This is a genomic window from Paraburkholderia sp. J67 (assembly GCF_905220265.1).
Lineage (GTDB): Bacteria > Pseudomonadota > Gammaproteobacteria > Burkholderiales > Burkholderiaceae > Paraburkholderia.
The window spans coordinates 1-56,690 of the sequence record NZ_CAJMZK010000035.1 but is presented as its reverse complement, the minus strand read 5'-3'; the positions used below and the strand labels follow the sequence as shown (position 1 = coordinate 56,690).

Genomic DNA, 56,690 nt, shown 5'->3' with positions numbered 1-56,690 from the left:
TCAACGTGGTGAATGCGTCGTCCTTGTTCAGCAACGCGAGCTACTTCGCGTTTAACGACCTCGCGGGGCAGTTCGGTTCGAGCTCCAGCCTGGACCTCGGCCTGCCGTTCTTCTATGGCCGCTATGTCTATTACGGACAGGATCAGACGGCCACCGGCGGCTCGCAGAAGCCTTACGTCGCGTTCTAGGCGCGTCCGCCTCAACGTCGCCCGGCACGAACGGGCGTAAAAAGGCGCAAAGCGCGCAGACCCTCGAACCCGTGGCCGCCGCCGAACCTCCGGTGGCGGCCATCGAGCTTCCCCTCCCGTCGCACCGTTCTTTCCCCCATTGCGCCCCCGCGCGCGCCCATCCGGCGAAATACCCGGGTTTCCCTGTCCTGATCCGCCAATCGTCGCTTGCCCGCCAGGGCAATAATCGCTCTCACTGAAAAAGGGCGTGCGCCGTCACCGCGAGGGTGGCGGACAAGCGTGTGCCGCCGACCGGAGCATCTGTGGCAGAGGACAGCGACCTCGAAAAAACCGAATCAGCCACTCCCAAGCGCCTCGAAAAGGCGCGTGAGGAGGGGCAGATTGCGCGTTCGCGGGAGCTTTCCACGTTCGCGCTGCTGTCGGCGGGTTGCTTCGGCGCATGGCTGCTCTCGGACACCATCGGCGGCCATTTGCAGGCCATGCTGCGCGGCGCGCTGACGTTCAACCACGCGGGCGCCTTCGAGACCAAACGCATGCTCACGGGCGCCGGCGTGGCCGCCCGCGAAGGCCTGCTCGCCCTGTTTCCCGTACTTGCGCTGACGGGCGCCGCCGCGCTGCTCGCGCCGATGGCGCTGGGCGGCTGGCTGTTTTCGAGCAAGTCGATCGGTTTCAAGTTCGACCGCCTCAACCCGATGACGGGGCTCGGGCGCATCTTCTCCATCAACGGGCCGATCCAGCTCGGCATGTCGTTCGCCAAGACGCTGGTGGTGGGCGCGATCGGCGGCACGGCGCTCTGGCAGCACCGCGAGGAGATTCTGGGTCTCGCCATGCAGCCCGCGCCGCGCGCGTTCGCCGACGCCTTCCACCTGATCGTCGTGTGCTGCGGCATGACGGTGGGCGGCATGTTCCTGCTGGCCGCCATCGATGTGCCGTATCAGCTCTGGTCGTATCACCGCAAGCTGCGCATGAGCAAGGAAGAGGTCAAGCGCGAGCACCGCGAGAGCGAAGGCGATCCGCAGGTGAAGGGCCGCATTCGTCAACAACAGCGCGCGATGGCGCGCCGCCGGATGATGGCGCAGGTGCCCAAGGCCGACGTCGTGGTGACCAACCCGACGCACTTCGCCGTGGCGCTGCAATACACCGATGGCGATATGCGCGCGCCCCGGGTGATCGCCAAAGGCGTGAACCTCGTGGCGGCGCGCATCCGCGAAATCGCCACCGAGAACAACGTGCCGCTGCTCGAAGCGCCGCCGCTCGCGCGTGCGCTTTATCACAACGTCGATCTGAACCGCGAGATTCCCGGCCCGCTTTACGGCGCGGTCGCGCAGGTGCTCGCGTGGGTGTATCAGCTCAAGCGCTTCCGCGAACATGGCGGCGACGTGCCGATGGCGCCGACCGACCTCGAAGTGCCGCCCGAATTCGACAAGGGTCCGGTGAGCGACGAGGCCGCCGCCGAGGAAGCCGACGAATCGCTCTCGCCCGATGAACGCGCGGCGACGAACGAGACACAGAATCCAGCGCCGAACCCGGCAACCAATTCGGCAACAAGCACCGCAGGTCGCGCCGACACCGCGCGCGACGGCAATGAAGGAGCAACGTAATGAACGCCCGCACCGGTTTCCTCGCGCGGCGCCCAGAGGTGCTGCAAGGCACCAACCTGCGCGCACTCGCCGGGCCGATCCTGATCTGCATGATCCTCGGCATGATGATCCTGCCGTTGCCGCCGTTCCTGCTGGATCTGCTGTTCACGTTCAACATCGCGCTGTCGGTGATGGTGCTGCTCGTCAGCATGTACACGATGAAGCCGCTCGACTTCGCGGCGTTCCCGAGCGTGCTGCTGTTCTCGACGCTGCTGCGCCTGTCGCTGAACGTGGCGTCCACCCGGATCGTGCTGCTCGAAGGCCACACCGGCCCCGACGCGGCGGGCAAGGTGATCGAATCGTTCGGCCACTTCCTCGTGGGCGGCAACTTCGCCGTGGGTATCGTGGTGTTCGTGATCCTGATGGTCATCAACTTCATGGTGATCACGAAGGGTGCGGGCCGGATCGCGGAAGTGTCGGCGCGCTTCACGCTCGATGCGATGCCCGGCAAGCAGATGGCGATCGACGCCGACCTCAACGCCGGCCTCATCAACGAAGACGCCGCGCGCAAGCGCCGCACCGAGATCGCCCAGGAAGCCGAGTTCTACGGCTCGATGGACGGCGCAAGCAAGTTCGTGCGCGGCGACGCCGTGGCGGGCCTTTTGATCATGGTGATCAATATCGTCGGCGGGCTGATCGTCGGCGTAGTGCAGCACGGCATGCCGTTCGCCTCCGCGGGCGAGACCTACACGCTGCTTACGATCGGTGACGGCCTCGTCGCGCAGATTCCTTCGCTCGTGATTTCGACGGCGGCAGGTGTGATCGTCTCGCGCGTGGCGACCAACGAGGACATCGGCACCCAGCTGACCGGCCAGCTCTTCACGAACCCGCGCGTGCTGATGATCACCGGTTCGATCATCCTCATGATGGGCTTGATCCCCGGCATGCCGCACTTCGCGTTTCTGCTGCTGGGCGGCGGCGCGATCCAGCTTGGCCGCGTGCTGAAGAAGAACGCCGAAGCGAAGAAGGCGGGCGCCGTGCTCGCGGATGCGTTGCCGGCCGCCGCCGCGCCGGTCGAGAACACCGAGGCGAGCTGGGACGACGTGGCGCTCATCGACACGCTCGGCCTCGAAGTGGGCTACCGCATCATTCCGCTCGTCGACAAGAACACCGACGGCGAACTGCTCAAGCGCATCAAGAGTATCCGCAAGAAGTTCGCGCAGGAAATCGGCTTCCTGCCGCCGGTCATCCATATCCGCGACAACCTGGAGTTACGCCCGAACGCCTATCGCATCACGCTCAAGGGCGTGGAAGTGGGCTCGGGTGAGGCCTATCCGGGCCAGTGGCTCGCGATCAACCCGGGTCAGGTGAGCGCGGTCCTGCCAGGTACGCCGACCACCGATCCCGCGTTCGGCCTGCCCGCCATCTGGATCGATTCGAACATGCGCGAACAGGCGCAGGTGTTCGGTTACACGGTGGTCGATTCGAGCACGGTGGTGGCGACTCACCTGAATCACCTCGTGGTGACGCACGCCGCCGAACTGCTCGGCCGCCGCGAAGTGCAGGCGCTGCTGGAGCGCGTGCAGAAGGACACGCCGTCGCTCGTGGACGATCTCGTGCCGAAGGTCATTCCGATCACGACGCTGCAAAAGGTGCTGCAAAACCTGCTGGAAGAAGGCGTGCCGATCCGCGACATGCGCACGATCATGGAGTCGCTCGCCGAACACGCGCCGCGCATGCCCGACGCGCACGACCTCACGGCGGCGGTGCGCATCTCGCTCGGCCGCGCGATCACGCAGCAATGGTTCCCCGGCAACGGCGACATGCAGGTCATGGGGCTCGATGCGAACCTGGAACGCGTGCTGTCGCAGACGCTCACTTCCGGGCCGAATCCGGGCCTCGAGCCGGGTCTCGCGCATACGCTGCTCACGCAGACCGAAATGGCGATGGGACGTCAGCAGGCGCTAGGCCTCGCGCCGGTGCTGCTGGTGCAGCATGCGCTGCGGCCGATGCTCTCGCGCTTCCTGCGCCGCAGCCTGCCGCAGCTCAAGGTGCTCTCGTATGCCGAGGTGCCGGATACGCGCAATGTGAAGGTGGTGAATGTGGTGGGGGTGGGGTGAGACACGCCTATCGTGTCACGGGCTAGTCCGACGCAAGTCAGAGCGCTTCAAGGAGGTCGAGCGTTTGCGGATGCTTTTCCACAAGCCTGATGAGAACCGCTGCCTGGGCATTGGGCTTGGCTTTACCCTGTTCCCAGTTTTGCCAAGTCCGAACGTTCACGCGCAGGCGTCGCGCCATGACGGCCTGCGACACGTGGACGGCTTCGCGTACCGATCTGATCTCTTCTGCCGTAACGTCAATCGGCGCAGGGGCGTCCAGCACCACCGTGTGCAGCGTGAGCTTGCCTTCGCGCTCCGCTACGAGGTCGTCAAATCCTTGCTTGAGCGCATCAAACAGGCGGCCTTTCTTCATTTTCGCGTCCTCCAGTCAATTTCAGCTTTCAGCATGGTCCCGAGCGCTTTCGCCTCTTGAGATGTGAGATCGACCATCTCGTCTTTGTCATAGATGAAAAACATCCAGAACTGCGCACCACCTGACCAATAGTAGTAAATCACTCTGAGCCCACCGCGCTTTCCTTTCTGGCGGCGCGTGTCCCGGTGACGCATCTTGCGTAGGCCGCCGGTGTGCCTGATGACGTCGCCCATCTCCGGGTTGGCTAACAAATCGTTCTGCAACGCCCGATATTCATCATCGTCCAGGTAACTGTGGCGGCGCTCGCGGAACAGGGGGAGTTCGACAAAAATGGCGTCCATCGAATCATGCTAATTATACGCAATTTGCGTATGGTTAATCGGCCGATCATGCATTCGATCTCGGGGGCGGTAAGTGCTTACGGCCCTCCCGCTCGCATTTCGTTCGGGAGCCATTTCCTCTTTCTTGAGCAAAATCGCGGCTTTCGGGGCTGGTCTTGACCTGCCGCAAAACACGACGCGCCTTCAAACATGGTGACAACGCGTTTGTTGCCGCGACTTCACGGTCTCGAATACCAGTGTTCGTCCATCCCCCGAATTACCCACATTTCCCCGTCCTGATCCACCGATCGTGACCTGCTCACCTTCGAAATAATTCCAACATCGGAAAAGGGTTTGCGCGGTGTGGGTTCCCGCACGGATCCCGACGCAATTCATCGGCATACGACTGGCGGCACGAGCCGCTTACCTCATCAGGGGCTTAGCTTGAACATTCGCAAATTCATCGGTGGCACTAGCCGCGACGCGCTGCGCCTCGTGCGCGAAGCGCTGGGTGCGGACGCCGTCGTGCTGTCGAACCGCACACTCGACGACGGTAATGTCGAGATCGTCGCGCTTGCGGACAGCGACCTTGCGGCGATCGCGCCGGCGGATGCGGCGCCCCAGGGTGGCGGCCAGCCGCAAGCGCTCATCCCCAAAGCGCAGCGCCTGGCGAACCCGGCGCTCGCTGCCGCGAGCCAGTCGACGAATACGAGCGCCGCGGCTGCCCCGAGTTTCGGTAACCCGTACGCGAGCGGCGGCATGCCCGACGTGTTCTCGTCGGTGTTCGGCGCGAGCCCGGAAGTGGGCGTGGAGCCGGGCGCCGCAGGTGCCGACGCGCAGGGCGACAGCGATGATGCCGATCACGCCGACGACGACATCACCGTCTCGCTCGCGCAACCGGCGCAATCGAAGTCATCGAAGTCCGCCGCCGATGCACTGAACGCCTCCTCGGCGCAGCCGTTCGCCGCCTCGCGCGCCGCTGCGGGCCAGGGCGCACAGCAATCGACGATGCCGCCGACCGCGCAGAGCATGGCCGCGCAGGCAGGCAATGCCGCGTCGTCGTTCGGCAACCCCTTCAGCACACCGTTTGGCGCTAACGCCGCAGGCCGCCAGGCGGCCAATCCGAACGCCGCGCGCGAAGCCGCCGCGCTGCTCGAACAGGCCGCCGCCGCGCAGCCGCTCAGCGCAGGCGCGCAGCGCACGATGGCCGAATCGAATCCCTGGCTGATCGACCACGCGCGCCGTATCGCGAACCAGCAGGACAACACCCGCCCGTCGGGCATGACGCCCTCCGCTGCGATGGCCAAGGGTCTCGGCGTGACCGCTGACCCGGTGCTTCCCGCCGATGTGGAGGCGAGCCAGCCGCAATGGGCGCTCGAAGCCGCTCACGCGGCCGCCCGCCGCGCCGCCCGCAGCATCGGTCAGAGCGCCGACGCAGCCGGCCCCGCACCCGGTGTCGACGCAGCAACGGGCGCAGCGGCACAGAGCACGGCTCAGACGGTGAGCGAAGCGATTCGCTCGCGCATCGAGCAGGTCGTCAACGAGACCGTGATGAACGAGCTCGCCTCCATGCGCGGCATGATGGAAGAGCAGTTCGCGGGCCTTCTGTGGGGCGAGCGCCAGCGCCGCAACCCGATCCAGGGCGCGCTGACCAAGCAGCTCTTCGCGGCCGGTTTCTCGGCGCAGCTCGTCAAGATGATGATCGACCGCCTGCCCAACGTGGAAACCGAAGAAGCCGGCATGGAATGGCTGCAGTCGGTGCTCGAATCGAACCTGCCGGTGCTGGAGGACGAAGAAGCGCTGATGGAGCGCGGCGGCGTGTTCGCCCTGATGGGTCCGACCGGCGTGGGCAAGACCACGACCACGGCGAAGCTCGCCGCACGCTGCGTGATGCGCTTCGGCGCGAGCAAGGTCGCGCTGCTGACGACGGACAGCTACCGTATCGGCGGCCACGAGCAACTGCGTATCTTCGGCAAGATCCTGGGCGTTTCCGTGCACGCGGTGCGTGACGGCGCGGATCTGCAACTCGCGCTCACCGAACTCAAGAACAAGCACATCGTGCTGATCGACACGATCGGCATGAGCCAGCGCGACCGCGCCGTGGCCGACCAGATCGCCATGCTGTGCGGCACGGGCCGCCCGGTGCAGCGCCTCTTGCTGCTTTCGGCGACCAACCACGGCGACACGCTCAACGAAGTCGTGCAGGCCTACCAGAGCGGCCCGGACGAATCGCCGCTCACCGGCTGCATCCTCACCAAGCTCGACGAGGCGACCAACCTCGGCAGCACGCTCGACACGGTCCTGCGCTACAAGCTGCCGGTGCACTACGTCTCGACCGGCCAGAAGGTGCCCGAGAACCTGTACGTGGCCACGCGCCGCTTCCTGATTCGCAGCGCCTTCTGTGTGCCGCGCGACCGCTCGCCGTTCGTGCCGCACGAGGACGATATTCCCGCTTTGCTGTCCGCGTTGTCGAATCGTTCGAACACGCAAGCTCCCGAGGTCCGGTTTGGATAAGTTCGTGATCGATCAGGCAGAAGGCCTGCGGCGCCTGCTGGCGCGCGAGGGTTCGCGGGTGATCGCGGTGACGGGCGGCCCCGGCGCGCCGGGCCGCACCACGACCGTGATCAACCTCGCCGCCGCGTTGACTGCCCACGGCAAAGACGTGCTCGTCATCGACGAATGCCTCGGGCCGCGCTCGGTGAGCGGGCTGCTTGGCGGCGTGCGCGGCGCAGGCAACTTCGCAGCGGTGATGCGCGGCGAAATGGAACTCGACGAAGCGGTGGGGCGTCACGCCCTCGGCTTCGGCGTGCTGGCGGCCTCGCGCGAACACCGCTCGCAGTACACCAGCGCGCAGTTGAACAAGGTGCTGACGGGGCCCGCCGATTTCGTGCTGATCGACGCGCAGCTCGACGCCGAAGGTGCGCTCTCGCCGCTCGCGATGCACGCGCATGACGTGCTGATCGTGATGCGCGTCTCCGCACAGGCGATCACCGATGCCTACGCCTGCATGAAGCGGCTGCATTTCGCGCATGCGATCGGTCAGTTCCGCGTGCTCGCGAACCACATCGAGCACGCGACCGACGCCCAGGCCGCGTTCGAGAACCTGGCCGGGGTGGCGAGCCGCTACCTCACGGTGTCGCTCGAAAGCGCGGGCTGTGTGGCGGCGGAACCGCATATGCAGCGCGCCGTGCAACTGTCGCGCTGCATCGTCGATGCGTTTCCGTCGACGGCCGCCGCGCGCGACTTCCGCCATGTGGCGGCCGAGCTGCCGCACTGGCCGATGCGCCCGGCGCTGTCGGCCCGCGCGACGAGCGCGGCGCGCTCGACGAGCTTCGCCGAAGCCGTCATGGCGGATAGCTGCGCGGCGACGGGCGGGGCGAGCGTTGGCAACGCTGGGGCGGCGCAGTCTGCATCGTCGGCCGCGGGGCCTGCAGTGGCGACGGCGCCCGCCGGTGTGGCGGCCGCGGCTGTCTCGGCGCTCGCGAGCGCCCAGGCGGGCGGCGCAACCCCCGCGGAATCGTTCGTTTCGACCGTCACGGGCGTTCCATCCGCGCCTGCGTCGGCCCATGCAGGATGGCGGGCGGACCCGCCCGTGCCGCGCCCGACGCCTCAGCACGCCTGACAAGGGTGGGCAGGGCGCAGCAAGGGAAACAGTAGTCGCTATTTATTTGCATGGGATCGCGGTGAGCGCGCAAGCGTGAACGGCGATCGACAGGAGAGCACGATGTATAACGCTCAAGGAAAGATTTCGCAGGCCGATGTGCTCGCGAAATATGCGCCGCTCGTACGGCGCCTGGGTCTGCAACTCGTGGCGAAGATGCCCGCGAGCGTGGATCTGGACGACTTGATCCAGGCCGGCATGATTGGCCTGCTCGACGCCGCGAACCGGTACAAGGAAGACCAGGGCGCGCAGTTCGAAACGTACGCGAGCCAGCGCATTCGCGGCGCGATGCTCGACGAGCTGCGCAGCAACGACTGGCTGCCGCGCAGCCTGCGCCGCACCTCGCGCGAGGTGGAGAGCGCCGTGCACAAGGTCGAGCAGCGGCTTGGCCGCGCGGCGAGCGAAACCGAGATCGCGAGCCATCTGGACATGCCGCTCGACGAGTACCAGTCGATGCTGCAAGACCTGCATGGCAGCCAGCTGATCTACTACGAAGACTTCGACCGTTCCGCCGACGACGAACCGTTCCTCGACCGCTACTGCGTCGATCACTCGGACCCGCTTTCGGCGCTGCTCGACGACAGCCTGCGCGGCGCGCTCGTCGAAGCGATCGAGCGCTTGCCCGAGCGCGAAAAACTGCTCATGTCGCTCTACTACGAGCGCGGCATGAATCTGCGCGAAATCGGCGCGGTGATGGAAGTGAGCGAGTCGCGCGTGTGCCAGTTGCACAGCCAGGCGGTGGCGCGTTTGCGCACGCGTCTGCGCGAGATGGCGTGGGCGGGCACGGAGAACTGACAATCAAGGCGCCGCCATGTCGGCGCCAGCAGGGAGGGGGAAGCCGGGGTGCGTGAGCGCTTCGGCTTTTTTTGTTGGCGGGTGCGCGGTGCACACAACCGCCCCCCAAAAAACAAAAAGCCGAAGCACACGCTCCGGCTTTTCCGTCTTTCGCGCGGCTCTACAGAACCGCACGCCCAACCCATCAAATCGTCTTCACAGCCCAAACGCCGGCAGGCGTCCGTCGGGGCCGTACAGCATCGTCGCGGCGCTATTGGTTTCGCCGCGCAGGATCGCCAGCGCCCGGCGGTTATGTTCCATGCGCGTGCGGATCATCATGCCGATGGTGAGATTCTGGCGTCGCGCCCGCTCGGTCGACCCCTTGAGGAGCGCCCATTGGCCCGTCAGCCGCGCATCGCCGTCGCAGGCCAACTCGATACCCTTGCGTCCGCCCGGCAGACCGAGCCCGGCCAGTTGCGCGTCGCGTGCCTTTTCGAGGCCGGCGAGGCGCTGCGTGAGCGTCGTTTTCTGCTCGACGATCTGCGGCAGGGCTTCGATGCCGTCAGCCGACGTCAGCGCCTTCTCCTCGAAGGCGAGCAGCGAGGCGAAGGCCTCGACCGCAGCGTGTTCGTCGATCAATGTGGCGAGCAGGGCGTCTTTCATCGGGTACCACCGTTAAAGCGGGTTATGCGGATCCGTCCGCTGTCTGGCCGCCCGTCGCCGGCTTGACCAGGCCGCGCGCCGTTTCCAGAATGCCATCGGCGATCTTGCCGGTGTCGATCTGAAGCGTGCCGTTTTTGATGGCGTCCTTGATCGACTGAACGTGGTTCATGTCGACGTCGGCAGAGCCACTCGCCGCGAGCGAGCGCAGCGAGGAAGAAAGCGAGGAAAGGCTCACGTTGGCGTCCGAGCTTGCGCCCGGGGCGGTCGCGGTCGTCGCGCCAGACGCCGTGCCAGCGTCAGTCGCGGTGCTTGCGGTGTCGCCTTGCTGCGCGCGCGCCACGCCATCCTGCAGCGAAAGCGCGTCATTGCGGGTGGAGGTGTCGATTTTCACGATTGGTCTTCCTGATCCGTATGGCCTTGATAACGGCATGGGGCGGCGCGAACTTTAGCCGAAAATCCCGCCGTTACACGATGTTACGTGTGCTGCCGCACATAGCCATCCTGAGCGTTTTCGGGCTCGACCCAAGGGGTTCGGGCAGCGAATCGGCCTACGGAGCGAAGCATAAACCAGGCATGAAACGACCCTAAATCTGCACCTGCACGGTCGCGGCATCTTTCACGACGCCGCTGATGATCTGTCCGTTCGCGGTGCGCACCCGCACCAGCTGACCGGGCGCGGCGTTGTTGAGCACGCTGCCTTCCGCGGAAATCGTGAAATTCGTGCCGACGGCGATCACCTTCACCGTCTGGCCGATCACCACCGACGCGGCGCTGCGCAGCATGTCGGAGCGCAGCGGCAGGCCCGACGTGATGCGCATGAGCGCGATGGCGCCGTTGGCCTGGGTCGGATCGGTGATGATGGTCTGCGGCAGGGCGGCGAGATCGCCGTCGCGCGGGACGTAGTCGGCGGCGGACAGGGCTTCGCCGGGATTGATCTGGCGCGCCGCCACGTAGTAGGTGATGCCGACGCTCACGCGGCCGATCACATAAAGCGTCCACGGTTTCGCGCCCACGCAGCGCACGCCCACGGTGGTGCGGCCGTAGCTGCGCGCGCCGGGCGGCATGAACGGTTCGAGCGCATCGCAGGCCGCGAGGCCGCGCGGAAACACCTTCGCGACGCTGACCTCGACCTTGCCCGGCAGACCGGCCGATTGCTGCTGCAAAAAGGCGAGGGCGGTGGCGCGGATGCGTTCGCCGTCTTCCTGGCCGGGCGGCACCGGGATCTGTGCGGCTTGCACCGCCTGCGCGGCCTGCCCGTAGGCGGCGGCGCTTTGCACGACAACGGGCGCCACCGCGCGCGAGGGCGCGGCAACGCTCACGCGCTGGAACCCGCCCGCGTTCCGGTTGACGTTGCCACCGATGTTGCCACCGACATTGCCGCCACGATTCACGGCTACGTTCTCGCCTGGCGCGGCAATCGTCACGATCTGAGGCGCGTCGTTGGCGGCCGCGTTCTGGGCGGCTGCCGTGCCGCGCTCGCCTGGGCCCGGAATCGAGATCATCCCGGCCTGGGCTGGCGGATTATTTTCGGTGTTGGCCGCGCTCGCACGAGGCGCGAGCAGGGCGGCCTTCGCGGCGTAAGCATTCGCGTTGGCAGCTGCCGTGTTCTTTGACGGTTGCGCGAGCATGGCGCTCATCTTCGCGGCATCTTCGCCGGCGCGGTCGCCGGGGCCGGCGATATAAATCTGCTGGCTCGCCGCATCGCTCTGGGCGCTGGCCGTGGCGCTCACGCCCAGGCCAGCAGCGGCCACCAGGGCGCCCAGCAGCGCGCCAACGGCGCCGCGTAGCACCGGCATAGCGACCAAAGAGCTGACCCAGGAGCCGACCGAACGGCCGAGCGCGAGCCTGGGCGCTGCCGCGCGGCGCGCGCGGAGGTAGGCAGTCTGCGGCATGGTCGTTCTCCCTCTATTGCATTGACACGCTTCGCATTCTAGGGGGCGCACCCCGCGCCCTAGCGTTGAATAGAGGGGCGAGTTACCGGCTATTCGTCCGATTGGTTCTTGCCTCCCCCGCCTAACATTCCTCTCCATGCGAAAAGGCCTGCGCGCTCGGTCCGTGAAAACGGATGCGCGATGAATGCGCCGACGCAGCCTTTCATTTCGTGTAACGGAGAACGCCCGATGCTGGACAAACTCGACGCCGAATTCGCCTTTGGCCGCGAAGCGCTCGATGTGCGCGCGACGCGCCAGGCGCTGCTGTCCTCGAACATCGCGAACGCCGACACGCCAGGCTACCAGGCGCGCGACGTCGACTTCTCGTCGTCGCTGGCGGGCGCGCTCAGGCAGGCTGGCGCGACGACGCCCAGCGGCCTCGCGCCCACGAGCACCGGCAACTTCCAGCCGCTCGCGCTCGCGCAGCCCGCGGGCGTGACGAGCGGCATGTCGATGGCCACCACGGAAGCGGGGCACCTCGCGGGCAACGCGAAGCTGATCCCGACCGGCGGCCCGGCCGACACCTATTCGAGCCCGGTGATGTACCGCATCCCGACGCAGCCCGCACTCGACGGCAACACGGTCGATCTCGACACCGAGCGCGTGCAGTTCGCCGATAACGCGCTGCACTTCGAGTCGGGCATGACCGTGGTGTCGAGCCAGATCAAGACGATGCTCTCGGCGATCCAGTCGGGTTCGAGCTAAGCATCGGCACCGCGCACAAGACAGCAAACGACGCAGCAAACGTTTAGGCCAGCAGCAAGACGCACCGACCCGAGGTCAACGAAACCATGCCATCCCTCATGAATATTTTCAGCGTTGCAGGCTCCGCCATGTCGGCGGAATCGCAACGTCTGAACGTGACGGCGTCCAATCTCGCGAACGCCGACAGTACGACCGGCCCCGACGGCCAGCCCTACAAGGCCAAGCAGGTCGTGTTCGCGGTCAACCCGCTCGGCGGCGCGCGCAGCGCGTCCGGCCAGCAGGTGGGCGGCGTGAAGGTGACGGGTGTGATCGACGATCCGACGCCGATGAAGCAGACGTATGACCCGGACAATCCCGCCGCCAACGCGGACGGCTACGTGAGCATGCCGAACGTCGATCCGGTGCAGGAAATGGTGAACATGATTTCGGCGTCGCGCTCGTATCAGGCCAACATCGAGACGCTGAACACCGCCAAGACGTTGATGCTCAAGACCCTGACGATCGGTACGTAAAGCCGGCGCAGGACGGGAATACACCACACGCTACCCAGCAACAGACCAGCATATCCGAGGAGAACGCGTTGACCTCCAGCAGCACTACTATCGGCGGCAGCACCACCACCGTGTCGCAGACTCTGCTCGACACCATGAACGGCACGTCGTCGAGCTCTTCGTCGACCTCGTCGTCATCGTCGACCAGCGGCACGAGCGGCAGCGATCTGCAGCAGACCTTCCTGCAACTGCTCGTCGCGCAGCTGCAGAACCAGGATCCGACCGACCCGATGGACAGCTCGCAGATGACCTCGCAGCTTGCCCAGATCAACACGGTGTCGGGCATCGCGAACCTCAACACCTCGCTCTCGTCGCTGTCGACGCAGCTCTCCGCGGGCCAGAACGCCCAGTCGGCGCTGCTGATCGGCTCGACGGTGCTGGCGGCGGGCAGCACGGCCGCGGTGTCGAGCGGCTCGGCGCCGCAGCTCGGCGTGCAGCTCACGTCGGCGGCTTCGGACGTCAAGCTCACGATCACCAACTCGGCGGGCAAGGTCGTCAACACGCTCGACCTCGGCGCGCAGTCGGCGGGCACCGTGCCGGTCACCTGGAACGGCACCGACTCCACGGGCGCGACGGTCGCCGATGGCAACTACACGATCAGCGCCAGCGCCACGGTCAACGGTCAGGCCACCTCGGCGACGGCACTCGTCGCGAGCAAGGTGGACGCTGTGATCCAGCAATCCGACGGTACTGCGGGCCTCTCGCTCGCCAATGGCAAGACGGTCGCGCTCTCGAGCGTGGCCGGCATTCTCTGAACCCGATAAACGACAGCGCGGAGTAAAAACTCATGGGCTACCAGCAAGGATTGAGCGGCCTCGCCGCCTCGTCGAACGACCTCGACGTGATTGGCAACAACATCGCCAACGCGAACACGGTCGGCTTCAAGCAGAGCGCGGCGCAGTTCGCCGACGTCTACGCGAACACCATCGCCAGCTCGGTGAACACGCAGATCGGTCTGGGCACGTCGCTCTCGCAGGTGCAGCAGAACTTCTCGCAAGGCACGATCACGACGACCGGCCAGGCGCTCGACATGGCCATCAACGGTAGCGGCTTCTACCAGATGTCGAACAACGGCACGCTGACGTACTCGCGTAACGGCGTGTTCCAGCTCGACAAGAACGGCTACATCACCGACGCCTCGGGCAACGACCTGATGGGCTACGCGGCGGGCACCGACGGCGTGGTGAATTCGGCGCAAACCGTGGCGCTGCAAATTCCGACGACCAACATCGCACCGGTCGCGACGACCAAGATCACGGCGCAGCTGAACCTGAACGCGCAGGCCACCGCACCGACCTCGACGACCTTCGATCCGACCGACTCGAACTCGTACAACTACTCGACCTCGATCACGGCCTACGACTCGCTCGGCGGCACGCAACAGGTCAACATGTACTTCGTGCAGAACGCCACGGGTTCGGCGGAAGTCTATGCCGGCGTCGCGGGCGGCACGATGACCGACCTCGGCACGATGAGCTTCAATTCGTCGGGCGCGCTGACCTCGGTCACGCCCACCGGCGGCACGGCGCAGACCAACGGCGAGTTCTCGCTGAACGTCACGCCGACCGATGGTGCAGCGGCGCAGACGATCACGCTGAATCTCTCCGGCACGACGCAGTTCGGCGGCACCTCGGGCGTGAACAACCTCGCGCAGGACGGTTACGCCAGCGGCACGCTGTCGAACTTCACGGTGGGCTCGGACGGCACCCTCACGGGCAACTACTCGAACGGCCAGACCAAGACGCTCGGCCAGGTCGTGCTCGCCAACTTCAACAACCCGAACGGCCTGCAAAACCTGGGCGGCAACCAGTTCCAGGAAACGGCGGCTTCGGGCGTGGCGCAAGTCTCGACGCCGGGCAGCACGAACCACGGCACGCTCACGGGCGGCGCGGTGGAATCGTCGAACGTCGACCTGACCAACCAGCTCGTCGACCTGATCACGGCGCAGCGTAACTACCAGGCCAACGCGCAGACCATCAAGACGCAGCAGACCGTCGACCAGACGCTGCTGCAGATGTAAGCGCGCCTGTCTCTGGGATTGTCTAATCACGCACCGGGCACATCATGGACCGACTGATCTATACCGCGATGACGGGCACGAGCCAGGCGCTCGAGCAGCAGGCCGTCGTCGCGAACAACCTGGCGAACGTCTCGACCACGGGTTTTCGCGCGCAGCTCGCGAATTTCCGCTCCGTGCCGATGTCGTTCGGCGACGGTTCGAGCGTCAACGACGCGACCACGCGCACCTTCGTGCTCTCGGCGACGCCAGGCTCCGACATGACGCCCGGTGCGATCACGAGAACCGGCAATCCGCTCGACATCGCCATTCAGGGCAACGGCTTCATGGCCGTGCAGACGGCGGACGGCAACGAGGCGTACACGCGCGCGGGCAACCTGCACGTCGATGAAAACGGCCAGCTCGTGACGGCCAGCAATCAGCAGGTGGTCGGCGGCGGCGGCCCGATCGCCGTGCCGCCGGGGTCGGCGGTGACGATCGGCTCGGACGGCACGGTGTCGGCGATCGCGCCGGGCAGCCCCGCGAGCGCCATCGCCATGATCGACCAGATCAAGTTCGTGAACCCGGCGCCGGGCGCGCTCCAGCGCGGCGACGACGGTCTCTTTCGCACCGCCGACGGCAACCCGGCCGATGCGGACCAGACGGTCCAGATCGCGACGGAATCGCTCGAAGGCAGCAACGTGAACCCGGTCGCGGCGATGGTCTCGATGATCACCAACGCGCGCCAGTTCCAGATGCAGACCAAGCTGCTCCAGACCGCCGACCAGAACGAACAGAGCGCCAACCAGCTGCTCAACTTCAGCTAAGCCTATTTAAGGCGCCGGTCTCGCAGACACGATTTGCAGACTACGCGCCGGGAGAAAGACACCGTGAACCGATCGCTCTACATCGCCGCCACCGGCATGAACGCCCAGCAGGCGCAGATGGACGTGATCTCGAACAATCTCGCGAACGTGAGCACCAATGGCTTCAAGGGCTCGCGCGCGGTGTTCGAGGACCTCATGTACCAGACGCTGCGTCAGCCGGGCGCGAACTCCACGCAGACCACCGAAATCCCCTCGGGCAGCCAGGTTGGTACCGGCGTGCAGCAGGTCGCGACCGAGCGCCTCTACACGCAGGGCAACCTGCAGCAAACCGGCAACTCGAAGGATGTGGCGATCAACGGCGCGGGCTTCTTCCAGGTGCAGATGCCCGACGGCACGACGCAGTACACGCGCGACGGCTCGTTCCAGACCAACTCGCAAGGCCAGCTCGTGACCTCGAGCGGCTACCAGGTGATCCCGGCGATCACGGTGCCCGCCAACGCCACCTCGCTGACCATCGGCAGCGACGGCGTGGTGACGGTCACGACGCCGGGCTCGGCGAACGCAACGACCGTCGGCTCGCTGCAACTGGCCATGTTCATCAACCCGGCCGGTCTGCAAAGCAACGGCCAGAACCTGGTGTCGGAAACGGCTTCGTCGGGTGCGCCGACGGTCACGACGCCGGGCCTGAACGGTTCGGGCTCGCTCAACCAGGGTTACGTCGAATCGTCGAACGTGAACGTGGTGCAGGAGCTCGTGAACATGATCGAGACGCAGCGCGCCTACGAAATCAACAGCAAGGCGCTGACGACGTCCGACCAGATGCTCCAGACGCTGAGCCAGATGCAGGTCTAAGGATCGCGTGGGGTTGGGAAGCTGAAGCAAGCGCAACAGCAATAGCAGTACGGAATAGAAGTGGTGAGGAACATGGGCCAGTCCGTTCAATTCAATTCTCGTTCGCGGCGCCAGTCGATGCGCCGGGCGATGCCGCGCGCCGCGATGGCGTCGGTGTCGCTCGCGCTCGTGGCGCTCGCGGGCTGCGCCTATGTGCCGAACCGTCAGCCGATCGTGCAGCAGCCGATGACGGCGGTGCCGCCGCAGCCGCCCACCAACACCTCGCCCGGGTCGATCTACAACCCGGGCTACGTGGGGCGTCCGCTTTTCGAGGACCAGCGTCCGCGCAATACCGGCGACATCCTCACGATCGTCATCTCCGAAAACATCAACGCGACGAAGTCCTCGGGCGCCAATACCAAGCGCGGCGGCAGCACGAGCTTCAACGTGCCGACCGCGGGTTTCGCGCCGGGCTTCTTCTCGCGCGCGAACCTGTCCGCCACGGGCGCGAACCAGTTCGACGCGACGGGCGGCGCGAACGCCTCGAACACCTTCACGGGCGTCATCACCGTGACGGTCACGAATGTGCTGCCCAACGGCAACCTGGTGGTGTCGGGCGAAAAGCAGATGCTCATCAACCAGGGCAATGAGTACGTGCGCTTTTCCGGCGTCGTGAATCCGAACACTGTTGCCGGAGACAACTCCGTGCTCTCGACCGACGTCGCCGACGCGAAGATCGAATACTCCGCGAAAGGCGTGATCGACGAAGCCGAGACGATGGGCTGGCTGCAACGCTTTTTCCTGAATGTCGCGCCATGGTGAAGATCCGTTTCCAGCGCACGCGCCGCTCGCGCGTGAAAGACCTGCTTGCCGCCTTCGGCGTGGTGGCGGGTTTCGTGTTTGCCTGCAGCGCGCTGCTTTCGTACGCAACGACCGCGCGCGCCGAGCGCGTGAAGGACCTCGTGACGATCGCGGGCGTGCGTGACAACCCGCTGATCGGCTACGGCCTCGTGGTGGGTCTCGACGGCACCGGCGACCAGACGACCCAGGCGCCGTTTACGACGCAGACGCTCGCCAACATGCTCGCGAACCTCGGCATCTCGATCAACAACACGTCGAGCTCGTCGGGTTCCTCGCAAACGCTCAACAACATGCAGTTGAAGAACGTCGCGGCCGTGATCGTGACGGCGACGCTGCCGCCGTTCGCGCGTCCGGGCGAGCAGATCGACGTGACGGTGTCGTCGCTCGCGAACGCCAAGAGCATTCGCGGCGGCACGCTGCTGCTCACGCCGCTCAAGGGCGCCGACGGCCAGGTCTACGCGCTCGCCCAGGGCAACGTGGCCGTGGGCGGCGCGGGCGCGTCGGCCAACGGCAGCAAGGTGCAGGTCAACCAGCTCGCGGCGGGGCGCATCTCTTCCGGCGCCACGGTCGAGCGCGCGGTGCCCTCGCCCGTATCGCAGGCGGGCGGCCTGATGCAGATGGAAGTCAACGACATGGACTACGACACGACGCAGCGCATCGTGTCGGCGGTCAACAACGAATTCGGCGCGGGCACGGCGTCGGCCGTCGACGGCCGCACGATCCAGGTGCGCGGCCCGGCCGACCCGGCCTCGCAGGTGGGCTTCATCGCGCAGATCCAGAATCTCGACGTGCGCCCGGCCCAGCCGGCGGCGAAGGTGATCCTCAACGCGCGCACCGGCTCGATCGTGATGAACCAGATGGTCACGCTCGAAAGCTGCGCGGTGGCGCACGGCAATCTATCGGTGGTCGTGAACACGCAGACGGCGGTGAGCCAGCCGGGCGCGTTCTCGAACGGACAAACGGTTGCGGCGCGGCAGTCGCAGATCCAGTTAAAGCAGGATAATGGCGCGCTCAAGCTGGTCACGGCGGGCGCCAATCTCGCGGAAGTCGTGAAGGCGCTCAATGCGCTTGGCGCAACCCCTGCGGATCTGATGTCGATCCTCCAGGCAATGAAGGCGGCGGGCGCGTTGCGTGCCGACCTCGAAATTATCTAAGGACGTGAAAAATGGATAACTCGAATATCGGCAACGGCAATCTCGATCTCACGAACCGCTTCGCGCTGGACGTGCAGGGTTTCGACGCCATGCGCGCGGCGGCCAATGCCTCGCCGCAGCAGGGCGTAAAGGCGGCCGCCAAGCAGTTCGACGCCGTGTTCACGCAGATGATGCTCAAGAGCATGCGCGACGCCACGCCCTCGGACGGCCCGCTCGATTCCAACGATGGCACGCAGTTCCAGTCGATGATGGATCAGCAGCTCGCGCAGCAGATGTCGAACAAGGGCGTGGGCGTGGCCAACGCCATGATCAAGCAGCTCATGCGCAGCATGGGCGGCGACGCGAACCTGAGCGGCGGGGCCGGCGGCGCGAATGGCGCAGGCGGCATCGCGAGCGCGATGCAGGGCCTTTCGGGCGCGGGCGGCAGCGGCAACGCCGGCAACATGGCGATGCTCAATGCGCTTGGCCGCGCCTACGGCAACGCCAGCGCGAACGGCTCGCTCGGCAAGGGCCAGGGCTGGGACAGCAACAGCGCGCTCACGCCGGCCGTGCGCGGCAACGGCGACGACAAGGTCGACGCCTTCGTCAACAAGCTCGCAAGCGGCGCGCAGCAGGCGAGCGCCTCCACCGGCATTCCGGCGCGTTTCATCGTCGGCCAGGCGGCGCTCGAATCGGGCTGGGGCAAGCGCGAGATCATGAAGGCGGACGGCTCGACGAGCTACAACGTCTTCGGCATCAAGGCGACCAAGGACTGGACCGGCAAGACCGTCTCGACCATGACCACCGAATACGTGAACGGCCATCCGCATCGCGTGGTGGAGAAGTTCCGCGCCTACGACTCGTACGAGGACGCGATGACCGATTACGCGACCATGCTCAAGGGCAATCCGCGCTACGCGTCGGTCATCAACGGTTCGCGCAGCGCCGAAAGCTTCGCGCAGGGCATGCAGCGCGCCGGTTACGCGACCGACCCGCACTACGCGAAAAAGCTCATGTCGATCATGCAGCAGATGGCCTGATTGCCTGCGCGCCGAGCATTTCATGCCGCGCGCCCGGTTAGCGCCCAGCAAACGTTGCCTTGGCGACGTTGCACCTGTTTTACGGGGCGATCGCGTCGAAATCGCGAAAAAAGCACGCCTCGCGCGTGCCGGACGAATTCGCGAAATGCAGATTTTTTACGCCGAAGCCCTAAATTTCCGCTCCGGCTTGCCGCTAATGCAGGCGAGATCGAAAAGAATCAGGGGCGGCGTAGACCGCCCGGACGGCGCGCAGCGGCACCCTCCGAGGCGCGCCGGCATGTCCACGAAATTCCGGCAGGCCGATGAATACCGTTCAGTCGAATCAACAGGAAGAGTCCGGGGGCGAAGTTCCCGACTATGGCCGTCGCAACCCGCTCGAAGTCGGGGTGCAGTTGCGCAATCTCGCCAACCGAGGCGATTTCCTGACCTTGCAATACCGCGGGGGCCAACTGGTCACGCGCATCCTCGACGTCGATGCACGCGGACGTACGTTCGTGTTCGACTGGGGTGCGGTGGCCGAGCAGAACCGCGAGGTGCTGTCCCAGCAGGAATGCCAGTTCCATGCCTCGCCCGACGGCGTGCGCGTGGAGTTCACGACCGCCACGCCGCGCGAGACGACATTCGAAGGGCGTCCCGCCTTCGAAGCCCCGTTTCCGGAAGTGCTCTACTACGTGCAGCGCCGCGAGTATTTCCGCGTCGATACGCCCGTGATGGAGCCGTGCATCGTGCGCGGCGCGCTGCCGCTCGATGGCCAGCGCTTCCAGTTCGAGGTGCACGACATCTCGCTGGGCGGCCTCGGCCTGCGCACGACCGACGAACGCGCGGCGGCGCTCGACATGGGGCTGAAGCTGGTGGACGTGGAGCTGGAGCTGCGCGGTCACGGCACGCTGCGCGTCGATCTTGCGCTCGTGGTGCTGCGCTTCATCGATCTGCCCAATGGCGACCGGCGCTATCACCTCGGCCTGCGTTTCGAGACGCTGCCGGGCGCGGCGGAAAACAGCCTGCAACGCTATATCACGCAGCTCGAAATGAAACGGCGCGCGTTCCAGCGCGCCTGAACGAAGCGGCTGCCGCGGCGGCGACCTGCGTGGTCCGTCGTCGCGCAGACTGCCTCGCGGGCGGGCCCGGGTTCCGCCCTTTCGCGCCACACCTTTCGCGTGTGCCGCGCGCCCAGCCGATGCGCCACCCGAGTCCTGGGCGGCCGCCACGTCGCGCTGTCTGCGCCAAACGTTTTCCCCCTTGCATTTCCTTACCCATTTCGCGGCCCCGGAGCTTAATTTCGGCGCGGCGCTGCCGTTATTACGTAAGTTCACCCACGCGGCCCCCGACCGAGACAGCGGGCAGGCCGTCCATGAGGATTACGCATGTCCAACATCTTCTCGATCGGGCTCTCCGGCTTGCAGGCGGCGCAGATCGGCATCGCTACCGCCGGCGAGAACATCAGCAATTCGTCGACCGCGGGCTACAACGTGGAAAGCGCGGTGTTCAGCGAAGCGAATGGTCAGGCGACCAGCTCGGGTTACATGGGCGGCGGCGTCAACACCGCGACCGTGCAACGCGCCTATAGCCAGTACATCACGGCGTCGCTCAACACCGCCCAGTCGAGCAGCAGCTCGCTGACCGCCTCGTACACGCTCGCCACCCAGCTCTCGAACCTCGTGGGCAGCCCGACCTCGGGCATCGCTTCGTCAATCACGTCGTTCTTCTCGGGACTGCAGGATGTGTCGAATTCGCCGGATAGCAGCGCGGTGCGTCAGACCGCGCTCTCCGACGCGCAGACGCTCGCGGACCAGATCAACTCGGCCGGCGAGCAGTACGACTCGCTGCGCACGAGCGTGAACACGCAGCTCACCAACGCGGTTTCGCAGATCAACACGTACACGCAGCAGATCGCCCAGCTCAACTCGCAGATCGCCACGGCGACCTCGGGCGGGCAGCAGCCTAACCAGTTGCTCGATCAGCGCGACCAGGCCGTGTCGAATCTCTCGCAGCTGATCGGCGTGCAGGTCGTGCAGAACAGCAGCGGTTATAGCGTGTTCCTCGGCAATGGCCAGCCGCTCGTGGTGAGCGGCCAGAACTACAACCTGACGACCCAGGCGTCGAGCAGCAACCCGTCGGAGCAGACCGTCGCGTGGCAAGGCCTGCCGGGCTCCACCACCGCGGCGCAGCCGCTGTCCAGCGCGGCGCTCACGGGCGGCACCGTCGGCGGTCTCGTGTCGTTCATGCAGACCACGCTCGACCCGGCCGAAGCGCAGCTTGGCGCGATCGCCACGAGCTTCGCCGCGCAGGTGAACGGGCAGAACTCGCTCGGCCTCACGCTGAGCGGCACGCAGGGCGGCAACCTCTTCACGGTGGGCGCGCCGGTCGTTGCGGGCAACCTGAACAACACCGGTAACGCAACCGTTTCGGCCTCGCTCACGAACCCGGTCAACCCGCCGACCGACAACTACACGGTGTCGTATTCGGGCGGTACCTGGACGCTGACCGATTCGACCACCAACAAGGTGGTCAGCTCGCAGACCATGCAGCCCAGCGCGACCAATCCGCTCACGGGCGACGGCCTCTCGATCACGTCGAGCGGCACCATGAACGACGGCGATTCGTACTCGATCCAGCCGACCGCGGGCGCGCTCGACAGCTTCGCCGTGGCGACCTCGGATCCTTCGTCGATCGCGGCGTCCTCGCCGGTGCTGGTGTCGGCGACGACCGCGAACTCGGGCACCGCGAACGTGACGCAAGGCACGGTTGGCACGGGCTATTCGACCAGCGTGAACGCCAACCTGCCGGCCACGCTCACCTACGACTCGACGACGAATACGCTGACCGGTCTGCCCGATGGCACGACGGTGTCGATTACCGTACCGGGATCGACCGCAAGCACGAGCGTCACGATCGACAGCACGGCAACGCCGCCGGTGACGGGTATTCCGTACGACCCGACCACGGGCGACACCTACACGATCACGACCCTGCCCAATTCGACGGGTGGCAACAGCGTGGCGACGAATCTGAGCTTCACGATGTCGGGCACGCCCTCGAACGGCGACACCTTCACCATCGGCCAGAACACGAGCGGCTCGCAGGACGGCCGCAACGCGCTGGCGATGGCGAATCTCACCTCGGGCACGGCCTTCACCGACTCGCAGACGCTCACCAACGCGTACTCGAACTACGTGAACGCGATCGGCAACACGGCGGCCCAGTTGAAGGCGTCGAGCACCTCGCAGTCCTCGCTCGTCACGCAACTGACCTCGCAACAGCAGTCGATCCAGGGCGTGAACCTCGACGAGGAAGCGGCCAACCTGTTGCAGTACCAGCAGCTCTATCAGGCCAACAGCAAGGTGATCCAGACGGCGGCGTCGTTGTTCCAGACCCTGATCGGCATTTTCCAGTGAGGCGCTGACCAACCATGCGTATCGCGACTTCCCAGATTTACGCGTCGAGCCTCTCGACGATGGAAAACCAGCAGTCCCAACTGCTGGCGGTGCAACAGCAGATCTCGACGGGCGTGGCCATTTCGAATCCGGCGGACAACCCGCTGGGCGCGGCGCAGGCCGTGCAGCTCTCGGCCACGAGCGCGAATCTCACGCAGTACACGACGAACCAGAACATGGCGCTGTCGTCGCTGCAACTCGAGGATTCGACGCTCTCGAGCGTGACGACCACGCTGCAAAGCATGAGCCAGCAGATCCAGTCGGCCGTCAACGGCTCGCTCAACGACTCCGACCGCCAGGCGCTCGCCAAGCAGCTCGAGGGCGAACGCAACCAACTGCTCACGCTCGCCAATACCACCGACGGTCAGGGCAACTATCTGTTCTCGGGCTTCCAGAGCACCTCGCAGGTGTTCACGAACCAGTCGGGCGGCGGCGTCACCTACAACGGCGACCTCGGCCAGCGCACGGTGCAGGTTGCGGGCTCGCGCCAGATCGCCATCAGCGATACGGGCGCGGCGGTGTTCATGAGCGTGTCGTCGGTGGGCACCTCGGCGGTAGCGGCGGGTAATTCGGGCAACAGCGGCACGGGCACGATCAGCGCCGTCACGGTGACCGATCCGACTCAGGCGACCAACGGCCACAACCTCTCGATCCAGTTCGACGACTCGACCGGCTCGCTCACCTACACGGTGCAGGACAACTCGACCACGCCCCCTAGCGTGCTGTCGCAGGATCAGCCCTACACCGACGGATCGCCGATCGACCTCGGCAGCGGCATGAACGTGACGATCTCGGGCACGCCTGTAAAGGGCGACCAGTTTTCGGTGACGCCGGCCACGGCCTCGCAGAACACCAGCGTGTTTTCGAGCATCGACGCCGTAATCTCCGCGCTGCAAACCTCCGCGACCGGCAACCCGAGCGCGACCGCCAATCTGCAGAACGCGTTGCAGGCCGGTCTGACGCAGATCGGCAACTCGACGTCCAACGTCATCACGACGCAGGCATCGGTGGGCGGGCGCGAACAGGAAGTGAAGGCGCTGCAATCCGTCACGTCGACCAATTCGTTGCAGATCACGTCGAATCTCGACGACCTCGTGAGCACGGATACGGTGTCGGCCATCACGCAGTACGAGCAGATCTCGAACGCGTTGACGGCTTCGCAGAAGAGCTTTGCGACGACGCAGCAACTCTCGCTGTTCCAGTACATCAATCCTTGATGTAGCGCGCGGGTTTTCAGCGAAAAACGGCGGCAGGCCTTGGGGCCTGCCGCCGTTTTTACTCGTTAGTCAGCACAAAGGCGTTGCGCGCGGGAGTCGTGCCGCCGCCCCTCACGAAGCCGGTCGCAGCGCCGCCGCGACCCGCCCCATCTGGTCGAGTCCGCTATCGAACAGGCGGGAGAAGTAGGGAATCAGACTCGGCATCATCAGCTGGATCAGCAGCAGGCCCACGAGCATCGTGACCGCGAAGCCAATCTGGAACACGCCGATCTGCGGCGCCGCGCGATTGAGAATGCCGAGTGAGATATTGGTGATGAGCAGCGCCACTACCACCGGCAGCGAGAGCAGCAGCCCCGAATTGAACACCGTCGCGCCCCAGCCCACCAGCAATCGATAGCCGTTCGCGCCCAGCACATTGGCCGAAACCGGCACGCTCGTAAAGGTCTCGACGAGCGCGGCAATCATCTGGAGATGCCCGTCGAAGGCGAGAAACGCCAGCATGGCCATCATGTTGAACCACGACGACAGCGCGGGCGAGCTGGCATTGGACTGCGGATCGAAGAACGACGCGAAGCTCAGGCCCATGCCGGCGCCCATCAGGTCGGCCGCCGCCGTCACCACGGCGAACACCATCTGCATCACGAAGCCGAGCGCCACGCCGATCAGGAACTGGTTGACGAGGATCCATACGCCTTGCGCCGAAAACACCGTGGTCTGCGGCATCGCGCCGAGCGTAGGCGCGACGATCAAGGTGATAAAGCCCGCGAGACCGATCTTCACGCGCGTGGGGATCGCGCGGTTGCCCACCACGGGCGCGGTCGCGACCAGCGCGAGAATGCGCGTGAACGGCCACAGGAACGCGGTGAGCCAGAGATTGAGCTGCGCGTAGGTGACAGTGAACATCGCGTGGAAAGATGGGCGCGGGAAAGCGGCAGGGCGGGCGCGCAGCGCGCGCAATCAGGCCGCGAGGGCGGGAATGCTCGCGAACATGCGGTGCATGTAGTCGAGGATCGTCGTGAGCATCCACGGTCCGGCGATCACGAGCGTCACCGCAATCGCGACGAGTTTGGGAATGAATGACAGCGTGCTTTCGTTGATCTGCGTGGCGGCCTGGAACAGGCTCACCACGAGACCGACGACGAGCGACACGAGCAACAGCGGCGCAGCCAGCAGCAGCGCCACGTACATCGCTTCGTGCGAGAGCGTCATGACCATTTCGGGCGTCATCGTGTCTCTCCTCAGGTGAAGCTTTGCGCGAGCGAGCCGATCAGCAACTGCCAGCCGTCCACCAGCACGAACAGCATGAGCTTGAACGGCAGTGAAATGGTGGCCGGGGACACCATCATCATACCCATCGACATCAGCACGCTCGCCACCACCATATCGATGATGAGGAACGGGATGAAGATCGTAAAGCCGATCTGGAAGCCCGTCTTCAGCTCGCTGGTCACGAACGAGGGCACCAGCAGCGTGAGCGGCACGTCCTCGGGGCCTTGCATGGGCTGTGCGTGCGAGATGCGCGCGAAGAGGGCGAGATCGGCCTCGCGGGTCTGGCGCAGCATGAAGGTCTTGAACGGCGCGACGCCGCGCGTCACGGCTTCGTCCATCGGCAGCGTGCCGGCCGCGAACGGTTTGTAGCCGTCGTTATAGGCCTTGTCGAGCACCGGCGACATGATGAACAGCGTGAGAAAGAGCGCGAGGCCCACGATCACCTGGTTGGGCGGCGTGGTCGTCGTGCCCAGCGCCTGGCGCAGCAGCGAGAGCACGATGATGATGCGCGTGAAGCTCGTCATCATCAGCACCATCGCGGGCAGGAACGACAGCATCGTGAGCAGCAGCATCGTCTGCACGCTCAGCGAGTAGGTCGTACCGCCGCCGGGGCCTGGGCTCGTGTTGAACGCGGGCAGACCTTGCGGCTGTGCGGCCTGGGCGTGCGCGAGATGCGGCAGCATCATCGCCACGGCGGCCAGCGCGATCAGCAGCGCGAGCGGCAGGGCCATGTGTGCGAGGCGAGCCTTGAGTCTCGCGAGGAAAGGGGGTGTCGACGTCACGATCGAAGGGGATTGCGCGCGAGCGGGTGCGGCCGCCATCGCGTCGGGAAGGGAACTGCCGTGCATTTACTGCGCTCCGCCGTCGTGACGTTTGAATCGTTTGCCTGCTTCCTGCTTCAGCGCGTCACGAAAGCGCTGTCCGAAGCTGCCCTGAAGGGCGGGGCCTGCCGCTGCATTGGCCGCATTTGCCACATTGGCCGCGCCGGGCAATTCGCCCGCCGGCATGGTGTGCAGCAGCCGCACATTGCCGGGCGCCGCGCCGAGCACGAGCCAGGTGTCGCCGATCTCGACCACCGCCACGCGCTCCTTGCCGCCGAGCGACGCGCCGCCAACGGTCTTCACCAGCGCGTTCTTCGGGCCGTGCTGCAAGCCGAGGCGCCGCGCGAGCCACGCGCAACCAAACACCACGCCGATCACCAGCACGAGACCGAACACGGTCTGCAGCACTGCGCCGAAACCGAGCGACGGCACCGCGCTGCCCGTGACCACGGCGGAGGCGGCCGAAGCCGAGCGCGCCGCCTGGTTGATCGCCTGAAGGTCGGCGGCGTGAGCCGCGACGCTGCCGAGCGAAACCAGCGAGATCAAAGACCGCAAGGCAAAGGCCGGCGCGCGCAGCCGGGCGGCGAGGCGCGGCGTGCCGGGTACGACCTGGGGGTTCATCGGTTCAGCTTCCGGATCCGTTCGGACGGCGTGATGATGTCGGTCAGGCGGATACCGAACTTGTCGTTCACGACCACCACTTCGCCCTGGGCGATCAGGCAGCCGTTCACGAGCACGTCCATCGGCTCGCCCGCGAGGCCGTCCAGCTCCACCACCGAGCCCTGCGCCAGTTGCAGCAGGTTGCGGATGGCGATCTTGGTGCGGCCGAGTTCGACGGTCATCTGGACGGGAATGTCCAGGATCATGTCGATGTCGTTGCGCGTCGAGTTCTGATCGACCTTCGAAAGCGGCTGGAACACGGCCGCAGGCGCCGCGGCCGGTGCGTCGTTGCTGTTTTGCTCGGCGAGCGCTGCTGCCCAATCGTCCATCGCCATCTCGTCTTCTGTAGTCGTTGCGTTTGCCTGCGCTGCCTCTTCCTTGCCCGGTTCCACTACCGGTTCTTCGTCCGCGCTCTTGCCGTTGACGTCACTCATATCCACCTTCCTTCATCGTGTCGGCTGCGCTGATCATTTTCTGGACCCGCAACGCGTATTGACCATTGAAAATCCCGTAGCCGCACTCCATCACCGGCACGCCGTCGACCTTCGCGACGATGTGCTCGGGAACGTTGATCGGCAAGACGTCGCCTTTCTTCATGTTCAGGATCTGCTCGAACGTGATGGGCACCTGGGCGAGATCGGCGGTGAGTTCCACCTCGGCGGCCTGCACCTGCTGCGAGAGCACGCGCACCCAGCGGCGGTCCACGTCGAGCACTTCGCCTTGCAGCGGCGAGGCCAGCACGTCGCGGATCGGCTCGATCATCGAGTAGGGCATGCAGATGTGCAGCGTGCCGCCGGTCGGGCCGAACTCGATCGAGAACTGCGTGACGATCACGATTTCGTTGGGCGTCGCCACGTTGGCGAACTGCGTGTGCATTTCCGAGCGCACGTATTCGAAGTTCAGCGGCCGCACGCTCTTCCAGGCGGTCGTGTAGTGCTCGAAGACGAGGTTCAGCAGCTTGCTGATGATGCGCTGCTCGGTCTGCGTGAAGTCGCGGCCTTCGACGCGCGTATGGAAACGCCCGTCGCCGCCGAACAGGTTGTCGACCACGAAGAACACCAGATTCGGATCGAACACGAACAGCGACGTGCCGCGCAGCGGCTTCACGTGGACGAGGTTCAGGTTCGTCGGAATCGGCAGATTGCGGGTGAACTCGCTGTACTTCTGCACGCGCACCGGACCCACCGAAATTTCGGCGGTACGGCGCATGAAATTGAAGATGCCCACGCGCAACAGACGCGCGAAACGCTCGTTGATGATCTCGAGACCGGGCATCCGGCCGCGCACGATGCGTTCCTGCGTCGCGATGTTGTACGGCCGCACGCCCTGCTTTTCAGCCTGGCTCGATTCCGTGTCGACTTCGCCGGTGACGCCCTTGAGGAGGGCATCGACCTCCTCCTGCGACATGAACTCGTCGTGACCCATGCTCATGATGCCAAGTCCTCGAATGACTGCGTGCTGTGCATGCGCTTATTGCACGACGAATTCGGTGAAGAGGACGTCCTCGACCTTGGCGGGCTCGGCGCGCGGATCGGACGGCTGGGCGATCAGTTTCGCCAGTTCGCCCGCGAGGGCGCGCTTGCCGTCGAGCGGCGCGAGATCGGACGGATTCTTGTTCGACAGCGCGAGCAGCACGCGGCTGCGGATTTCAGGCATGCGCGCGACGAGCGCGTCCTGGGTCGCCTGGCTGTCGAGCTTGAGCGTGAGGCCGATGCGCAGGTAATGCGTTTCGCCGTCGTCGGATTGCAGGTTCACCGTCATCGGTTCGAGCGCGTAGTAAACGGGCACGGCCGGCGGCGGCGGCGCGCTCGCGGTCGGGGCGCTGGCCGCATGGCGCGACATGAAGAACCACACGCCCGCGCCGGCCGCGCCGGCGGCAATGATCGCGATGATCACGATGAGAAGGATGCGCTTCAGCGGTCCGGGTTTGGAGGCTTGCGGGGCGGGTTGCTGGTTTGCGGTCGTGGTCGCCATGTCGGTCGTGAGCCTGAATAGTGCGAATCTGGTGCTTATTGGTTTCGGGAATGTGCGCGATGCGTCGTTGGCGTCGCGCGGCATTCATTCCGGCAGCCTGCATTGTTCCGGCTTTTGCCTTACAGCGATGGGAGGAATAGACGGGAGATTTCCGGCTATCTCGTGGCTTTGTGCCGGTGCGGGGAGGGGGAGCGTAGCAGGAAGGCAGGGAGCCGGCGAGCCCCCTGCGGGATGTGGTGTGCGCGGCGCCCGATGCGCCCGGCGGCGGGCTTGCCTTCGGTGCGCTTCGGGTCGCCCCGGCGTTGCTTAAGCGAAGGTGTCGATCAGGCCCACGGTGCGGGCGGTGGCCGTGGTGGCGGCGCTGCTCGCCACGTCGTCCACACCGCCGGTCTGGCCGACGCTGGAGGTGCCCGAGCGCGACGAGCGCGAACTGCCGCCCGAGCCGCTGCCGCTACCGCTGTCTTGCTGCGCCTGCTGATTCATCTGGCGCGAGAAGCCGTCGCTCACGCTCGCGCTGCCAAGGCCGATGCCGTTTTCCTGCATCTGCTCGCGCAGCTTCGGCAGGGCTGCCTCGACGGCCTCGCGCACCTGCTGGTGCTGCGAGACGAAGAGCGCGTGCGCGTGGTTGTCCGCGACCTGCAACACGACCTGGAGCGGACCGAGGTCCTTCGGGTTGAGCGTGAGTTCCGCCGATTGCTGGTGCGCGTTCGACAGGAACACGACCTTCTGGCTGAGCGCGTCCTCCCAGTCCGAGGTGCCCACCTGCGGCGAAAGCGTGGACGATGCCGCGGCCGCTGCGGCAGTCGGGTTGGTGGCGGCGCTGGCCGCCTGGGTGGCCTGTGCCTGAGCGGCGGCGGCCGCCGCCTGGCTCGCGGCGAGCGCGTCCGTGACGGTGTTCGAGGCGCTCGATACGACGCTCTGCGTGGTGGCCTGGGCGGCCGCGGCGAGCGCCGAGGTGGCGCTTTGCGCGGTGGCGTCGGGCGTCGCGGCGGTCAGGGTTTTCGCCGCGGTGCCCGTGGCGTCGCTCTTGTCGTCGATGGCGGTGCCGAGCGCTTTCGACTTCGCCTGCGCGCCCAGATGCGACGCGAAGCTGCTGGCGATGCTCGCGCCGCCCGAGGCCGCGGTGGTGTCGGTGGCGGTGCTGGCTGCGCCGTGTGTGCTCAGGGTGGCGGCGCCGTTGCGCAGCGAGTTGAGCGCGGCGCTCAGTGCGTCGCTGACCGATTTCGGCGCGGTGCTGGTGGCGCCGCTGGCACTGCCATCCGCCGTCGTGGCGGACGCTGCCGCCGCCGCTGCCGAAGCGACGCTGGCGAGCGTGGCGTCGGTGCCGGCCTGGGTGGGGTCGTCGCTGCCGTCGCCGCTCGGGTCCTGGCCTTGTTGCGCTGCCTGCTGCGCTTGTTGCGCCTGCTGGGCCTGGGCCGCGGCTGCGGCGCCGGCCGCGTCGGCCTGTTGTTGCTGTGCCTGCGCGTCGTCGGCGCGGTGATCGGTGCGGCTGGCGTGCTGCGTTCCATGCGTGGACGAGCTGCTGCCCGACGACTGGCTCGACTGCGTGGACTGCGAGGATGAACTCTGCGAGCTTTGCGAATTCTGCGACGCATTCGCGCTGTTGTTGGCGCTGTTCCAGCCCTGCGCGTAGGCCTGCGAAGCCGAGGCGTTCGACTGCGCGGCTTGCTGCTGGACGGCCTGCTGGTTATTCGCCGCGTTGTTCGCAGCCTGCGCGGCCATGCTCTGCTGGAGCGTCTGCGCGAAACCCTGACTCGCCTGGTTGGCGGTGGAATTGCCGCTGGTCGCGGAATCCGCGGAGCCGAACAGCGAACTGATTGCGGAAAGAAGCGACATGAGGTCTGCCCCGGAAATCTTGATCGGTGTAAGTCGCGACGCCCGTCGATGAGTCCGGTGCGGGCGCCGACGTCAATTTATGTGAGTGCGAGCCGTCACGGCCAGGCCGTGCAGATGCTGCGGACGAATGCGGCTCAAGAGTGCAGCTCAAGAGTGCGGCTCAACAACGCGGCTTACGAATGCTGAGACGCCCGCATGCGCATCGCGCGGGCGGCGAACTCGTCGGAATCGCGTTGTTCGCGTTTGGCCTCCACGCGCGCCTGCACGGCTTCCTGACGCGTTTGCAGCACTTCGTACGAACCGAGCTTCTGCTTGGTGCGCGCCCACTCGGGCTTGGCGGCTTCCACGCGCTGGGTCGCCTGGTCCAGCAAGCGGCGCTGCTGTTCGATGGCGGCGTCGAGCGTGTCGATGAACGCCTGGAAGTTGCGCACATTGCCCGCGGCCATGCCGGCGCGCGCGGACTCGGTGAAACGCACGTGGTACTCCTCGCGGTAGTCGATCAGCGCCTTGAGCTGCTTTTCGACTTCGCTGCGCTCGCGCTGCACGCGCCCGAGGCGCTGCGTCGCGGCGTCCACGTCGTCCTGCGCCAGGCCGATGAGGGTTTGCAACGCGGTCTGTTTCGTCATGTCGTCGTTCCTCGCTCAGTTGGGCCGCGTCAGGCGCGGCCCGCTCCTTGCCCATTGCCGAGCAGCGCGCCTAGCATGCCGACGCTCTGGTCATAGTTCGCCGTTTCCCGGAACCCTTGTTGCAGGAAGGCTTCGATACGCGGATACAGCGCGATCGCCCGGTCGAGCACGGCGTCGCGTCCGCTCACATAAGCGCCCACATTGATCAGGTCGCGGTTGCGCTGGTAGCGCGACAGCATCTGCTTGAATGCGCGCGTCTGGTTCAGATGCTGGTCGTCGATCAGCGCGGTCATCGCGCGGCTGATCGAGGCCTCGATATCGATGGCCGGATAGTGCCCCGCTTCCGCGAGCGAGCGCGAGAGCACGATGTGGCCGTCCAGGATCGCGCGCGCCGAGTCGGCGATCGGGTCCTGCTGGTCGTCGCCTTCGGTCAGCACGGTGTAGAACGCCGTGATCGAGCCGCCGCCCTCCGGGCCGTTGCCGGTGCGCTCGACGAGCGCGGGCAGCTTGGCGAACACCGAAGGCGGATAGCCCTTGGTCGCGGGCGGCTCGCCGATCGCCAGCGCGATCTCGCGCTGCGCCATCGCGTAACGCGTGAGCGAGTCCATCAGCAGCAGCACATGCTTGCCCTGATCGCGGAAATATTCGGCGAGCGACGTCGTGTAGGCGGCCGCCTGCATGCGCAGCAGCGGCGAGACGTCGGCGGGCGCGGCCACCACGACCGAGCGCGCCCGGCCTTCCTCGCCCAGGATCTGCTCGATGAATTCCTTGACTTCGCGGCCCCGCTCGCCGATCAGGCCGATCACGATCACTTCCGCGCTGGTCGCGCGCGCCATCGTGCCGAGCAGCACCGACTTGCCGACGCCCGAGCCTGCGAACAGGCCCATGCGCTGGCCGCGTCCGACCGTGAGGAGCGCGTTGATCGCGCGCACGCCCACGTCGAGCACCTTGTGGATCGGCTCGCGATTCAGCGGGTTGATGACGGGCGCGGTGAGCGGCGCGTCGGCTTCCGTGTTGAGCGGCCCGAGGCCGTCGAGCGGCTTGCCCGAGGCGTCGACCACGCGGCCGAGCATGCCCCAGCCGACCGGCAGACGCTTGGCGCCCGCCATCGGGTCGGCGATCGGCGCGCTTTCCAGCGGCCACACCCGCGCGCCGGGCAAGAGGCCCGCGACTTCGGTGGTCGGCATCAGAAAGAGTTTGTCGCCCGCGAAGCCGACCACTTCGGCTTCGGCCATCGAGAGCGAACTGCCCATCGGCAATTCGATCATCACTTCTGCGCCCACGGCGAGGCGCAGCCCCACGGCTTCGAGCACGAGGCCCGCCGCGCGCGTAAGACGCCCGCAACCGCGCAGCGGCAACGCAAGGGCGTTGCGCGCGCGTACGCTGTTCAGATGCGCGTTCCAGGCGCCCAGATGCGGATTGCCCGGGTCGTAATTGGCGGGCGGCACGTAGGGCGGGATCTCCGCGCGCTCGGCGTCGCCCGCAGCGGCGGCTTCATCGGCTTTCAGCGCTTCGCCGGCCGCGTCCAGCGCTTCCTCGTCGCCCAGCAGCACGCCAGCGGTTTGCGCCGCGTCATGGGCGCCGGGCCCGAACGACGCGAGCGCCAGCTCCTGTTCGAGCGGCGTGAGGCCACCCGTGTGGATGGCCTGCTGCACGGTCTGGTGGAGCGTCGGATTCACCACGGCCGCGCCTTGCCGAGCGCCGCCGATACGCGCTCCCAGCGCGTCGCGATGCTCGCATCGGTTTCGCCCGTCGCCGCCTGGGCGCGGCAGCCGCCGCGCTCCAGCGTGACGTCGGTGCGCACGGTCCAGCCGCGCGCCTGCAAGTCTTCCATCAGATACGCCTCCACCACCGGCAGATCGGCGGGGCTCACCACGAGTTGCGGCGAGCCGGACAACTGCGGCTCATGCGCGAGCACTTCGCGTGCCGCGGCCAGCAGCGCCGTCGGGTCGTGCTGCACATGCTGGCGCACCACCTGCTGCGCGATATCGAGAGCCAGTTCCACGAGCGTCTCGGCCACGCCGGCCTCGACGGTTTGCAGCGCGTCCGAAAAGCGCTGGGCGAGCTGCGCCAGCTGCGTAGCCTGCGCGCGCGCCAGTTCCAGACCTTGCTCGAAACCCTGCTTCTGGCCCTGGTCGTAGCCCGCCTGGTAGCCGAGCGCCTGGCCCGCTACGTGGCCGGATGCGAGGCCTTGCTGGTGGGCGTTGTCGCGCAGCTGCTGCAACTGCGCGGCGAATGCGGCTTCCTCGTCGGGCGAGGGCGGCGGCGGGGGCGGGGGCGGCGGGTCGAACGACGCCATCTCCCAGCGCTGGTACGCCGAGCGGGCGCGCCGCTGCGCCGCTTCTTGCGTGGCTTCGTCAGACATATGCGTCTTCCGCCTTGCCGCCTAGAACGATCTGACCGCTCTCGGCGAGGTTGCGCACGATTTGCAGGATACGCCGTTGCTGCGCCTCGACTTCCGAAACGCGCACGGGGCCGCGCGCGTCCAGATCTTCGGCGAGCAGTTCCGCGGCGCGCTGCGACATGTTCGCGAGGAACTTCTGGCGCAGTGCGGGCGGGGCGCCCTTGAGCGAAATGATGAGCGACTCCGACTCCACTTCCTTGAGCAGGAGCTGGATCGCGCGATCCTCGAGATCGAGCAGGTTTTCGAACACGAACATCTGGTCGATGATCTTCTGGGCGAGCTCGGCGTCGTACTGCTTGACGTTCTCGATCACGCCTTCTTCGTGCTGGCTCGTCATGAAGTTGAGGATTTCGGCGGCCGTGCGGATGCCGCCCATCGGGCTGCGCTTGAGGTTGTCGCTGCCCGAGAGCAGGCCCGTCAGCACATCGTCCAGTTCGCGCAGCGCCTGCGGCTGGATGCCGTCGAGCGTCGCGATACGCAGCAGCACGTCGTTACGCAGACGCTCGGTGAAGCACGAAGCGATCTCCGACGCCTGGTCGCGGTCGAGGTGCACGAGAATCGTCGCGATGATCTGCGGGTGCTCGTTCTTGATCAGTTCCGCGACCGAGCCCGAGTCCATCCACTTCAGGCCCTCGATGCCGCTCGTGTCGCCGCCCTGCAGGATGCGGTCGATCACGGCGCCCGCCTTGTCCTCGCCGAGCGCCTTGGTCAGCACGTTGCGGATGTAGTCGTTCGAATCGAGCGAGAGCGCCGTGTGCTGCTCCGCTTCCTTGACGAACTCCTGCAGCACGACGTCGATTTCCTCGCGCTTGACGTTCTTCAGCGCAGCCATGGCGGCGCCGATCTTCTGCACTTCGCGCGGCCCGAGGAACTTGAAGACCTGAGAGGCCTCTTCCTCGCCGATCGACATGAGCAGCAGTGCGCTCTTGACGGCTCCTTCAGCGCTCATCGTTCACCCAGCTCTTGACAACGGTTGCGACAATTTTCGGATCCTGGCGCGCGATGTTGCGGGCGAAATCCAGGTTGCGTTCGAACTTGTGTTTCTCGCTTTCGAGGGCGAGGAGGGCCGGATCGCCCTCGATCTCGCCACCCGTGCCTTCGATCTTCTCGACCTGCGGCAGGCCGTCGAGCAGCAGCGGTTCGCTGTCGCCGCCCAGCGCCGGCGCGGCGACCGGCTGCGGCGGCGGGAAGGCGCGGCGCAGCGCCGGCTTCACCATCACGAAATAGAGGAACAGGGCCACGACGCCAATGCCGATCCACGTCGCGATCTGCTTGGCGAGCGCGAGGATGTCCGGCTGGCGCCACCACGGCAGGTTGGCGTTCGGATCGACGTCCTGCTGGAACGCGGCGTTGACGACGTTCACCGAGTCGCCGCGCTTCGCGTCGTAGCCCATCGCGTCCTTCACGAGCTGTTCGATCTGGGCGAGCTTCTGCGCGTCGAGCGGTTGCATCGTCGCGTGGCCCTTGGCGTCCACCTTCGGCTGATAGTTCACGATCACGGCCACCGACAGACGCTTGATGTCGCCCGCCGCCTGCTGGAAGTGGCGCACGGTCTTGTCGAGCTCGTAGTTCGTGGTGGTGTCGCGGTGATCCGAGATCGGCGTCGAGGAGCCCGAGCCGCTCGCGCCCGCCGGGGCGTTGATCGGCGCCGAAGCCGGTTGCGGCGGCTGGTTCGACAGCGCGCCCGGCACGCCGCCCGCGCTCGTCTGCGCGGAGTCTGTCGCGATGCTCTGCTGCTGGCTGCGTACCGAGGCCTGCTGCGGGGTGCCGTTCGGGCCGTAGTTCTCCGAGGTCTGTTCGAGATGCGAGAAGTCGAGGTCGGCACTCACCTGCGAGCGCGCGTTGCCCGCGCCGAAGAGCGGCGCAAGGATCTGGTCGATGCGCGACTGCGTGTCGTGCTCGACCTGGCGCACGTACTTGAGCTGCGAGGCGTCGAGACCGGCGGCGGTCGCGCTTTGCGTGAGCAGGTTGCCGTCCTGGTCGACCACGGTGACGTTGCGCACCGGCAGGTCGGGCACGGCCGAGGCGACCATGTGCGTGATGGCGGCCACCTGGCCGTCGTCGAGCACGCGGCCCGGATACAGGTTGACGAGCACGGACGCCGACGGCGCTTCGCGATCGCGCACGAACACCGAAGGCTTGGGGATGGCCAGATGCACGCGCGCGGACTTCACGCTCTGGATCGACTGGATCGTTTGCTCGAGTTCGCCTTCGAGGGCGCGCTGGTAGTTCACCTGCTCGGCGAACTGGCTGATGCCGAACTTCTGGTTGTCCATCAGCTCGAAGCCGACCGAGCCACTCTTGGGCAGGCCCTGCTGGGCGAGGCGCAGGCGCATTTCGCCGACCTGGTCGGACGGCACGAGAATCGCGCCGCCGTTGTCGGAGAGCTTGTAGGGCACGTTGGCGGCCTGCAGCGCGGTGATGATCGAGCCGCCATCGCGATCCGACAGGTTGCTGTAGAGCACCTTGTAGTCGGGCGCGCGCGACCAGAGGATCAGACCGGCGACCACGGCGACGAGCACCGCCACGGCGATGATGAGCGGCGCGCGCGGGTTGCCGCGCACGCTGCGCAGCGACGAGAGCGAGCCGAGGCGCTGCGCGAAGCCGCCGCCCAGGTCCTCCGCGCCGCCGGGCATGGCGCCGCCCGCGTTGGCGCCTGTGGCGCCGCCGCTGGTGGCGAGGCCCATGCGGGCGTCGGGGTTGATCAAAGAGTTGGCAGACGAATCCATGCGACGGGTATCTCCGGGAGACTTGCATGTCCCGTCGCAGTCCAAAAAGACAGACGCACGACGGAGACTTTCACGACAGGGATTATCCGGAGCCCGTGACAACCCGATTGCGCGAATAGAGCCGGGTTTTCCCCCTAGTTTCGGGGCTTTCGGAAATAGCCCGCTGCTATGCTCTCGACCAGACCCGGAATTGTGCAGACAACTCGGGTCCTGGCGGGCGAAAAGCCCACCGTGCGGGCCGGACCGGGGCCGCACGGGAAGCCGCCCCCAAGCACACACTTTTTTCGTGGAGCAAACATGACTGTGCCAGTCAACCCACTCACGTCGGCCCTCGCGCAGATGCAGGCGATGGCCACGCAGGCGGCAAGCGCCACGGCCGCGGCCGACGGCGCCTCGGGGGCGGCGACCGCGGGCGAATTCGCCTCGGCGCTCAAGGCATCGCTCGACAAGATCAGCGGCGACCAGAAAAAGGCCGTCGGCGAGTCGCAGGCGTTCGAGCTGGGGGCCAGCAACGTGTCCCTCAACGACGTGATGGTCGACATGCAGAAGGCCAATATCGGCTTCCAGTTCGGGCTTCAGGTGCGTAACAAGCTCGTTTCGGCCTACACCGACATCATGCAGATCCAGGTGTAAGCGCGAGTAAGAATGCGCGTGCCCATGCACCTGTGCGCCATGTTCATTAAAGCTTCTCGCTTCTCCTTCCGATAACCCGGCTAGAACCGGCTCGCGCGACAAGGCAAAGGGCCGGATGCACCGTATCCACAGCCGCACGTTTGAAGGAGAAGCGCCGATGTTTTCCCCTGCCCAGTCTGGAGCTAACGCCTATGCACGTGTGGGTGTCGAAACGGGGGTGATGGGCGCGAGTCCGCACAAGCTGATCGCGCTCCTTTACGAAGGTGCGCGCAAAGCGATTGCACAAGCCCGCATGCATTTGCAGGTGGGCAACGTGGGGCCGCGTGGAGAGGCGATCGGAAAGGCCATCCGGATCGTGGAAAGCGGGCTTCAGCTGGCGTTGAACGTCGAGGCGGGAGGCGAGATCGCCCAGCGCCTGAACGCTCTTTACAGTTACATGACGCGACGTTTGCTCGAAGCGAATATTCAACAGAGCGAGTCCATGCTGGTCGAAGTCGATGGCCTGCTGGCAACGCTCGAGGAAGCCTGGTTGGGGATTGGGCCGGAAGTGGCGAGGATGGCGCAGGCCTCCGGACCATCGTCCGGCTCATTGACGAGATGAGTTCGATAGCAGACTACTTCGCCCGCTATGAAGCGATCGCGACGGTCTCGGGGCAAATGCTCTGCGCCGCGCGCGACGCACACTGGAACGAGTTGATTGGCCTTCAGGAGGAATACCGGCAACTCGTTGACGCGCTCAAGAGCGCAGATTTCGGCGTGCGCCTGAGCACCGCCGAGCGCACGCGTAAATATGAGCTGATCCGGCAGATCCTCGCCGACGACGCCGCCATTCGCGATCTCGCGAGTCCGTGCATGGCGCGCCTGTCGGCGCTCTTCCACGGCACCGCGCAGCCCGCGCGGGTGCTTCAGGAGATGTACGGGGCGCGCTGACTGACGGCGCTTTGATGCCGGCCGGGTCAGGGCAGTTCGATCCACCACCACGCAATAGACCACGCCGCGCCGCTCGCAAGAGGCGGCCGACGCTACACCAGGCCCACGCTCGGCATGAACGGAATCGACACCAGCGCCGCGTCGCTACTCGCGAGCCGCATCGGCGCGCTTGGGCCGACCGGCGCGCAAGGCAGCGCCGGCACCGCGCAGACGGGCGTGTCCGCGCTCGCGGGCGGCGCCGTCACGCTGCCCGACGCACAGAGCGCCGACTCGCCGCAGGCGTCGGCGCAGACGGTGCTGTCGACGGTCGCGCTGGCGCTCGATGCGATCATCCGCTCGGGTGGCGAAGCCACGCCTGCCGTGGTCGGCCGCGCGCCTGTGTGGGCCGATCCGGATGCCGACGCGACGGATAGCGCCGATGCGCAGTCGCTGCCGCTGCCCGGGCTGTCGACGCCGGGCAGTCCCGCCAATGCTGCCGATACGGCGAATGCGGCAAGCGCCGCCGTGCAGGCGCTCGAAGCGGCGCTGCTCGCGGAAGTCGAGGCGCAAGCCGGGCTGGCGGCGGGGGCTGACGGCACCGATGGCAGCGACGGCACCAATGCAGCGAACGGCGCCACGGCGCCGGCCACCCCCGCTTCGCAAGCCGCTCAGGGCACACAGACTACGCAGGGCGCCGCGCTCGCGACGCAAGCGGGACCGGTCGCGGCGCTGGCCGCCTCGCTCGCGCAGACCGTGGCGTCGAGCGGCCTGTTCTACGAATCCCACCTGGCCCAATGGCTGCGCGGCCAGCGCACGCCGGGCGAGCTCGCCGACGAAGCCCAGAACCGCCTGACCGGCGGCGCACAGTTGCAACTGGACTGGAGCGCGTCCGCCGACGACATCGACGACGTGTTCTGGACCGATCTGCCGAACGCCGCCCAGCAGGGCGCGCGCAATGCCGCGAATGCATCGAACGCCGCGCCTGGCGCGCAGATGCCGTTCACCTCGCGCGGCGCCGAAGCCAATGCCGCTGCGTTTGCGCAGGAAGCCGTGCGGGGCAATGCGGCCTCGGCGTTCGGCGACACCTTGCTGCCCGCGGTGCATACGCCGCCCGGCGGCGCGGGGGCGGCCGCGGGCGTCCACGAAGCGCTGCTGCCGCTCGTGCGCCAGCAACTCGACCTGCTCGCGACCGGCGAATTCCGCTGGACCGGCGAAGCGTGGCCGGGCGTGCGCCTCGACTGGACCATCCAGCCCGACGAATACGACCCAGGCGAGCCGCGCGGCGGACGCAGCGCGGACGAGGACGCCACGCCGTGGCACACGCGCCTCACGCTCGCGCTGCCGTCGCTTGGCACCGTGGACGCGGAACTCACGCTCACTGGCTCGACGCTGGCCGTGCGGGTGCAGGCGAGTCCTGGCGGCGCGCAGCGCCTCACCGACAACAGCGAAGCGCTGCGCGGGCGTCTCGAAGCACTGGGGCTCGCGGTTGCGGGACTCTCGATCCGCGAGATCGGCGGTGGAGCGGCGCAGGCGAGCCCAGCGGACGCCGCGCGCGCCGCCGACGCTTACGCGCGCACTGCCGCGGCCCAGGCTCACGACGCCCATGCGGCCGAAGCTGCCGCAGCGACGGCTGCCGCAGCATCGGCTGCCGCTGATTCAACCGACTGGGAGCGTGGATGAGCCGCACGAGCCGCAAGAGTGCCGCCGCACTCGCTTACGACGATCCGGTCTCGCGCGACGGCGCGCCGCGCGTCGTGGCGAAGGGCTATGGCCTCGTCGCCGAGATGATCGTGCAACGCGCGAAGGAAGCTGGCCTCTACGTGCACGAGGCGCCGGAGATGGTGTCGCTGCTGATGCAGGTCGATCTGGACTCGCAGATTCCGCCGCAGCTCTATCAGGCCGTGGCGGAACTGCTCGCCTGGCTGCACGGGCTCGAAGCCGCGGACAGCGGCGCGAAGACCGCCGCCGCAAAGGAGGCGCAAGGGGCGCAGAACGGCAACGTGCCCGACGCCAAGGCGCTCAAGATCAATCCGTTCCGCTTTCCGGCTCTCACGCGTTAATCCGTGAATGCGCTGACGTGACGTAGCGCTAGAACTTCAGCATCACGCGAATCAGCGTATCGAACAGCTTGCCGTAGGGCGGCGCGATCAGGTGCCGGGCATTGACGCGCGCCTGCGTGAACACGGGCTTCATCTTCGAGAACGTGCAGAAGCCCTCGTAGCCGTGGTACGACCCCATCCCGCTTGCGCCGACACCGCCGAACGGCAGCCCTTCGGCGGCGATATGCATGAGCGTTTCGTTGACCGACATGCCGCCCGCGATGGTCTCGCGCGTCACGCGCTCGATGGTGCGGGTGTCGTCGGCGTAGAGGTAGAGCGCGAGCGGCCGCGCGCGTGCGTTCACGTAGTGCAGCGCCTCGTCCAGCGAGTCGTACGGCACGATCGGCAGCAACGGCCCGAAAATCTCCTCCTGCATCAACTGGGTGTGCGCGGGGGCGCCCGTCACCAGCACCGGCGCGAACTGCCGCGTGGCCGCGTCGCGCGGACCGAGCGGGTGGAGCTTTGCGCCTTCGGCCTGAGCCTCGTCCGCCAGGCGTTCGAGCCGTTCGTAATGCCGCGCCGAGATGATCGAGGTGTAGTCGCGATTGTTCAGAAAGTCGGGATACAGCTCGGCAAAACGCGTTCGCGCGCGGGCGATGAACGCGTCCTCCGCGCCGCGCGGCACCAGCACGTAATCGGGCGCGATGCAGGTTTGACCCGCGTTGAGCGTCTTGCCGAGCAGCAGGCTGTCCACGGCGTAGTTGAAGCGCGCATGCTTGCCGATCAGCGCGGGCGACTTGCCGCCCAGCTCCAGCGTGACCGGCGTGAGATGGGCGGCGGCCGCGCGCATCACCTCGTGGCCGATGCGCGTCGACCCCGTAAAGAGCAAATGGTCGAACGGCAGCGCCGTGAAGGCCGCGCCCACGGCGGCGTCGCCGTTCACCACCGTGACGTGGTCGGGCGCGAAGCTTTGGGCGATCAGGTCGGCGAACAGTGCGGAAGTGCGCGGCGTCAGCTCCGACATCTTGATCATCGCGCGGCAACCGGCCGCGAGCGCGCACACGAGCGGCCCCGCGCCGAGCAGCAGCGGATAGTTCCACGGCACGACGATGCCCGCCACGCCGATCGGTTGCGGGACGACGCGCGCGCGGCCCGGCATCAGCCATTTGCCGGTGCTGCGACGCTGCACGCGCATCCAGCGTTCGCCGTGCTTGAGCGCCGAATCGATTTCCTGCTTGAGCACGAGGAACTCCGCGAGCGCGACCTCGGCCTTCGAGCGCTGGCCGAAGTCGGCGTTCATCGCCTCGGCCAGTGCGTCCTGATTGGCGAACAGCACGTCGCGCAGCGCCCGCAGGTTGCGCGCGCGTTCGCTCCAGCCCGGAAACGGCGCGCGCAGATACGCTTCGCGCTGTGCCGCAAGCTGCGCGGCGAGGCTGGAGCTGGGCGCTGCGGCGGGCTCGCCGCTCGCGCGAGCGACGGCTTCGGGCAGATCCTGTTTCATGGTCGGTCCTTGTGAGGGGGCGTCGGCGCGTGGCTCGCTTATTTCGCTTATCGGCCGAGATAGTCGGCGGGCAGGGCGCGGGCGATGATCGCCGCGTGATCGAAACGTGCGGGCAGCGTACCGAATACACGGCCGCAATCGCCATCGTGCTCATCGAGACGCGTGGCGATGAAGGCTTCGGCGACCTCGGGCGGCCCCGCGCGCAGCAGCATGGCCTGCGCGATCAGCACGATCTGCTGCGCGATGCGCCGCGCGCTGGCTTCGCGCGTGCCGGGCGCGCCGTTGAGCAACGCGGAAAGCCGGTCGAGCGCCGCGGTCAGCACCGCATGTCCGGCCGCCTCGCGCCGCCAGGCGAGGAAGAGCGCCTGCGCGGCGTCGGCCTCGCGCTCCAGCGCGCGCAGCACATCGAGACACATCACGTTGCCCGAGCCTTCCCAGATCGAATTGACGGGCGCCTCGCGGTAGAAGCGCGCCATCGGCCCTTCTTCGACGTAGCCGTTGCCGCCCCAGACCTCCATCGCCTCGCCCGTGAAGGCGAGCGCGCGCTTGCAGACCCAGAACTTCGCCGCGGGCGTGACGATGCGCCGCCAGGCGCGGGCCACGCGGGCAATCTCGCTTTCGCCATCGACGCCTCGCTCGGCCGCGCTTTGCTCGAATGCCTGCGCGAGACGCATGAAGAGCGCGGTCGCGGCTTCGGATTCCAGCGCGAGATCGGCCAGCACGTTTTGCATCAGCGGCTGCTGGGCTAGCACACGGCCAAACGCGCTGCGATGCCGCGCGTGGTGGATCGCCTGCACGAGCGCCGCGCGCATGAGCGCCGCGCTGCCGATCACGCAGTCGAGCCGCGTGTAGTTCGCCATTTCGATGATGGTCGCAACGCCGCGCCCTTCGTCGCCGACCATCACGCCGTAGGCGTCGAAGAACTCCACTTCGCTGCTGGCGTTCGAGCGGTTGCCGAGCTTGTCCTTCAGGCGTTGCACGACGACGGCGTTCTTCGCGCCGTCCGGTCTGAAGCGCGGCACGAAGAAGCAGGACAGTCCCTCATGTTCGGTCGTGCGCGCGAGCACCAGATGCGCGTCGCACTGCGGCGCGGAGAAGAACCACTTGTGGCCGGTCAGCAGGTAGTCGGCGCCGCGGCCGCTCGCGACGCCCGCCGGGCGAGCTTCGGTGCGGTTGCTGCGCACGTCGGAGCCGCCCTGTTTCTCGGTCATGCCCATGCCGATCATCATCGAGTGCTTCTGCCCGAGCGGCACGTCGCGCGCATCGTGCTCGCGCGTGTAGAGCTTTTCTCGCAGCGTCTCGAACAGCGCGGGCTCGTTTTGCAGCACGGGGATGCTCGCGAACGTCATCGTGAGCGGGCAGAGCGAACCCGATTCCAGCTGCGCATGCAGGAAGTAACCGGCGCAGCGCGCGGCCATTGCGCCCGGGCGTGGCTCAGAAAACGGCAGCGCGTGCAGGCCTTCGGCGCGCAGCAGCGCGAGCAGTTCGTGCCAGGCGGGATGGAATTCGAGCGCGTCGATACGCTCGCCGCGCGGGCTGTGCGTATGCAGTTCGGGCGTGTGGCGGTTGGCGAGGTCGGCGAGCGCCAGTGTGGCAGCGTGGCCGAGCTTCGCGCCGTGCTGCGCGAGCGCGTCGCGGTGCCAATCGGCGCCTGCGCGCGTCAGTGCTTCGGCGAGTGCGGGATCGCACGCAAAAAGGTTGTAATCGGCGAGTGGCGGCGCCTGATTCGTCACCTCGTGCGTGGTGTAGCGGGCCGTGACCTCGGTCTGCGTCGATTCGAGCGGTTCCATCGTGACCTGTCTCCGTCGGCGGCGCCTTGGGGCGCGGCCGGTCATGTTGTCGATGTCGTGCTGCGATGCACTCGTGCGTGCCTGCTGCGGCGCGGCAAGCCGCGCGCGGCCCATGCGTCGTTGTTCTATTGGCAGGGAGACGGCGGCGTGGCGGGCGCGAATCGGTGCCCGTGGCGTGACGTACCGGCGCATCGGCCGCGCGAAGCGAAACCCATGAAACCGGTACGAGGCTGCTCCGGCGCTCCCTGTGATGCTTGCCGGAACCGGTCAGCTCTGTCGGCTGAACCGTCCCACATGGTAGCCGCCGATCGGCCGTTGCAAGGTCGTCAGAATTAGAGTGGGCGCTCTGACATAAATGCTGACACAAGCTCCGGACGCTTCCTACACTGCGCGATACAGCGAAATCGAACGAGCGTGCATCTAGCGTGCCTCATCCCGACGCCAGGCGCAACGCCCGACACTGGGAGACAGCAGGCATGGAGCAATACGACTACATCATCGTAGGCGGCGGTTCGGGCGGCGCGTCGCTCGCGGGCCGACTCGCCGAGCGTTGTCCGGAAGCGAGCATCGCACTGATCGAGGCCGGGCCGCACACGGATCGCAATCTCTTCGTCAACATGCCGATGGGCGTGGCCGCGCTCGTGCCGTTTCGCACGAAGAACAATTACGCCTACCAGACCGTGCCGCAGCCGGGCCTCGCGGGGCGGCGCGGCTACCAGCCGCGCGGCCGCGGCTTTGGCGGCTCCAGCGCCATCAACGCGATGATCTACACGCGCGGCCATCGCCTCGACTACGACGAGTGGGCGCAACTGGGCTGCGAGGGCTGGGCGTACCGCGACGTGCTGCCGTACTTCCTGCGCGCCGAGGACAACACGCGCGGCGCGAATGCATGGCATGGCGCGGGCGGGCCGCTTGGCGTGAGCGATCTTGTCGAGCGCAATCCGGTGGCGCAGCGTTTTGTCGCCGCCGCGCGCGAGGCGGGCTTTCCCGCCAACGACGACTTCAACGGCGCCGAGCAGGAAGGCGTGGGTTTCTATCAGGTCACCCAGCGCGGCGGCGAGCGCTGCACCGTGGCGCGCGCCTGGCTCTACGGCAAGCCGCGCGCGAATCTGCACCTGATCGCCGATGCCACGGTGCTGCGCGTGACCTTCGACGGCACGCGCGCAAGCGGCGTGGAGGTCGCGCGCGGCGGCCGCATCGAAACGCTGCACGCGCGCGCCGAGGTGATCCTCGCGGCCGGCGCGTTCAACTCGCCGCAATTGCTGATGTGTTCGGGCATCGGTCCCGCCGGCCACTTGCGCGAGCACGGCATCGACGTGCTGCACGATGCGCCCGAGGTCGGCCGCAACCTGATCGACCATATCGACTTCACCTATAACAAGCGCGTGCATTCGAGCGAGACCGTGGGTTACTCGCTGCGCGGCGCGGCGAAGATGGTGCCGGGTCTCGTGCGCTATCTGCGTGGGCGGCGCGGCATGTTCACGACCAATGTGGCCGAGGCGGGCGGTTTTCTGAAGAGCCGTCCGGAGCTCGATCGGCCCGATCTGCAACTGCACTTCTGCACGGCGCTCGTCGACGATCACAGCCGCAAACTGCACTGGGGCCACGGCTACTCGCTGCATGTTTGCGTGCTGCGCCCGGCAAGCCGCGGCACGGTCACGCTCGCGAGCGCCGACGCGCGCGAAGCACCCGTGATCGACCCGCGCTTTTTCTCGGACCCGCGCGATCTCGATCTGCTGGTGGAGGGCTCGCGCCTCGCGCGGCGCATTCTCGACGCCGCGCCGCTCGCGCAAATGGGCGGCCGCGAGATATATACGCACGCGGGTCAGAGCGACGAGGAACTGCGCGCGACCATCGCGGCGCACGCCGACACGATCTATCACCCCGTCGCCACCTGTCGCATGGGCGGCGATGCGCGCTCGGTCGTCGATGCGCAATTGCGTGTGCGTGGCGTCACCCATCTGCGTATCGCCGATGCCTCGGTCATGCCGACCTTGATCGGCGGCAATACCAATGCGCCGACAGTGATGATCGGCGAGCGCGCAGCGGACTTCATCGTCGAAACGCGGCGTCCCGGTCACGCGACCCATGACGAAAAAGTGATTGTCTGACGGTCGATTTCTATTTCTCTTAACGCTTCTTTCTCTTCTTGTTTTGATGCGTGGGCAGCACATGAAAACGGGGCGCCTCGCGCCCCGTTTTTAACGTCACATTGACGAAAACATGGCTTTTTTACGGGGTTTTCGTCAAAGAGTGTGCGGCACGAGCGACGCCCGTATTTTCGAGATTTCGGACTCCCTATAATCGCGCGGCACCTTGGGCGTGTCAGTTGGCGCGTCCGCGAACGGGAGGAACCGACTCGATGAGCATCAATGTCTTTCAACTGCTGGACACCGTCATGAGCGATGACGTGGTCCGCACCCTGGCCGGGCGTTTCGGTCTCACGCCGGATCTCGCGCGCAAGGTCACGGGCGCCGCCGCACCGGCGATCGTCGCCGCTGTCATGCACCGCGGCAGCACCGCCGAAGGCGCGCGTGGCCTGTTCTCCACCATCATGTCGCCGGACGTGAATGCGCTGATCGGCAAGCAACTGCCCGACCTGCTCTCGAGCACGACGGGCCTGAGCCAGCTCGAAAGCACGGGCCGCGACTTGATCCAGCGCGCCGCTGGCGTGAACGTGGGCGCGCTCTCGGACGCAGTCGCCGCGCAAACCGGCGCGGCACAATCGACGGCGTTCTCGCTGACGGGCGTGGTCGGCGCGGTGCTGATGGGGATTCTGAAGCAGCATTTCACGGCTTCCCAAGGTCTTGTCGGTCATCTGCCTACGCTGCTTGGCCATCAACTCTCGTCGGTCAATGCAAGTCTGACGGATCGTCTCGCCCATGCTGTAGGACTCGGCACGGCCGCGGCTTTCGCGGGCACGATTCTCACGCGTCTGAAGGATGTGTCGGCGCATCTCGAACATCCGCAGCCGGTCGCGCGCCCGGTACCCGCCGCCGCGCCGCCGCAAACCGTCGGCACGTCGACGCCGCCGATCGTGCACGAGAAACGCAAGCATTCGTGGCTCTGGTGGCTGCTGGCCGCCATCGCGCTGATTCTCGCGTTCTTCGCGCTGCGCTCGTGCCAGCGCGACGACAGCGCGCAGGACACGTCGGCGGCTACGCCGGCATCGGCTGCGAGCGCACCGGCCGTCGTCGCGGCGTCTGACGCCAGCGCGCCGGCTGCGGCATCGGCACCTGCGGCTTCCGCTGCGGATGCGTCGGGTGCATCGGCCGCGAGCGCCGCGTCGTCGGCGAGCGATGCTGCGCCCGCTCCGGTGCCTACGCAGGACGCGCATCTGTCGTTCACGGTCGATAAGGCCGGTGTGCCGACACTCACCGCAACCGTGGGCTCGGACGCCGAGAAGGCGCAATTGATCGACGCACTCACGAAGAAGTTCGGCGCAGGCAAGTTCAACGCCAACGTGACGGTCGATCCGGCCACGAAGCCCGCTGCATGGCTCGCGCATCTCGACGGCCTGCTGCCGCTGATGGCGCTGCCCGGCGCGGAAGTGAAGATCGACGGCTCGCACGTCGAACTGAGCGGCACGGCCGCCGACGCGAAGCTCGGCTGGCTCGACAAGCTCAAGGCGCTGTTCGGCTCGGGCTTCGACATCGGCGTGTTCAATGTGCAGAAGGCCGTGGCCGATGCCACGCAATCGTTCCGCGACGCCGTGAAGGGCCTGTTCGGCGCCGACGCATCGTGCGCTTCCGACGACGTGGCGAAGGTGCTCAACCTGCAGGTCGTGAACTTCGCGACGGGCAGCGTGACGATCCCGGCATCCGCTGGCGACGATCTGCGCCAGTCGGCCAAGGTGCTCAAGGCGTGTGCGAAGCAAGGCAAGCCGGTGCGCCTGGAAGTGGCAGGCTATTCCGATAACGTGGGCGACAAGACGGCCAATCTCACGATTTCGAAGCGCCGTGCGCAGGCCGTGCTGACCTATCTGGTGACGCAGGGCGTGAGCGCCTCGACGCTCAGCGCCGCAGGTTACGGCGATGCCAACCCGGTCGACAGCAACGACACGGCAGGCGGGCGTTTCCACAACCGCCGCATCGCGTTCGCCGCGAAGCAGTAAGCGCGCAGACTGTTGGCGCGTGAGAAGTGAGAGAAGCCGCCCGGTGCAAGCCGGGCGGCTTTTTTATCGCGCGGGTTTTTGAGCTTCGTCGGCCGGTTTCTCAAGCCCAGGCGGGCGCACGAAGTCGTCGAGGAAGGTCGACGGCTTGCCGTATTCCTCGCGCGCCACCGCGAGCCACGCGCGCGCCGCGTGCGAGAGATAGCCATTGCGCTTCCAGCCGATCGCCATGTCCCAGACGATCGGCGGATCGGCAACCGGCAGGCAGGTGAAGCGCGCCGCATCGAGCCGCCGAACATAGGGCGCGGGCAGCAGCGCAATGCCTACGCCTGCGAGCACGAGTGCCGCCATCAAATCCCAGTGCCCGCTGCGGCCCACGATCTGCGGCGTAAAGCCCGCGGCGCGGCAGGCGTTGAGCACGACGTCGTTGAGCGCGAGGCTTTCGCCGTAGAACACGAACGGCTCCGGCGCGAGATCCGCGAGCGGCACGCTCGCTGCGCCGTCCCAGCGCGAGCCGCGTGGTGCGACCAGCCACAGCACCTCGTGCGAGATCGGCAGCACGTCGATCTGCTCCGGATCGACCGGCAACAGCACGCCGCCCAGTTCCAGTTCGCCGGCAATCAGCGCGGCCTCGATCGCGCGCGAGCCCTGTTCGAACAGCTTGAGTTCGATCTTCGGGTAGCGCTGACGGAACGCGGCGATGGCGGGCGTGAAAAGCGAGCCGCCCATCGGCGGGATGCCGATGGTGATTTCGCCGCGCCCGAGTGTGCCGAGATCGGCCAGCTCGGCCTGTAGCTGCGCCTGCGCGGCGAGCACGTCCTGGCCGCGCTGGTAGACGATGCGCCCGGCGTCGGTGAGCACCATCTGGCGCGCGTCGCGCAGCAAGAGCGGGGTGCCGGTCTCGTCTTCCAGTGCCTTCACCATCTTGCTGATGGTGGGCTGCGTCACGTGCAGCGCTTCGGCGGCGGCGGTGAAACTCTGCTGCCGGACCACCTCGATGAAATAGCGTAGCGCGCGCAATTCCACGGTCGTGCCTCCTCGTTTTCCTCGCGGGACGCGGCGTTTTCGCCGGCGCTCGCGCATTCCATTATGGAATGAAGTCGATGATTACAAGTCATTATATTTATGCTGCGGTGCACCCTATACTGAGTTCCATTCCACTGTCACTTAGGGTTTGCCATGACCGCTCCGAACACCTCCGCACCGGTCCCGCAAAAGGGCGTGATGGCGCGTGCTGGCCGGATCGCGGCGCAGTCGGCCTTGCTCGCCGGTGTCTGGTTCGTGGCCGATGCGCTCGCGCGCGCCGCGCATCTGCCGGTGCCGGGCGGCGTGGTGGGCCTCGTGCTGCTGCTCGCGCTGCTGTTCTCGGGTGGCGTCGCGCCGCGCTGGGTCAAGGCGGGCGCGGACTGGCTGCTCTCCGACATGCTGCTGTTCTTCATTCCGGCCGCCGTGGCGGCCGTGCAATACGGTGGCCTGTTTCGCGCCGACGGCTGGCGCCTCGCGCTGGTGGTGGTGGGCGGCACGCTGATGGTAATGGTGGCCGTAGCCTTCGCGGTCGAGCAGGCCGCGCGGCTCGAACGCCGTCTCGCGCTGCGCCGCGTGATGCATGCCCGCCATCTGGCGCGCGCCTGAGCGGCGCGCGTCACGGTAACCAACGTACTTCAAGGGTGATTCGGTCATGAACACGTTCTACGCGTCCCTGTTCGCCGACGATGCCTCGCGGCTGATCGCCGCCGGCTGCTTCATCCTCACGGTCGCGCTCTATTTCGCCTCGAAGGTGCTCTATGCGCGCTTTCGTTCGCCGTGGCTCACGCCGCTCGTGGCGGTGCCCGCGGTGCTCGCCGCGATCGTGCTGCTGCTGCACATTCCCTATCCGGTCTACTTTCAGGACACGCGCTGGCTGATGTGGCTGCTCGGCCCGGCCACGGTGGCTTTCGCCGTGCCGATCTACGAATACCGCGACCTGCTCAAGCGCCACTGGATCTCGCTGGCGGTCGGCGTGACGGTCGGCATCGTGGTCGCAGTGGGCGGCTCGCTCACGCTGGCCAAGCTGCTGCATCTGTCGCCGGATCTGCAACGCAGCCTGATGACGCGCTCGATCTCGACGCCGTTCGCGCTCGCCGTCTCCGACAAGATCCACGCGCCGCGCGACCTCACCGCGCTGTTCGTGATCGCCACCGGCGTCTGCGGCATGTTGTTCGGCGAACTGGTGCTCGGCCTCGTGCCGCTGCGCACGCGGCTCGCGCGTGGCGCGCTGTTCGGTGCGGCGGCTCACGGCGTGGGCACCGCGAAGGCGCGCGAACTGGGCAGCGAAGAAGGCGTGGTCGCCAGCCTCACGATGATGATCGCGGGCGTGGTGATGGTGCTGCTCGCGCCGGCACTGGGTTTCCTGCCCGTTTGAGGCTCGCCGGACGCCGCCGCGTTCGCGTGCGGACTAGAACGAATACGATTTGCGCGTTTGGGCCGTATCACAGGGCCCAAACCCGCCTTCAGGCATTTCGCGACGCATCTATGATCGCCGCTCCCGGTCGCGAGCATTGAAGCGCGACCGGCCAGTCCGGCTCACTCGCATCGCGATTCATGTCTCCCATCTCGGTCATCATCCCCTGTTTCAATGGCGCCGCCACGATTGCGCGCGCGCTGCAAAGCTGTCGCTCACAACGCGAAGCCACGCAAATTCTCGTCGTCGACGACGGCTCGACCGATGCGTCGGCGTCCGTCGTGCGGACGTGGGCCATGCAGGACGAGCGCATCCGCTTGTTGCAGACCGCACGCATCGGCGGCGTCGCGCGTGCGCGCAACTGGGGCGTGCTGCACGCGAACAATCCGCTCGTTGCCTTTCTCGACGCCAATAGCGAATACCTGCCCGATGCGCTGGCGATCGCGCAGGCGCATCTGGAGCAGCATCCGCTTGAGGCTGCGGTTCGTCTCGATATCGAATTCGCCGGATTTCCTGCGCAGATTGCCACTCATCCCGACTTCGCCCGCCACGCTGCCGTGCTGAGCAATACGGTGTCGAGCAGCCTCGTGATGCGGCGCAGCGTGTTTCTCGCGCTGGGCGGTTTTCCGATGGACGATGCCTTCCGGCGCTATGGCGGCGAAGACGGCGCGCTTTCATGGGTGCTCAGCGACCTGTTCGCGCAGCGGCGCCTTTCGGACGCGAAGCGCGTGCGCGTGTTCCATCACCCCGGGATACACGCGGAGCAATTTCTCTCGGTCCAGATGGGGTTCGCACAAGCCGACCCCGTCGCGGCGGCCGAAACCCTGCTCAGTTCGCGCGCCTACCTCGAGATGGCGCGCGCCACGCTGCGCCAGTTACGCGCGGTGAGCCTGAACGATAGCCCGGCCTGAGCGAGAGGCCTTCGGCGGCGCTGCATTCAAGCCGCCGCGCGGCTGTCATCGCGTTTTGCTACAATCACGCCTCGCCTTCGAGGAGCGTTGCGACGGATTTTCTCCAATCCGCCAGGCTCGAAGGTGCTCAATCCGGTTGACTTCGCCGAAACTTCGCCGAAGCAATCGCACTGAAAAACGGCGCTCACGTCTTTAATTTCTAGTCACTTTTAGAAAGGAGGGCGTGATGAACGCCGCAATTCCGCAAGATCAAGCCAACGATTTCATCGTCGCCGATATGTCGCTTGCCGCCTGGGGCCGCAAGGAACTCGATATCGCCGAAACCGAAATGCCGGGCCTCGTGCAAACCCGCGAAGAGTACAAGGCGCAGCAGCCGCTCAAGGGCGCGCGCATCGCAGGTTCCCTGCACATGACCATCCAGACGGGCGTGCTGATCGAAACGCTGACGGCGCTCGGCGCGGACGTGCGCTGGGCCTCGTGCAACATCTTCTCGACGCAAGACCACGCTGCCGCTGCGATCGCGGCTGGCGGCACGCCGGTGTTCGCATTCAAGGGCGAATCGCTCGACGAATACTGGGAATTCTCGCACCGCATCTTCGAATGGCCGAACGGCGAATTCGCCAACATGATTCTCGACGACGGCGGCGATGCGACCCTGCTGCTGATCCTCGGTTCGAAGGCTGAAAAGGACCGCTCGGTCATCGCCAAGCCGACCAACGAAGAGGAAGTCGCGCTCTACAAGTCGATCGAAAAGCACCTCGACATCGACCCGACGTGGTACTCGACGCGTCTCGCGCACATCAAGGGCGTGACCGAAGAAACCACCACGGGCGTGCACCGCCTGTACCAGATGGAGAAGGAAGGCCGTCTGCCGTTCCCGGCCATCAACGTCAACGACTCGGTCACGAAGTCGAAGTTCGACAATCTGTACGGCTGCCGCGAGTCGCTCGTCGACGGCATCAAGCGCGCCACCGACGTGATGATCGCGGGCAAGATCGCGGTCGTCGCAGGTTACGGCGACGTGGGCAAGGGCTGCGCGCAATCGCTGCGTGGTCTGGGCGCAACCGTGTGGGTCACGGAAATCGATCCGATCTGCGCACTGCAGGCCGCGATGGAAGGCTACCGCGTCGTGACGATGGAATACGCTGCCGACAAGGCCGACATCTTCGTGACGGCAACCGGCAACTTCCACGTGATCGGCCACGATCACATGAAGGCGATGCGCCACAACGCAATCGTCTGCAACATCGGCCACTTCGACTCGGAAATCGACGTCGCTTCCACGCGCCAGTACCAGTGGGACAACATCAAGCCGCAAGTCGACCACATCATCTTCCCGGACGGCAAGCGCGTGATCCTGCTGGCTGAAGGCCGCCTCGTGAACCTGGGCTGCGCAACGGGCCACCCGTCGTTCGTGATGTCGAACTCGTTCACGAACCAGACGCTCGCGCAGATCGAACTGTTCGTCGAAGGCAGCAAGTACGAGAACAAGGTCTACGTGCTGCCGAAGCACCTCGACGAAAAGGTCGCACGTCTGCACCTGGCTCGCATCGGCGCGAATCTCTCGGTGCTGTCCGACGAGCAGGCTTCGTACATCGGCGTCGACAAGAACGGTCCGTTCAAGCCGAACCACTACCGTTACTAAGCCAGGCCGCTGTTACAGCGCGACACACATGCGTTACAAGGTGGTCCGATTTTTTAAGCCACTTTTAAGCGACTAGCCTGATGCTTGGCGAACGCCCGCGCGCTATTTTTAACGTGCGCGGGCGCTCCGCACAACAACGAACGAAGCAAGAGGAATTACCCATGACCGTACTGCTCACCTGGCTTGTCAATGCGCTCGCGCTGCTGATCATCACGTGGCTCGTACCGTCGATCCACGTGCGCAGCTTCGGCACCGCGCTCATCGTCGCGCTCGTGCTCGGGCTCATCAACGCCGTGCTGCGCCCGGTGCTCATCGTCCTCACGCTGCCCGTGACCATCCTCACGCTCGGCCTGTTCATCCTCGTGGTGAACGCGCTGTGCTTCTGGCTGGCCGCATCGCTGCTCAAGGGCTTCGAGGTGTCGGGCTTCTGGTCGGCGTTCTTTGGCTCGATCCTCTACAGCATCGTCTCGTGGCTGTTGTCCGCGCTGATCTTCGGCAACCGCAGCCTCGGCTGACGCTCGCATGGCCGAAGCCGCGCGCTTCGGCCAGCTTTTCAAAGAAGCGATCATGAAACCGATCGAACTCTCATTCGAATTCTTCCCGCCGAAGACCGCGGAAGGCGTCGAGAAGCTGCGCGCCACGCGCGCGCAGTTGCTCCTGCACAAGCCGCGCTTCGTGTCGGTGACCTTTGGCGCGGGCGGCTCGACGCAGCAGGGCACGCTCGACACCGTCGTCGAAATCGCCAAGGAAGGCGTCGATGCGGCGCCGCACCTGTCGTGCATCGGCGCGACCCGCGACGGTCTGCGCGAGATCCTGCGCCAGTACCGTTCGCACGGCATCCGTCACATCGTGGCGCTACGCGGCGACCTGCCCTCGGGCATGGGCGAGATGGGCGAGCTGCGCTACGCGTCGGATCTCGTCGCCTTTATCCGCGAGGAAACCGGCGACGCGTTCCACATCGAAGTGGCCGGCTATCCCGAGTACCACCCGCAGGCGCGCTCGCCGCGTCACGACCTCGAAGCGTTCGCGCAGAAGGTGAAGGCGGGTGCCGATTCGGCGATCACGCAATACTTCTTCAACGCGGATGCGTATTTCCGCTTCGTCGAAGATGCGCACAAGCTCGGCGTCGACATCCCCATCGTGCCCGGCATCATGCCGATCACGAACTACTCGCAGCTCATGCGCTTCTCGGAAATGTGCGGCGCCGAAGTGCCGCGCTGGGTCGCGAAGCGTCTGGAAAGCTTCGGCGACGACCGCGAGTCGATTCGCGCGTTCGGTCTCGATGTGGTGTCGGACCTGTGCCGCCGCCTCGTCGATGCGGGCGCGCCGGGCCTGCACTTCTACACGCTCAACGCAGCGGGTGCGACCCAGGCGATCTGCCAGCGTCTTTCGCTCTGAATGCGGACGGCTTGCTGAAGCGCTTGCCGTCATGCAAACCGCGCGGTTCCGGATTTCCGGGCCACGCGGTTTTTTTTCGTCCGACGGCTAGTGCTTGATGAGAGTCAAGGTTGGACAAATGAGACGGTGCCGATAATCGAAAGTTATCTTTTCCCGTTCGCCTGATCGCGTTGCGTTTGTCTTGCGATGCAGGCCGCTCTCATGACGTTTCCTCCCGCTCCCGAATCCGCCGCCCAACCCGCGCCGCTCACCTTTGCGGATGCGCTCGCCGCCTGGCGAGCCGGCGCCTATGACGAGGCGCGCTCGCGCTGCGCGCAACTGCTCGAAGCGGGTCCGCCCAACGCCGATATCTTGCATCTGGCCGGCATTCTCGAACTCGACCGCGACAAGCTCGCCGCTCGTACGTTGATCGGGCGTGCAATCGCACTGCGCGAGGAGGCTCAGTTCCTCGTCAACCTTGCGCTCACCTATAACCGCGATGCGGAAAATGACCTCGCCATCGCCGCGCTCAATCGCGCGCTCGAACTGAAGCCCGATTTCACGCACGCGCTCAACAATCTCGCCAATCTCCACGACGCGCGCGGCGAGCGCGCGCACGCTGCCGCGCTGCTGGAGCGTGTCGTGCTGCTGGAGCCCGAATATGGCGTGGCGCACTACAACCTGGGCAGCCTGCTTTTCACGCTTGGCGATCTCGCGCGCGCCGAAGCCGCGCTGCGTCGCGCGATCGAGCTCGATCCTCAGCACGTCAACGCCTGGAACAACCTCGCCAACGTGCTGATCGCGGGCAATCGCAAACCCGAAGCCCAGTCCCTGCTGGAACATGCGCACACGCTCGCGCCGGATTCCGTCGATGTCCTCACCAATCTCGGCATCCTGCTGCGCAACGTGGGGCGTATCGACGAGGCGAAGGCCATGCTCGAGCGTGCACTCACGCTCGCCCCGGACAACGCGCCGGCGTGGAACAACTACGGCAACGTATTCGTCGAACTGGGCGATCCCGACGAAGCGCAGCGCGCGTTCGCGCGAGCGATCGAACTACGCCCGGATTTCGCCGATGCGTGGAGCAACTCCGGCAATGCGCTCAAGGCCGCGGGCAATATCGAGGCCGCGCTCGACGCCTACCGGCGCGCGCTGGCCTGCGACGCGGGCAACGAAGGCGCACACGCGAACCTCGTCTATGCCACGATGTTCGCCACCGACGACGGCATGGCGATACGCGCGGAAGCCGAGCGTTACGCGGCGCGCCACGACGCGCCGTCTCTCGCCGCGCCGGCGCTTCACGCGAACGTGCGCGATCCGTCGCGCCGGTTGCGCATCGGCTATGTCTCGCCCGACTTCCGCAATCATTGCCAGTCGCTCTTCACGCTGCCGGTGTTTGCGCAGCACGACCACGCGGCCTGCGAGATCGCCTGCTATTCGAGCGCACAGCCCGACGAGATCACGGCGCGCCTCGCCTCGATGGTTGATCTCTGGCGCGACGTGCGCGACTACGACGATGCGCGTCTCGCGCAGCAGATCCGCGATGACCGCATCGACATCCTCGTCGACCTGACCATGCACATGGCTCATGCGCGTCGCGCCGTGTTCGCGCGCCGCCCGGCGCCAGTGCAGATTGCGTGGCTCGCCTATCCGGGCACGACGGGCACGCCCGCAATCGGCTGGCGGATGACCGATCCGTGGCTCGATCCCGTTGGCGTGGCGGGCATCGACGCGCAGTACACCGAGCGGTCGGTGCGCTTGCCCGATAGCTTCTGGTGCTACGCGCCGCTCGAAGCGCCGCAAGACGTGAATCCACTCCCGGCGCTGTGCGCGGGCCATATCACCTTCGGCTGTCTGAACAATCCCTGCAAGCTCACCGACGCCACCTTCGCGCTGTGGTCGCGAGTGTTCGCGGCGCTGCCCGACTCACGACTCGTGCTGATGGCGCCATCCGGTGGCGCACGCGAGCGCATCCTCGAGCGGCTTGCGCTGCACGGCATCGCTGCCGAGCGCGTGCGCTTCGTGGGATTCCAGCCGCGCGAGGACTATTTGCGCACCTGGTCGCAGATCGACATCGCGCTCGACACCTTTCCCTACAACGGCCACACCACGAGCCTCGATGCCTTCTGGATGGGCGTGCCGGTGCCCACGCGCGTCGGCCGCTCGGCGGCCAGCCGCGCGGGGCTGTCGCTGCTCGCCAATCTCGGCTTGCCCGAGCTTGTCACGCGCAGCGACGCGCAATTTGCGAGCGTTGTCGTCGCGCTCGCACGCGACCTGCCGCGCCTCGCTGCGCTGCGGGCGGGCCTGCGCACGCGCATGCAGGGCTCGCCGCTGATGGATGCGAAGCGCTTCGCCCACAACCTTGAAGCGGCTTACCGGCTGATGTGGCGCGACTGGTGCGAGCGTGAGAGCGCATGACATAACGATGCGTTAAGGTCTGACGAGTCGATCTTCTCGCATGTTTTGCCGCGCACGGCTGGGGCTGGCGCAGCGCTTGCTGCTCGACGCGGACAGCGACGGGCAGCGGTTGCCGCGCAACAGCAGGCAAAAGGCCTCAAAAGACTGCAATCGGGCGAAGCCGCCGGAGTCAAGCCGCGCCGGAGCAGAAAAACTGCCACTGGAAGAAGGAGACAGCCGCAAGGAAGCATCCCGGAAGAACCACGAAAAGAGCATAAAAGCACACGAAAGACGGGCCGAAGCAAGCCTGTCAACCAGGCGTTTTCCACGAGAGACGGGGCTTTTTGGCTGGCTTGTGAGCGCGGCCCCGGCTCTTGTAAGATCGCGCTACGCTGGCTTCGGCCGGCATCGAACTGGAGGAAACATGAAAGAAA

The 56,690-nt window shown here is 66.4% G+C and carries 53 protein-coding genes, 1 pseudogene and 1 riboswitch (1 of these 55 running past the window's edge); of the genes and pseudogenes, 33 read left to right on the top strand and 21 right to left on the bottom strand.

The genetic code is table 11. The annotated features are described in order from the left end of the window. The 3 genes from U5782_RS36720 to flhA all read left to right on the top strand — a co-directional run. Nucleotides 1-188, top strand: partial view of a DUF3443 domain-containing protein gene (locus tag U5782_RS36720; protein WP_322048786.1) — the end only. The gene continues 1,087 nt to the left of window position 1, outside the view; 188 of the gene's 1,275 nt are visible here — the last part of the coding sequence; its start codon lies beyond the left edge, outside the window; its stop codon occupies nt 186-188. Nucleotides 189-490: 302 nt separating this feature from the next. Further along, nucleotides 491-1,789, top strand: a complete 1,299-nt coding sequence (flhB, locus tag U5782_RS36715) for a flagellar biosynthesis protein FlhB (RefSeq protein ID WP_322048757.1) — start codon at nt 491-493, stop codon at nt 1,787-1,789. Continuing rightward, nucleotides 1,789-3,888 (top strand): flagellar biosynthesis protein FlhA, encoded by a 2,100-nt coding sequence (gene flhA, locus U5782_RS36710; protein WP_322048756.1) that lies wholly within the window; start codon nt 1,789-1,791, stop codon nt 3,886-3,888. Before flhB ends, flhA begins: the two co-directional genes overlap by 1 nt. Before the next feature lie 37 nt (nt 3,889-3,925). Here the strand turns inward: flhA and U5782_RS36705 are convergent, their stop codons facing one another. Together U5782_RS36705 and U5782_RS36700 are read right to left on the bottom strand one after the other, a co-directional pair. After that, nucleotides 3,926-4,240, bottom strand: a complete 315-nt coding sequence (locus tag U5782_RS36705; RefSeq protein WP_322048755.1) for a helix-turn-helix domain-containing protein — start codon at nt 4,238-4,240, stop codon at nt 3,926-3,928. Further along, complete coding sequence (locus U5782_RS36700) at nt 4,237-4,581, bottom strand: toxin (protein ID WP_322048754.1); 345 nt, start codon at nt 4,579-4,581, stop codon at nt 4,237-4,239. The genes U5782_RS36705 and U5782_RS36700 overlap by 4 nt, the downstream gene beginning before the upstream one ends. A gap of 423 nt (nt 4,582-5,004) precedes the next feature. Here U5782_RS36700 and flhF point away from each other — a divergent pair, with 423 nt between their 5' ends. From flhF to U5782_RS36685, 3 genes and pseudogenes are all read left to right on the top strand, one after another. Continuing rightward, nucleotides 5,005-7,074 carry a flagellar biosynthesis protein FlhF gene (gene flhF / locus U5782_RS36695; RefSeq protein ID WP_322048753.1) on the top strand — a complete coding sequence of 690 codons (2,070 nt, stop codon included), beginning with the start codon at nt 5,005-5,007 and terminating at the stop codon, nt 7,072-7,074. Further along, nucleotides 7,067-7,849, top strand: a pseudogene (locus tag U5782_RS36690) (MinD/ParA family protein); the annotation flags it as partial. The gene flhF and the pseudogene U5782_RS36690, both read left to right, overlap by 8 nt. A gap of 435 nt (nt 7,850-8,284) precedes the next feature. Further along, nucleotides 8,285-9,016, top strand: coding sequence for an RNA polymerase sigma factor FliA (locus tag U5782_RS36685; RefSeq protein WP_322048752.1), 732 nt, complete (start codon nt 8,285-8,287; stop codon nt 9,014-9,016). A gap of 195 nt (nt 9,017-9,211) precedes the next feature. On the opposite strand, the gene U5782_RS36680 is transcribed toward U5782_RS36685, so the two are convergent. The 3 genes from U5782_RS36680 to flgA all read right to left on the bottom strand — a co-directional run bounded on the left by U5782_RS36680 (nt 9,212) and on the right by flgA (nt 11,550). Continuing rightward, a complete protein-coding gene (locus tag U5782_RS36680; protein WP_322048751.1) occupies nt 9,212-9,658 on the bottom strand; it encodes a flagellar protein FlgN in 447 nt (148 codons plus the stop codon). Nucleotides 9,659-9,680: 22 nt separating this feature from the next. Next, nucleotides 9,681-10,049 (bottom strand): flagellar biosynthesis anti-sigma factor FlgM, encoded by a 369-nt coding sequence (gene flgM / locus U5782_RS36675; RefSeq protein ID WP_322048750.1) that lies wholly within the window; start codon nt 10,047-10,049, stop codon nt 9,681-9,683. Between the two features lie 193 nt (nt 10,050-10,242). Next, the gene (flgA, locus tag U5782_RS36670) at nt 10,243-11,550 is read right to left on the bottom strand and encodes a flagellar basal body P-ring formation chaperone FlgA (protein WP_322048749.1); all 1,308 of its coding nucleotides are present in this window, start codon (nt 11,548-11,550) and stop codon (nt 10,243-10,245) included. Between the two features lie 228 nt (nt 11,551-11,778). Between flgA and U5782_RS36665 the strand changes: the two genes are divergently transcribed. The 12 genes from U5782_RS36665 (at nt 11,779) to flgL (ending at nt 24,184) form a co-directional block, all read left to right on the top strand. After that, nucleotides 11,779-12,294 (top strand): flagellar basal body protein, encoded by a 516-nt coding sequence (locus U5782_RS36665; RefSeq protein WP_322048748.1) that lies wholly within the window; start codon nt 11,779-11,781, stop codon nt 12,292-12,294. An 86-nt stretch (nt 12,295-12,380) separates the two neighbouring features. Continuing rightward, nucleotides 12,381-12,806 carry a flagellar basal body rod protein FlgC gene (flgC, locus tag U5782_RS36660; protein WP_322048747.1) on the top strand — a complete coding sequence of 142 codons (426 nt, stop codon included), beginning with the start codon at nt 12,381-12,383 and terminating at the stop codon, nt 12,804-12,806. A gap of 134 nt (nt 12,807-12,940) precedes the next feature. Next, nucleotides 12,941-13,600: a flagellar hook assembly protein FlgD gene (locus U5782_RS36655; protein ID WP_322048785.1), complete on the top strand. Its 660-nt coding sequence runs from the start codon at nt 12,941-12,943 to the stop codon at nt 13,598-13,600. A gap of 32 nt (nt 13,601-13,632) precedes the next feature. Next, the gene (gene flgE / locus U5782_RS36650) at nt 13,633-14,865 is read left to right on the top strand and encodes a flagellar hook protein FlgE (protein WP_322048746.1); all 1,233 of its coding nucleotides are present in this window, start codon (nt 13,633-13,635) and stop codon (nt 14,863-14,865) included. A 44-nt stretch (nt 14,866-14,909) separates the two neighbouring features. After that, a complete protein-coding gene (flgF, locus tag U5782_RS36645) occupies nt 14,910-15,668 on the top strand; it encodes a flagellar basal-body rod protein FlgF (protein WP_322048745.1) in 759 nt (252 codons plus the stop codon). Between the two features lie 63 nt (nt 15,669-15,731). Beyond that, nucleotides 15,732-16,520 carry a flagellar basal-body rod protein FlgG gene (gene flgG, locus U5782_RS36640; protein ID WP_322048744.1) on the top strand — a complete coding sequence of 263 codons (789 nt, stop codon included), beginning with the start codon at nt 15,732-15,734 and terminating at the stop codon, nt 16,518-16,520. 117 nt (nt 16,521-16,637) lie between these two features. Continuing rightward, the gene (flgH, locus tag U5782_RS36635) at nt 16,638-17,321 is read left to right on the top strand and encodes a flagellar basal body L-ring protein FlgH (RefSeq protein WP_322048784.1); all 684 of its coding nucleotides are present in this window, start codon (nt 16,638-16,640) and stop codon (nt 17,319-17,321) included. Next, complete coding sequence (locus U5782_RS36630) at nt 17,315-18,514, top strand: flagellar basal body P-ring protein FlgI (protein WP_322048743.1); 1,200 nt, start codon at nt 17,315-17,317, stop codon at nt 18,512-18,514. The genes flgH and U5782_RS36630 overlap by 7 nt, the downstream gene beginning before the upstream one ends. Nucleotides 18,515-18,525: 11 nt before the next feature. Beyond that, on the top strand, nt 18,526-19,533 hold the full coding sequence (gene flgJ / locus U5782_RS36625; protein WP_322048742.1) for a flagellar assembly peptidoglycan hydrolase FlgJ: 1,008 nt from the start codon (nt 18,526-18,528) through the stop codon (nt 19,531-19,533). A gap of 302 nt (nt 19,534-19,835) precedes the next feature. Then, nucleotides 19,836-20,591 carry a flagellar brake protein gene (locus U5782_RS36620; RefSeq protein WP_322048741.1) on the top strand — a complete coding sequence of 252 codons (756 nt, stop codon included), beginning with the start codon at nt 19,836-19,838 and terminating at the stop codon, nt 20,589-20,591. 306 nt (nt 20,592-20,897) lie between these two features. Then, nucleotides 20,898-22,928, top strand: coding sequence for a flagellar hook-associated protein FlgK (gene flgK / locus U5782_RS36615; protein WP_322048740.1), 2,031 nt, complete (start codon nt 20,898-20,900; stop codon nt 22,926-22,928). 14 nt (nt 22,929-22,942) lie between these two features. Further along, complete coding sequence (gene flgL, locus U5782_RS36610; RefSeq protein WP_322048739.1) at nt 22,943-24,184, top strand: flagellar hook-associated protein FlgL; 1,242 nt, start codon at nt 22,943-22,945, stop codon at nt 24,182-24,184. Between the two features lie 111 nt (nt 24,185-24,295). Here the strand turns inward: flgL and fliR are convergent, their stop codons facing one another. From fliR to fliF, 13 genes are all read right to left on the bottom strand, one after another. Continuing rightward, on the bottom strand, nt 24,296-25,087 hold the full coding sequence (gene fliR, locus U5782_RS36605) for a flagellar biosynthetic protein FliR (RefSeq protein ID WP_322048738.1): 792 nt from the start codon (nt 25,085-25,087) through the stop codon (nt 24,296-24,298). A 54-nt stretch (nt 25,088-25,141) separates the two neighbouring features. After that, the gene (gene fliQ / locus U5782_RS36600; RefSeq protein ID WP_322048737.1) at nt 25,142-25,411 is read right to left on the bottom strand and encodes a flagellar biosynthesis protein FliQ; all 270 of its coding nucleotides are present in this window, start codon (nt 25,409-25,411) and stop codon (nt 25,142-25,144) included. Nucleotides 25,412-25,422: 11 nt separating this feature from the next. Next, nucleotides 25,423-26,301, bottom strand: a complete 879-nt coding sequence (gene fliP / locus U5782_RS36595) for a flagellar type III secretion system pore protein FliP (protein WP_415914475.1) — start codon at nt 26,299-26,301, stop codon at nt 25,423-25,425. Next, nucleotides 26,302-26,895 (bottom strand): flagellar biosynthetic protein FliO, encoded by a 594-nt coding sequence (gene fliO / locus U5782_RS36590; protein WP_322048736.1) that lies wholly within the window; start codon nt 26,893-26,895, stop codon nt 26,302-26,304. After that, nucleotides 26,892-27,368 (bottom strand): flagellar motor switch protein FliN, encoded by a 477-nt coding sequence (gene fliN, locus U5782_RS36585; protein WP_322048735.1) that lies wholly within the window; start codon nt 27,366-27,368, stop codon nt 26,892-26,894. The genes fliO and fliN overlap by 4 nt, the downstream gene beginning before the upstream one ends. After that, the gene (gene fliM, locus U5782_RS36580; RefSeq protein WP_322048782.1) at nt 27,361-28,359 is read right to left on the bottom strand and encodes a flagellar motor switch protein FliM; all 999 of its coding nucleotides are present in this window, start codon (nt 28,357-28,359) and stop codon (nt 27,361-27,363) included. Before fliM ends, fliN begins: the two co-directional genes overlap by 8 nt. A gap of 45 nt (nt 28,360-28,404) precedes the next feature. Next, complete coding sequence (fliL, locus tag U5782_RS36575) at nt 28,405-28,908, bottom strand: flagellar basal body-associated protein FliL (RefSeq protein ID WP_322048734.1); 504 nt, start codon at nt 28,906-28,908, stop codon at nt 28,405-28,407. A 306-nt stretch (nt 28,909-29,214) separates the two neighbouring features. Next, complete coding sequence (locus U5782_RS36570; RefSeq protein WP_322048733.1) at nt 29,215-30,744, bottom strand: flagellar hook-length control protein FliK; 1,530 nt, start codon at nt 30,742-30,744, stop codon at nt 29,215-29,217. 173 nt (nt 30,745-30,917) lie between these two features. After that, on the bottom strand, nt 30,918-31,370 hold the full coding sequence (gene fliJ / locus U5782_RS36565; protein ID WP_322048732.1) for a flagellar export protein FliJ: 453 nt from the start codon (nt 31,368-31,370) through the stop codon (nt 30,918-30,920). A 29-nt stretch (nt 31,371-31,399) separates the two neighbouring features. Continuing rightward, nucleotides 31,400-33,052, bottom strand: coding sequence for a flagellar protein export ATPase FliI (gene fliI, locus U5782_RS36560; protein WP_415914474.1), 1,653 nt, complete (start codon nt 33,050-33,052; stop codon nt 31,400-31,402). Further along, nucleotides 33,046-33,735 (bottom strand): flagellar assembly protein FliH, encoded by a 690-nt coding sequence (gene fliH, locus U5782_RS36555; RefSeq protein WP_322048730.1) that lies wholly within the window; start codon nt 33,733-33,735, stop codon nt 33,046-33,048. Before fliH ends, fliI begins: the two co-directional genes overlap by 7 nt. Continuing rightward, on the bottom strand, nt 33,728-34,723 hold the full coding sequence (fliG, locus tag U5782_RS36550) for a flagellar motor switch protein FliG (protein WP_027816082.1): 996 nt from the start codon (nt 34,721-34,723) through the stop codon (nt 33,728-33,730). Before fliG ends, fliH begins: the two co-directional genes overlap by 8 nt. Then, complete coding sequence (gene fliF, locus U5782_RS36545) at nt 34,713-36,503, bottom strand: flagellar basal-body MS-ring/collar protein FliF (RefSeq protein WP_322048729.1); 1,791 nt, start codon at nt 36,501-36,503, stop codon at nt 34,713-34,715. The genes fliG and fliF overlap by 11 nt, the downstream gene beginning before the upstream one ends. A gap of 297 nt (nt 36,504-36,800) precedes the next feature. On the opposite strand from fliF, the gene fliE reads away from it, so the two are divergent. The 5 genes from fliE (at nt 36,801) to U5782_RS36520 (ending at nt 40,105) form a co-directional block, all read left to right on the top strand. Beyond that, nucleotides 36,801-37,136: a flagellar hook-basal body complex protein FliE gene (gene fliE / locus U5782_RS36540; protein ID WP_322048728.1), complete on the top strand. Its 336-nt coding sequence runs from the start codon at nt 36,801-36,803 to the stop codon at nt 37,134-37,136. Nucleotides 37,137-37,293: 157 nt separating this feature from the next. After that, complete coding sequence (gene fliS, locus U5782_RS36535) at nt 37,294-37,737, top strand: flagellar export chaperone FliS (protein ID WP_322048727.1); 444 nt, start codon at nt 37,294-37,296, stop codon at nt 37,735-37,737. Further along, entirely contained in the window at nt 37,734-38,066 is a 333-nt protein-coding gene (locus tag U5782_RS36530; protein ID WP_322048726.1) for a flagellar protein FliT, read from the top strand. The genes fliS and U5782_RS36530 overlap by 4 nt, the downstream gene beginning before the upstream one ends. Before the next feature lie 114 nt (nt 38,067-38,180). Continuing rightward, on the top strand, nt 38,181-39,725 hold the full coding sequence (locus U5782_RS36525) for a flagellar hook-length control protein FliK (RefSeq protein WP_322048725.1): 1,545 nt from the start codon (nt 38,181-38,183) through the stop codon (nt 39,723-39,725). After that, nucleotides 39,722-40,105, top strand: a complete 384-nt coding sequence (locus U5782_RS36520) for an EscU/YscU/HrcU family type III secretion system export apparatus switch protein (RefSeq protein WP_322048724.1) — start codon at nt 39,722-39,724, stop codon at nt 40,103-40,105. The genes U5782_RS36525 and U5782_RS36520 overlap by 4 nt, the downstream gene beginning before the upstream one ends. A gap of 28 nt (nt 40,106-40,133) precedes the next feature. On the opposite strand, the gene U5782_RS36515 is transcribed toward U5782_RS36520, so the two are convergent. After that, nucleotides 40,134-41,585: a coniferyl aldehyde dehydrogenase gene (locus tag U5782_RS36515; RefSeq protein WP_322048723.1), complete on the bottom strand. Its 1,452-nt coding sequence runs from the start codon at nt 41,583-41,585 to the stop codon at nt 40,134-40,136. Between the two features lie 47 nt (nt 41,586-41,632). Continuing rightward, nucleotides 41,633-43,375, bottom strand: coding sequence for an isovaleryl-CoA dehydrogenase (locus U5782_RS36510; protein ID WP_322048722.1), 1,743 nt, complete (start codon nt 43,373-43,375; stop codon nt 41,633-41,635). Nucleotides 43,376-43,851: 476 nt separating this feature from the next. Here U5782_RS36510 and U5782_RS36505 point away from each other — a divergent pair, with 476 nt between their 5' ends. Next, nucleotides 43,852-45,486 (top strand): GMC family oxidoreductase, encoded by a 1,635-nt coding sequence (locus U5782_RS36505; protein ID WP_322048721.1) that lies wholly within the window; start codon nt 43,852-43,854, stop codon nt 45,484-45,486. 251 nt (nt 45,487-45,737) lie between these two features. Continuing rightward, the gene (locus U5782_RS36500) at nt 45,738-47,489 is read left to right on the top strand and encodes an OmpA family protein (RefSeq protein WP_322048720.1); all 1,752 of its coding nucleotides are present in this window, start codon (nt 45,738-45,740) and stop codon (nt 47,487-47,489) included. Between the two features lie 63 nt (nt 47,490-47,552). Here U5782_RS36500 and U5782_RS36495 read toward each other — a convergent pair whose 3' ends face one another. Then, the gene (locus tag U5782_RS36495; RefSeq protein WP_322048719.1) at nt 47,553-48,512 is read right to left on the bottom strand and encodes a LysR family transcriptional regulator; all 960 of its coding nucleotides are present in this window, start codon (nt 48,510-48,512) and stop codon (nt 47,553-47,555) included. Nucleotides 48,513-48,665: 153 nt separating this feature from the next. Between U5782_RS36495 and U5782_RS36490 the strand changes: the two genes are divergently transcribed. From U5782_RS36490 to U5782_RS36455, 8 genes are all read left to right on the top strand, one after another. Beyond that, complete coding sequence (locus tag U5782_RS36490; RefSeq protein ID WP_322048718.1) at nt 48,666-49,118, top strand: CidA/LrgA family protein; 453 nt, start codon at nt 48,666-48,668, stop codon at nt 49,116-49,118. A 46-nt stretch (nt 49,119-49,164) separates the two neighbouring features. After that, on the top strand, nt 49,165-49,887 hold the full coding sequence (locus U5782_RS36485; protein ID WP_322048717.1) for an LrgB family protein: 723 nt from the start codon (nt 49,165-49,167) through the stop codon (nt 49,885-49,887). A 179-nt stretch (nt 49,888-50,066) separates the two neighbouring features. After that, the gene (locus U5782_RS36480; RefSeq protein WP_322048716.1) at nt 50,067-50,837 is read left to right on the top strand and encodes a glycosyltransferase family A protein; all 771 of its coding nucleotides are present in this window, start codon (nt 50,067-50,069) and stop codon (nt 50,835-50,837) included. Between the two features lie 73 nt (nt 50,838-50,910). Next, nucleotides 50,911-51,030: riboswitch (S-adenosyl-L-homocysteine riboswitch) on the top strand. A gap of 33 nt (nt 51,031-51,063) precedes the next feature. Continuing rightward, nucleotides 51,064-52,482: an adenosylhomocysteinase gene (gene ahcY / locus U5782_RS36475; RefSeq protein WP_322048715.1), complete on the top strand. Its 1,419-nt coding sequence runs from the start codon at nt 51,064-51,066 to the stop codon at nt 52,480-52,482. A 161-nt stretch (nt 52,483-52,643) separates the two neighbouring features. Further along, entirely contained in the window at nt 52,644-52,997 is a 354-nt protein-coding gene (locus U5782_RS36470; RefSeq protein WP_322048714.1) for a phage holin family protein, read from the top strand. Between the two features lie 52 nt (nt 52,998-53,049). Further along, the gene (metF, locus tag U5782_RS36465) at nt 53,050-53,880 is read left to right on the top strand and encodes a methylenetetrahydrofolate reductase [NAD(P)H] (RefSeq protein ID WP_322048713.1); all 831 of its coding nucleotides are present in this window, start codon (nt 53,050-53,052) and stop codon (nt 53,878-53,880) included. Between the two features lie 201 nt (nt 53,881-54,081). Continuing rightward, complete coding sequence (locus U5782_RS36460; protein ID WP_322048712.1) at nt 54,082-56,277, top strand: tetratricopeptide repeat protein; 2,196 nt, start codon at nt 54,082-54,084, stop codon at nt 56,275-56,277. A 76-nt stretch (nt 56,278-56,353) separates the two neighbouring features. Next, nucleotides 56,354-56,690: hypothetical protein (locus U5782_RS36455; protein ID WP_322048711.1), on the top strand; the 337-nt coding region annotated here is incomplete at its 3' end.

Excerpts from the sequence above, each read along its gene's own strand:
- flhA (WP_322048756.1), top strand. The coding sequence starts at position 1,789 with ATGAACGCCCGCACCGGTTTCCTCGCGCGGCGCCCAGAGGTGCTGCAA.
- U5782_RS36705 (WP_322048755.1), bottom strand. The coding sequence starts at position 4,240 with ATGAAGAAAGGCCGCCTGTTTGATGCGCTCAAGCAAGGATTTGACGAC.
- U5782_RS36700 (WP_322048754.1), bottom strand. The coding sequence starts at position 4,581 with ATGGACGCCATTTTTGTCGAACTCCCCCTGTTCCGCGAGCGCCGCCAC.
- U5782_RS36685 (WP_322048752.1), top strand. The coding sequence starts at position 8,285 with ATGTATAACGCTCAAGGAAAGATTTCGCAGGCCGATGTGCTCGCGAAA.
- U5782_RS36680 (WP_322048751.1), bottom strand. The coding sequence starts at position 9,658 with ATGAAAGACGCCCTGCTCGCCACATTGATCGACGAACACGCTGCGGTC.
- flgA (WP_322048749.1), bottom strand. The coding sequence starts at position 11,550 with ATGCCGCAGACTGCCTACCTCCGCGCGCGCCGCGCGGCAGCGCCCAGG.
- U5782_RS36665 (WP_322048748.1), top strand. The coding sequence starts at position 11,779 with ATGCTGGACAAACTCGACGCCGAATTCGCCTTTGGCCGCGAAGCGCTC.
- flgC (WP_322048747.1), top strand. The coding sequence starts at position 12,381 with ATGCCATCCCTCATGAATATTTTCAGCGTTGCAGGCTCCGCCATGTCG.
- U5782_RS36655 (WP_322048785.1), top strand. The coding sequence starts at position 12,941 with ATGAACGGCACGTCGTCGAGCTCTTCGTCGACCTCGTCGTCATCGTCG.
- flgE (WP_322048746.1), top strand. The coding sequence starts at position 13,633 with ATGGGCTACCAGCAAGGATTGAGCGGCCTCGCCGCCTCGTCGAACGAC.
- flgF (WP_322048745.1), top strand. The coding sequence starts at position 14,910 with ATGGACCGACTGATCTATACCGCGATGACGGGCACGAGCCAGGCGCTC.
- flgH (WP_322048784.1), top strand. The coding sequence starts at position 16,638 with ATGCGCCGGGCGATGCCGCGCGCCGCGATGGCGTCGGTGTCGCTCGCG.
- U5782_RS36630 (WP_322048743.1), top strand. The coding sequence starts at position 17,315 with ATGGTGAAGATCCGTTTCCAGCGCACGCGCCGCTCGCGCGTGAAAGAC.
- flgJ (WP_322048742.1), top strand. The coding sequence starts at position 18,526 with ATGGATAACTCGAATATCGGCAACGGCAATCTCGATCTCACGAACCGC.
- U5782_RS36620 (WP_322048741.1), top strand. The coding sequence starts at position 19,836 with ATGAATACCGTTCAGTCGAATCAACAGGAAGAGTCCGGGGGCGAAGTT.
- flgK (WP_322048740.1), top strand. The coding sequence starts at position 20,898 with ATGTCCAACATCTTCTCGATCGGGCTCTCCGGCTTGCAGGCGGCGCAG.
- flgL (WP_322048739.1), top strand. The coding sequence starts at position 22,943 with ATGCGTATCGCGACTTCCCAGATTTACGCGTCGAGCCTCTCGACGATG.
- fliR (WP_322048738.1), bottom strand. The coding sequence starts at position 25,087 with ATGTTCACTGTCACCTACGCGCAGCTCAATCTCTGGCTCACCGCGTTC.
- fliQ (WP_322048737.1), bottom strand. The coding sequence starts at position 25,411 with ATGACGCCCGAAATGGTCATGACGCTCTCGCACGAAGCGATGTACGTG.
- fliP (WP_415914475.1), bottom strand. The coding sequence starts at position 26,301 with ATGCACGGCAGTTCCCTTCCCGACGCGATGGCGGCCGCACCCGCTCGC.
- fliO (WP_322048736.1), bottom strand. The coding sequence starts at position 26,895 with ATGAACCCCCAGGTCGTACCCGGCACGCCGCGCCTCGCCGCCCGGCTG.
- fliN (WP_322048735.1), bottom strand. The coding sequence starts at position 27,368 with ATGAGTGACGTCAACGGCAAGAGCGCGGACGAAGAACCGGTAGTGGAA.
- fliM (WP_322048782.1), bottom strand. The coding sequence starts at position 28,359 with ATGGGTCACGACGAGTTCATGTCGCAGGAGGAGGTCGATGCCCTCCTC.
- fliL (WP_322048734.1), bottom strand. The coding sequence starts at position 28,908 with ATGGCGACCACGACCGCAAACCAGCAACCCGCCCCGCAAGCCTCCAAA.
- U5782_RS36570 (WP_322048733.1), bottom strand. The coding sequence starts at position 30,744 with ATGTCGCTTCTTTCCGCAATCAGTTCGCTGTTCGGCTCCGCGGATTCC.
- fliJ (WP_322048732.1), bottom strand. The coding sequence starts at position 31,370 with ATGACGAAACAGACCGCGTTGCAAACCCTCATCGGCCTGGCGCAGGAC.
- fliH (WP_322048730.1), bottom strand. The coding sequence starts at position 33,735 with ATGTCTGACGAAGCCACGCAAGAAGCGGCGCAGCGGCGCGCCCGCTCG.
- fliG (WP_027816082.1), bottom strand. The coding sequence starts at position 34,723 with ATGAGCGCTGAAGGAGCCGTCAAGAGCGCACTGCTGCTCATGTCGATC.
- fliF (WP_322048729.1), bottom strand. The coding sequence starts at position 36,503 with ATGGATTCGTCTGCCAACTCTTTGATCAACCCCGACGCCCGCATGGGC.
- fliE (WP_322048728.1), top strand. The coding sequence starts at position 36,801 with ATGACTGTGCCAGTCAACCCACTCACGTCGGCCCTCGCGCAGATGCAG.
- fliS (WP_322048727.1), top strand. The coding sequence starts at position 37,294 with ATGTTTTCCCCTGCCCAGTCTGGAGCTAACGCCTATGCACGTGTGGGT.
- U5782_RS36530 (WP_322048726.1), top strand. The coding sequence starts at position 37,734 with ATGAGTTCGATAGCAGACTACTTCGCCCGCTATGAAGCGATCGCGACG.
- U5782_RS36525 (WP_322048725.1), top strand. The coding sequence starts at position 38,181 with ATGAACGGAATCGACACCAGCGCCGCGTCGCTACTCGCGAGCCGCATC.
- U5782_RS36520 (WP_322048724.1), top strand. The coding sequence starts at position 39,722 with ATGAGCCGCACGAGCCGCAAGAGTGCCGCCGCACTCGCTTACGACGAT.
- U5782_RS36515 (WP_322048723.1), bottom strand. The coding sequence starts at position 41,585 with ATGAAACAGGATCTGCCCGAAGCCGTCGCTCGCGCGAGCGGCGAGCCC.
- U5782_RS36510 (WP_322048722.1), bottom strand. The coding sequence starts at position 43,375 with ATGGAACCGCTCGAATCGACGCAGACCGAGGTCACGGCCCGCTACACC.
- U5782_RS36505 (WP_322048721.1), top strand. The coding sequence starts at position 43,852 with ATGGAGCAATACGACTACATCATCGTAGGCGGCGGTTCGGGCGGCGCG.
- U5782_RS36500 (WP_322048720.1), top strand. The coding sequence starts at position 45,738 with ATGAGCATCAATGTCTTTCAACTGCTGGACACCGTCATGAGCGATGAC.
- U5782_RS36490 (WP_322048718.1), top strand. The coding sequence starts at position 48,666 with ATGACCGCTCCGAACACCTCCGCACCGGTCCCGCAAAAGGGCGTGATG.
- U5782_RS36485 (WP_322048717.1), top strand. The coding sequence starts at position 49,165 with ATGAACACGTTCTACGCGTCCCTGTTCGCCGACGATGCCTCGCGGCTG.
- U5782_RS36480 (WP_322048716.1), top strand. The coding sequence starts at position 50,067 with ATGTCTCCCATCTCGGTCATCATCCCCTGTTTCAATGGCGCCGCCACG.
- ahcY (WP_322048715.1), top strand. The coding sequence starts at position 51,064 with ATGAACGCCGCAATTCCGCAAGATCAAGCCAACGATTTCATCGTCGCC.
- U5782_RS36470 (WP_322048714.1), top strand. The coding sequence starts at position 52,644 with ATGACCGTACTGCTCACCTGGCTTGTCAATGCGCTCGCGCTGCTGATC.
- metF (WP_322048713.1), top strand. The coding sequence starts at position 53,050 with ATGAAACCGATCGAACTCTCATTCGAATTCTTCCCGCCGAAGACCGCG.
- U5782_RS36460 (WP_322048712.1), top strand. The coding sequence starts at position 54,082 with ATGACGTTTCCTCCCGCTCCCGAATCCGCCGCCCAACCCGCGCCGCTC.